The organism is Tardiphaga sp. P4_G1, assembly GCF_056401215.1.
In genome coordinates this window covers 57,100-113,593 of the sequence record NZ_JBFUJU010000015.1, presented here as the reverse complement: position 1 = coordinate 113,593, position 56,494 = coordinate 57,100, and the positions used below count along the sequence as shown (strand labels likewise).

At 61.7% G+C, this 56,494-nt stretch carries 53 protein-coding genes, 1 tRNA gene and 1 pseudogene (2 of these 55 running past the window's edge); 19 read left to right on the top strand and 36 right to left on the bottom strand.

Annotated features, from left to right (window positions below; translation table 11 throughout):
* A protein-coding gene (locus AC1DUY_RS28750; RefSeq protein ID WP_175367322.1) for a TetR/AcrR family transcriptional regulator crosses the window boundary here: on the top strand, positions 1-312 show its 3' portion. It extends 321 nt beyond the left edge of the window; only the last 312 of its 633 coding nucleotides appear in the window; its start codon lies beyond the left edge, outside the window; the stop codon is at positions 310-312.
* 25 nt (positions 313-337) lie between these two features.
* Here AC1DUY_RS28750 and AC1DUY_RS28745 read toward each other — a convergent pair whose 3' ends face one another.
* Positions 338-712, bottom strand: a complete 375-nt coding sequence (locus tag AC1DUY_RS28745) for a hypothetical protein (protein ID WP_175367323.1) — start codon at positions 710-712, stop codon at positions 338-340.
* 429 nt (positions 713-1,141) lie between these two features.
* Here AC1DUY_RS28745 and AC1DUY_RS28740 point away from each other — a divergent pair, with 429 nt between their 5' ends.
* The 3 genes from AC1DUY_RS28740 (at position 1,142) to AC1DUY_RS28730 (ending at position 3,115) form a co-directional block, all read left to right on the top strand.
* Entirely contained in the window at positions 1,142-2,338 is a 1,197-nt protein-coding gene (locus AC1DUY_RS28740; protein WP_478118741.1) for an MFS transporter, read from the top strand.
* A 133-nt stretch (positions 2,339-2,471) separates the two neighbouring features.
* On the top strand, positions 2,472-2,768 hold the full coding sequence (locus AC1DUY_RS28735) for a type II toxin-antitoxin system RelE/ParE family toxin (protein ID WP_478118739.1): 297 nt from the start codon (positions 2,472-2,474) through the stop codon (positions 2,766-2,768).
* A 2-nt stretch (positions 2,769-2,770) separates the two neighbouring features.
* Entirely contained in the window at positions 2,771-3,115 is a 345-nt protein-coding gene (locus tag AC1DUY_RS28730) for an addiction module antidote protein (RefSeq protein WP_089267228.1), read from the top strand.
* A gap of 48 nt (positions 3,116-3,163) precedes the next feature.
* On the opposite strand, the gene AC1DUY_RS28725 is transcribed toward AC1DUY_RS28730, so the two are convergent.
* Together AC1DUY_RS28725 and AC1DUY_RS28720 are read right to left on the bottom strand one after the other, a co-directional pair.
* Positions 3,164-3,248: transfer RNA gene (locus AC1DUY_RS28725), tRNA-Leu, on the bottom strand.
* Positions 3,249-3,349: 101 nt separating this feature from the next.
* On the bottom strand, positions 3,350-3,592 hold the full coding sequence (locus AC1DUY_RS28720) for a FliM/FliN family flagellar motor switch protein (RefSeq protein ID WP_439093455.1): 243 nt from the start codon (positions 3,590-3,592) through the stop codon (positions 3,350-3,352).
* 81 nt (positions 3,593-3,673) lie between these two features.
* Between AC1DUY_RS28720 and lipB the strand changes: the two genes are divergently transcribed.
* Positions 3,674-4,402 carry a lipoyl(octanoyl) transferase LipB gene (gene lipB, locus AC1DUY_RS28715; protein WP_478118737.1) on the top strand — a complete coding sequence of 243 codons (729 nt, stop codon included), beginning with the start codon at positions 3,674-3,676 and terminating at the stop codon, positions 4,400-4,402.
* A 15-nt stretch (positions 4,403-4,417) separates the two neighbouring features.
* Here the strand turns inward: lipB and AC1DUY_RS28710 are convergent, their stop codons facing one another.
* The 3 genes from AC1DUY_RS28710 to AC1DUY_RS28700 are packed head-to-tail and all read right to left on the bottom strand — an operon-like array spanning position 4,418 to position 7,596.
* On the bottom strand, positions 4,418-4,717 hold the full coding sequence (locus tag AC1DUY_RS28710) for an acylphosphatase (RefSeq protein WP_478118735.1): 300 nt from the start codon (positions 4,715-4,717) through the stop codon (positions 4,418-4,420).
* A complete protein-coding gene (locus tag AC1DUY_RS28705) occupies positions 4,718-5,524 on the bottom strand; it encodes an isocitrate lyase/PEP mutase family protein (protein ID WP_478118770.1) in 807 nt (268 codons plus the stop codon).
* Positions 5,525-5,580: 56 nt separating this feature from the next.
* Complete coding sequence (locus AC1DUY_RS28700) at positions 5,581-7,596, bottom strand: acetyl-CoA carboxylase biotin carboxylase subunit (RefSeq protein WP_439058141.1); 2,016 nt, start codon at positions 7,594-7,596, stop codon at positions 5,581-5,583.
* Between the two features lie 156 nt (positions 7,597-7,752).
* Here AC1DUY_RS28700 and AC1DUY_RS28695 point away from each other — a divergent pair, with 156 nt between their 5' ends.
* The gene (locus AC1DUY_RS28695) at positions 7,753-9,582 is read left to right on the top strand and encodes an alkaline phosphatase family protein (protein WP_478118732.1); all 1,830 of its coding nucleotides are present in this window, start codon (positions 7,753-7,755) and stop codon (positions 9,580-9,582) included.
* A 70-nt stretch (positions 9,583-9,652) separates the two neighbouring features.
* Here the strand turns inward: AC1DUY_RS28695 and AC1DUY_RS28690 are convergent, their stop codons facing one another.
* Entirely contained in the window at positions 9,653-10,219 is a 567-nt protein-coding gene (locus tag AC1DUY_RS28690) for a hypothetical protein (RefSeq protein ID WP_439071326.1), read from the bottom strand.
* Between the two features lie 100 nt (positions 10,220-10,319).
* Positions 10,320-10,535, bottom strand: coding sequence for a hypothetical protein (locus AC1DUY_RS28685; protein ID WP_089267221.1), 216 nt, complete (start codon positions 10,533-10,535; stop codon positions 10,320-10,322).
* Positions 10,536-10,602: 67 nt separating this feature from the next.
* Here AC1DUY_RS28685 and AC1DUY_RS28680 point away from each other — a divergent pair, with 67 nt between their 5' ends.
* Complete coding sequence (locus tag AC1DUY_RS28680) at positions 10,603-11,262, top strand: peroxiredoxin (protein WP_089267220.1); 660 nt, start codon at positions 10,603-10,605, stop codon at positions 11,260-11,262.
* Between the two features lie 183 nt (positions 11,263-11,445).
* Here the strand turns inward: AC1DUY_RS28680 and AC1DUY_RS28675 are convergent.
* Positions 11,446-11,646: pseudogene (locus tag AC1DUY_RS28675) on the bottom strand (DUF2177 family protein); the annotation flags it as partial.
* A gap of 178 nt (positions 11,647-11,824) precedes the next feature.
* Between AC1DUY_RS28675 and AC1DUY_RS28670 the strand changes: the two are divergent.
* Positions 11,825-13,321, top strand: a complete 1,497-nt coding sequence (locus tag AC1DUY_RS28670) for a cryptochrome/photolyase family protein (protein ID WP_478118729.1) — start codon at positions 11,825-11,827, stop codon at positions 13,319-13,321.
* Between the two features lie 74 nt (positions 13,322-13,395).
* On the top strand, positions 13,396-13,758 hold the full coding sequence (locus AC1DUY_RS28665; RefSeq protein WP_068730647.1) for a hypothetical protein: 363 nt from the start codon (positions 13,396-13,398) through the stop codon (positions 13,756-13,758).
* Positions 13,759-13,840: 82 nt separating this feature from the next.
* On the opposite strand, the gene AC1DUY_RS28660 is transcribed toward AC1DUY_RS28665, so the two are convergent.
* Entirely contained in the window at positions 13,841-14,728 is an 888-nt protein-coding gene (locus tag AC1DUY_RS28660) for a DMT family transporter (protein WP_441229358.1), read from the bottom strand.
* A gap of 101 nt (positions 14,729-14,829) precedes the next feature.
* On the opposite strand from AC1DUY_RS28660, the gene AC1DUY_RS28655 reads away from it, so the two are divergent.
* Positions 14,830-15,957 (top strand): S-(hydroxymethyl)glutathione dehydrogenase/class III alcohol dehydrogenase, encoded by a 1,128-nt coding sequence (locus AC1DUY_RS28655; RefSeq protein ID WP_120291114.1) that lies wholly within the window; start codon positions 14,830-14,832, stop codon positions 15,955-15,957.
* An 80-nt stretch (positions 15,958-16,037) separates the two neighbouring features.
* Here AC1DUY_RS28655 and AC1DUY_RS28650 read toward each other — a convergent pair whose 3' ends face one another.
* Positions 16,038-17,048, bottom strand: coding sequence for a bile acid:sodium symporter family protein (locus AC1DUY_RS28650; RefSeq protein ID WP_478118726.1), 1,011 nt, complete (start codon positions 17,046-17,048; stop codon positions 16,038-16,040).
* 98 nt (positions 17,049-17,146) lie between these two features.
* Between AC1DUY_RS28650 and AC1DUY_RS28645 the strand changes: the two genes are divergently transcribed.
* Positions 17,147-18,010 (top strand): LysR substrate-binding domain-containing protein, encoded by an 864-nt coding sequence (locus AC1DUY_RS28645; RefSeq protein WP_320443890.1) that lies wholly within the window; start codon positions 17,147-17,149, stop codon positions 18,008-18,010.
* Positions 18,011-18,052: 42 nt separating this feature from the next.
* Here the strand turns inward: AC1DUY_RS28645 and AC1DUY_RS28640 are convergent, their stop codons facing one another.
* The 15 genes from AC1DUY_RS28640 to AC1DUY_RS28570 all read right to left on the bottom strand — a co-directional run bounded on the left by AC1DUY_RS28640 (position 18,053) and on the right by AC1DUY_RS28570 (position 34,825).
* Complete coding sequence (locus AC1DUY_RS28640; protein WP_478118724.1) at positions 18,053-20,131, bottom strand: acetate--CoA ligase family protein; 2,079 nt, start codon at positions 20,129-20,131, stop codon at positions 18,053-18,055.
* Positions 20,128-20,496, bottom strand: coding sequence for a Zn-ribbon domain-containing OB-fold protein (locus AC1DUY_RS28635; RefSeq protein WP_478118722.1), 369 nt, complete (start codon positions 20,494-20,496; stop codon positions 20,128-20,130). Before AC1DUY_RS28635 ends, AC1DUY_RS28640 begins: the two co-directional genes overlap by 4 nt.
* A complete protein-coding gene (locus AC1DUY_RS28630) occupies positions 20,493-21,629 on the bottom strand; it encodes a thiolase family protein (RefSeq protein ID WP_478118720.1) in 1,137 nt (378 codons plus the stop codon). The genes AC1DUY_RS28635 and AC1DUY_RS28630 overlap by 4 nt, the downstream gene beginning before the upstream one ends.
* A 187-nt stretch (positions 21,630-21,816) precedes the next feature.
* Positions 21,817-22,983: an acyl-CoA dehydrogenase family protein gene (locus tag AC1DUY_RS28625; protein ID WP_089267210.1), complete on the bottom strand. Its 1,167-nt coding sequence runs from the start codon at positions 22,981-22,983 to the stop codon at positions 21,817-21,819.
* 3 nt (positions 22,984-22,986) lie between these two features.
* Positions 22,987-24,210 carry a CaiB/BaiF CoA transferase family protein gene (locus tag AC1DUY_RS28620; protein ID WP_478118717.1) on the bottom strand — a complete coding sequence of 408 codons (1,224 nt, stop codon included), beginning with the start codon at positions 24,208-24,210 and terminating at the stop codon, positions 22,987-22,989.
* Positions 24,211-24,352: 142 nt separating this feature from the next.
* Positions 24,353-25,900, bottom strand: coding sequence for a class I adenylate-forming enzyme family protein (locus AC1DUY_RS28615; protein WP_478118715.1), 1,548 nt, complete (start codon positions 25,898-25,900; stop codon positions 24,353-24,355).
* Positions 25,901-25,929: 29 nt separating this feature from the next.
* A complete protein-coding gene (locus AC1DUY_RS28610; RefSeq protein ID WP_439063643.1) occupies positions 25,930-27,099 on the bottom strand; it encodes an acetyl-CoA acetyltransferase in 1,170 nt (389 codons plus the stop codon).
* 49 nt (positions 27,100-27,148) lie between these two features.
* Positions 27,149-27,811, bottom strand: coding sequence for a bifunctional 4-hydroxy-2-oxoglutarate aldolase/2-dehydro-3-deoxy-phosphogluconate aldolase (gene eda / locus AC1DUY_RS28605; RefSeq protein WP_309944410.1), 663 nt, complete (start codon positions 27,809-27,811; stop codon positions 27,149-27,151).
* A gap of 13 nt (positions 27,812-27,824) precedes the next feature.
* Complete coding sequence (locus AC1DUY_RS28600) at positions 27,825-28,748, bottom strand: sugar kinase (protein WP_231080903.1); 924 nt, start codon at positions 28,746-28,748, stop codon at positions 27,825-27,827.
* Between the two features lie 7 nt (positions 28,749-28,755).
* Positions 28,756-29,742 (bottom strand): D-erythronate dehydrogenase, encoded by a 987-nt coding sequence (denD, locus tag AC1DUY_RS28595; protein WP_184515802.1) that lies wholly within the window; start codon positions 29,740-29,742, stop codon positions 28,756-28,758.
* 164 nt (positions 29,743-29,906) lie between these two features.
* Positions 29,907-30,824, bottom strand: coding sequence for a carbohydrate ABC transporter permease (locus tag AC1DUY_RS28590; RefSeq protein WP_089267203.1), 918 nt, complete (start codon positions 30,822-30,824; stop codon positions 29,907-29,909).
* Positions 30,817-31,776: a carbohydrate ABC transporter permease gene (locus AC1DUY_RS28585; protein WP_231080905.1), complete on the bottom strand. Its 960-nt coding sequence runs from the start codon at positions 31,774-31,776 to the stop codon at positions 30,817-30,819. Before AC1DUY_RS28585 ends, AC1DUY_RS28590 begins: the two co-directional genes overlap by 8 nt.
* A gap of 70 nt (positions 31,777-31,846) precedes the next feature.
* The gene (locus tag AC1DUY_RS28580; protein WP_231080906.1) at positions 31,847-32,260 is read right to left on the bottom strand and encodes a RidA family protein; all 414 of its coding nucleotides are present in this window, start codon (positions 32,258-32,260) and stop codon (positions 31,847-31,849) included.
* Positions 32,261-32,358: 98 nt separating this feature from the next.
* A complete protein-coding gene (locus AC1DUY_RS28575; protein ID WP_175367345.1) occupies positions 32,359-33,684 on the bottom strand; it encodes an ABC transporter substrate-binding protein in 1,326 nt (441 codons plus the stop codon).
* 73 nt (positions 33,685-33,757) lie between these two features.
* A complete protein-coding gene (locus AC1DUY_RS28570; protein ID WP_089267200.1) occupies positions 33,758-34,825 on the bottom strand; it encodes an ABC transporter ATP-binding protein in 1,068 nt (355 codons plus the stop codon).
* Positions 34,826-35,059: 234 nt separating this feature from the next.
* Here AC1DUY_RS28570 and AC1DUY_RS28565 point away from each other — a divergent pair, with 234 nt between their 5' ends.
* From AC1DUY_RS28565 to AC1DUY_RS28555, 3 genes are all read left to right on the top strand, one after another.
* Positions 35,060-36,898 carry an IlvD/Edd family dehydratase gene (locus tag AC1DUY_RS28565; protein ID WP_478118710.1) on the top strand — a complete coding sequence of 613 codons (1,839 nt, stop codon included), beginning with the start codon at positions 35,060-35,062 and terminating at the stop codon, positions 36,896-36,898.
* Between the two features lie 120 nt (positions 36,899-37,018).
* Positions 37,019-37,753 carry an SDR family oxidoreductase gene (locus tag AC1DUY_RS28560; protein ID WP_478118708.1) on the top strand — a complete coding sequence of 245 codons (735 nt, stop codon included), beginning with the start codon at positions 37,019-37,021 and terminating at the stop codon, positions 37,751-37,753.
* A 16-nt stretch (positions 37,754-37,769) separates the two neighbouring features.
* Positions 37,770-38,516: an SDR family NAD(P)-dependent oxidoreductase gene (locus tag AC1DUY_RS28555; protein WP_441229349.1), complete on the top strand. Its 747-nt coding sequence runs from the start codon at positions 37,770-37,772 to the stop codon at positions 38,514-38,516.
* A gap of 13 nt (positions 38,517-38,529) precedes the next feature.
* On the opposite strand, the gene AC1DUY_RS28550 is transcribed toward AC1DUY_RS28555, so the two are convergent.
* From AC1DUY_RS28550 to AC1DUY_RS28525, 6 genes are all read right to left on the bottom strand, one after another.
* Complete coding sequence (locus AC1DUY_RS28550) at positions 38,530-39,318, bottom strand: energy transducer TonB family protein (RefSeq protein WP_089267197.1); 789 nt, start codon at positions 39,316-39,318, stop codon at positions 38,530-38,532.
* 15 nt (positions 39,319-39,333) lie between these two features.
* Positions 39,334-39,816: a TonB system transport protein ExbD gene (gene exbD / locus AC1DUY_RS28545; protein ID WP_093758879.1), complete on the bottom strand. Its 483-nt coding sequence runs from the start codon at positions 39,814-39,816 to the stop codon at positions 39,334-39,336.
* 2 nt (positions 39,817-39,818) lie between these two features.
* Complete coding sequence (gene exbB, locus AC1DUY_RS28540) at positions 39,819-40,748, bottom strand: tonB-system energizer ExbB (RefSeq protein WP_478118705.1); 930 nt, start codon at positions 40,746-40,748, stop codon at positions 39,819-39,821.
* Positions 40,749-40,750: 2 nt separating this feature from the next.
* Entirely contained in the window at positions 40,751-41,440 is a 690-nt protein-coding gene (locus AC1DUY_RS28535) for a Fe2+-dependent dioxygenase (RefSeq protein ID WP_093758881.1), read from the bottom strand.
* A gap of 3 nt (positions 41,441-41,443) precedes the next feature.
* Entirely contained in the window at positions 41,444-43,891 is a 2,448-nt protein-coding gene (locus AC1DUY_RS28530; RefSeq protein WP_478118702.1) for a TonB-dependent receptor, read from the bottom strand.
* A 176-nt stretch (positions 43,892-44,067) separates the two neighbouring features.
* A complete protein-coding gene (locus tag AC1DUY_RS28525) occupies positions 44,068-44,307 on the bottom strand; it encodes a hypothetical protein (protein ID WP_089267192.1) in 240 nt (79 codons plus the stop codon).
* Positions 44,308-44,643: 336 nt separating this feature from the next.
* Here AC1DUY_RS28525 and AC1DUY_RS28520 point away from each other — a divergent pair, with 336 nt between their 5' ends.
* Together AC1DUY_RS28520 and AC1DUY_RS28515 are read left to right on the top strand one after the other, a co-directional pair.
* Positions 44,644-45,810 carry an efflux RND transporter periplasmic adaptor subunit gene (locus AC1DUY_RS28520; protein ID WP_478118700.1) on the top strand — a complete coding sequence of 389 codons (1,167 nt, stop codon included), beginning with the start codon at positions 44,644-44,646 and terminating at the stop codon, positions 45,808-45,810.
* 2 nt (positions 45,811-45,812) lie between these two features.
* Entirely contained in the window at positions 45,813-48,956 is a 3,144-nt protein-coding gene (locus tag AC1DUY_RS28515) for a multidrug efflux RND transporter permease subunit (protein ID WP_231080913.1), read from the top strand.
* 12 nt (positions 48,957-48,968) lie between these two features.
* Here the strand turns inward: AC1DUY_RS28515 and AC1DUY_RS28510 are convergent, their stop codons facing one another.
* Positions 48,969-49,694 carry a spermine/spermidine synthase domain-containing protein gene (locus AC1DUY_RS28510; protein WP_441229343.1) on the bottom strand — a complete coding sequence of 242 codons (726 nt, stop codon included), beginning with the start codon at positions 49,692-49,694 and terminating at the stop codon, positions 48,969-48,971.
* Positions 49,695-49,882: 188 nt separating this feature from the next.
* On the opposite strand from AC1DUY_RS28510, the gene AC1DUY_RS28505 reads away from it, so the two are divergent.
* Positions 49,883-50,080 (top strand): response regulator, encoded by a 198-nt coding sequence (locus tag AC1DUY_RS28505; RefSeq protein ID WP_158596832.1) that lies wholly within the window; start codon positions 49,883-49,885, stop codon positions 50,078-50,080.
* Here AC1DUY_RS28505 and AC1DUY_RS28500 read toward each other — a convergent pair.
* From AC1DUY_RS28500 to AC1DUY_RS28490, 3 genes are all read right to left on the bottom strand, one after another.
* Positions 50,056-50,382 (bottom strand): pilus assembly protein PilZ, encoded by a 327-nt coding sequence (locus AC1DUY_RS28500; protein WP_068730616.1) that lies wholly within the window; start codon positions 50,380-50,382, stop codon positions 50,056-50,058. The genes AC1DUY_RS28505 and AC1DUY_RS28500 overlap by 25 nt on opposite strands.
* 8 nt (positions 50,383-50,390) lie before the next feature.
* Entirely contained in the window at positions 50,391-51,272 is an 882-nt protein-coding gene (locus AC1DUY_RS28495; protein WP_478118697.1) for a CheR family methyltransferase, read from the bottom strand.
* Between the two features lie 303 nt (positions 51,273-51,575).
* On the bottom strand, positions 51,576-53,267 hold the full coding sequence (locus tag AC1DUY_RS28490; RefSeq protein ID WP_478118695.1) for a methyl-accepting chemotaxis protein: 1,692 nt from the start codon (positions 53,265-53,267) through the stop codon (positions 51,576-51,578).
* 1,225 nt (positions 53,268-54,492) lie between these two features.
* Between AC1DUY_RS28490 and AC1DUY_RS28485 the strand changes: the two genes are divergently transcribed.
* Positions 54,493-55,632, top strand: coding sequence for a thioesterase domain-containing protein (locus tag AC1DUY_RS28485; protein WP_478118693.1), 1,140 nt, complete (start codon positions 54,493-54,495; stop codon positions 55,630-55,632).
* Positions 55,629-56,494, top strand: the 5' portion of a protein-coding gene (nadE, locus tag AC1DUY_RS28480) for an NAD(+) synthase (protein ID WP_478118691.1). The gene runs 142 nt beyond the window's last position; only the first 866 of its 1,008 coding nucleotides appear in the window; it begins with the start codon at positions 55,629-55,631; its stop codon lies beyond the right edge, outside the window. The genes AC1DUY_RS28485 and nadE overlap by 4 nt, the downstream gene beginning before the upstream one ends.

Below are 56,494 nucleotides of genomic sequence, written 5' to 3'. Positions count from 1 at the left end.
GCCATTCTAACCAAACCCGAGGCGCCGTGTGGCTGTATCGTGGTGTTGGGCGCAATCAACGTGCCGGCCGAGGCGCGTGACGTGGCCGACGCACTTAAGGCATTGCGGGATGAAGGGCGCCGGCTGTTCCTCGAGCGCCTGCGCCGCGGCGTCGTTGATGGTCAGTTGCCGGCAGACACCAACGTCGAAGCGGTTGCCAACACGCTCAACACGCTGTTGCAGGGCATGTCGATCGAGGCCAGCGACGGTGCTTCACGCGCGCAGCTCGATCAGGTAGCGGACTGCGCTACGGCCCTGCTGGCGAAGCGTTAGGTCGCCGTCACGGAAAAAGATCGCGTTAGTTCGCCACGATCTTGGCGATGCACAGCACCACGATGATGCCGAGGAACAGCAGGTCGATATAGGACTTCATCTCGCCGGCCTGGCGCTGCTCGACCACGTCCTTCACGACAGCCTTGCGCGACGACACGGCAGAAGGGCCTTCACCGGCCAATCCACCAAGCCGGCGTGCTTCGAGTTCGAGCTTCTCGATCGCCTTGAAAAAGACGAAGGAGCGCAGCGCCGAGATCGCCCGCATGCCGGCATAGGCCAGCACCAGCGCCGCCACGATGGCGCGCTGCTGATAGGCGCCGACGAAGTTCAGGCTGAAATAGACCAGCGCCAGAAAGGCAAAGTTGGAGATGAAACGATAGGCATAGCTCAGATATTTCATGTCCGCTCCGGAAGATCGACGCTACCGGCCATGTCTAGCTGCCGGACGGCGGCGTTGCTACTGGCAAGTCGTTACCCGAGCGCTAAAGGATGATGACAACTGCAATGCATCTGGAGATTTATCCGCAACGCGCCAACGGACTTTTGTCAACGACGGCGCGTGACAGTCAGCGCGCTGCGGCATGCTCGGCCCGGCGCGATGATGTCTGCGGCGGCTTCGGTAGCAAGATCACGACGTCATGTTCGGGCACCGTGCCATAAGCGCGACCGTGCGGCAGCGCTTCCCGCACTATACAACCTTGACAGAGGAACCTGCTTCGCCGTAACCAGCCGCTTGCAGGGTATCTCCCAGCCGTAAGCGTTAACGTCACTCAACGTGCTCAGCTCCGGACAGCCCCAATGTGGCTGGCCGCCTCGAAAGCACGTCGACATGAATCAGAACGCTCCTCCAAAATTCCAAACTGCGTCCAAGCCTGCACCGCTCAGCCGCGACGACCGCAAGAGCCTGATCAAGCAGGTGCTGATCGTCTTTTTCGGCTTCCTCTCGGTCGGCCTGCCGCTGCCGCCGATCTCGCTCTACATCCATGACCAGCTCGGCTTCTCGGCCGGCGTGATCGGCTTCGCCATCGGCATCCAGTCGGTGGTGACCGTGCTCACCCGCCACCGCGCCGGCACGCTGAGCGATCATCACGGCGCGCGCTACGCGATCCGGCTCGGCCTGCCGCTCTCAGCGCTGGCCGGCCTGTTCTATCTGCTTGCTGCCACCCTGCCGCTGCCGGCCGAAGGCAAGCTCACGCTGCTGCTGATCGGACGCGTCGCACTCGGCTTCGGCGAAAGCCTGTTCATCACCGGCGCCATGAGCTGGTGCATCGGACGGCTCGGCCCGCACCGCACCGGTCTCGTGATGTCGTGGCAGGGCATTGCCATGTATTCGGCTATTGGATTGGGCGCACCGATCGGGCTCGCGGTCTACGCTTCGATCGGCTTTGCCGGCGTCGGCGTGCTTGCGGCCATCTCGCCACTGATCGCACTGGGGATCGCCTACGCCATCCCTGATGTGCCTGTGTCGGGCAGCACCGAACGCACGCCGTTCTACAAGGTGATCGGACTGATCTGGCGTTCCGGCACGGTCTTGTTTCTGGCCACCATCCCCTTCGCGGGGATCACCGGCTTTCTGGCACTGACCTATGTCGAACGCGGCTGGTCCGGCGCCGGCATCGCGCTTGCCGCCTTCTCGACCGGATTCATCTTCGTGCGCCTGGTCGGCAGCCACCTGCCCGACCAGTTCGGCGGCGCGCGCGTCGCGATGACATCGCTGGCCATCGAGGCGCTGGGCCAGGCGCTGATCTGGCTGTCCACGAGTCCGATGCTCGCACTGCTCGGCGCACTCGTCACCGGCATCGGATTCTCGCTGATCTTCCCGTCGATGGGTGTCGAGGCCACGCGCCGCGTGCCGCTCGAACAGCGCGGCCGCGCGGTGGCGAATTTCATCGCCTTCTTCGATCTCGCGATCGGGCTGACTGCGCCTGCGGTCGGCTATGCGGCGGGGCTGTTCGGGTACGGGACGGCGTTTCTGATCGGCGCCGTCGCGGCGATCTGCGCGCTGGTGCTGGCAGCGAGCGGGTAAGGCCCGTAACTCTCTGGCCACCTCAATAATGATACCGGCACTGAACGATATCGAGCTTGCGCAGCGCAATTGATTGCACCCCATCGATTACTTCTTGCTGGCGGCCATGTAATCCATAGATTACAATCCCCACATGGTGGAAATTCGCGAAGCACCCGAATTCACCAACTGGCTAGCTGCTCTGAAAGACCAGCGCGCCATTCTGCATATCGTTCGCAGGATCAACCGTCTCGCCGCGGGCAACCCCGGGGATACCAAGTCAGTCGGCGGACCAGTGATGGAACTCCGGATCGATCACGGGCCGGGCTATCGCGTCTATTACACCCGGCGCGGCCAAGTGCTCGTCATTCTGCTTTGCGGCGGCGACAAGCGGACGCAGAGCAAAGACATACGAAAGGCCATCGAAGTGGCGGAAGCATTGGAGGACTGAACATGAAAGTCAGTAAACTCAAAAAGTTCGACGCTGCCGAGCATCTTCGGACCCCCGAGTCGCGCGCCGAATACCTCAGCCTGGTTCTCGCCGATGGCGATCCCAACGAAGTCCGCGATGCCCTGAATGTCGTAGCGCGCGCACAGGGCATGGCCGAGGTTGCAAAGGCGGCGGGCGTTACCCGCGAGGGGCTCTACAAAACGCTCGGCGAGACCGGAAATCCGGAATTCGCGACTATCCTCCGCGTGATCGGAGCTATGGGAATGCAGCTGACAGCACACGCAGCGGCTAGCCAAGAGCCCGCGTCTGGCGGCAACGCAACAGTCCGCCCGGCGCCGCGAACTTAACCCGCTTAGCAAGATCCGCCGTCAACCTCTTGGATTTATTGAGGTATGTGGTGCGCTCGGAGGGACTCGAACCCCCACCCTGTTACGGACTGCCACCTCAAGGCAGCGCGTCTACCAATTCCGCCACGAGCGCTAAAGAAATCCGGCGAGGGCAAATCGCCCGGCCGGATCAACCGGCGCCGATGTAACAAACCAATGATGGGGAGACAAGGCCTCTTGGCCTCTCCGGGCCACCTATCTGTGGTCAGGCGACCGGGGCAGCATCTGCTTGACCTCGACCGCAATCCGGTTGCGATCGACCATCACCACGCCTGACGCGACAGGCAGGTTGTTGGCGAGAATTTTGACCTCGTCCTGCTCTGTGGCATCCAGTTCGATGATGGCGCCGCGGCTCAGCCGCATCACCTGGTGAACGGGCATGGACGTGGTGCCGAGAACCACCATGATATCGACGGTAATGTTATCGAGGGTTGGCACGTCGGCCTCAAATTCCCAGATGCAGGATCGCACAGATGCAAGATTGCGGTGCCTGCGAGATCAACATGTTATGGTTAGCCAATGGTTAATGATCGCCAAACCCTCGATTTAACAGTGTTTTCTCGCGGCCTCCCCGGCCGGCCGGTGGAATGGCGGGTGTCCGATACCCCGATTCCCTATCCGGACGCCGTGGCCGAGATGGAAGCCCGGGCGGCGGCCATTGCCGACGGCACCGCGCCGGAACTGGTGTGGCTGCTGGAACACCCCCCGCTCTACACGTCCGGGACATCAGGCAAGGCGGACGACCTGCTGGACGCCCGGTATCCGGTGTTCGAGACCGGCCGCGGCGGCCAGGTGACCTATCACGGCCCCGGCCAGCGGGTGGCCTATGTGCTGCTCGACCTCAAGGCGCGCCGGCCGGATGTGCGGGCCTATGTGGCGGCGCTGGAAGACCTGATCATCCGGACGCTGGACGGCTTCAACGTGAAGGGCGAACGGCGCGAGGACCGGGTCGGCGTCTGGGTCGCCCGGCCCGACAAGGGCGCAGGATATGAAGACAAGATCGCCGCCATCGGCGTGCGGTTGCGGCGCTGGGTCTCGTTCCATGGCATCGCCATCAATGTGGAACCGAATCTGGCGCATTTCGACGCCATCGTGCCCTGCGGCGTGGTCGATCCGCGTTACGGCGTCACCAGCCTGGTCGATCTCGGCTTGCCCGTTAGCATGACCGATGTGGACGTGGCGCTGCGGCAGGCGTTCGGGGAAGTGTTTGGCGAGGCAGAGCAGTTCGCGGCGGAAACGGCGGTCTGAGCGACGCGATCGAAATTACAGCGTCGGCAATTGCGAGAAAACCTCGCCGTTAACGCGTAGGGCAAGCATGTCGGGCGTGGCATCGCTCACCACGACACTATCGACACGCGCGGCCGTTGGACCACGGCGGCACGCCTCGATCATGTCAGTGACAATATCGGCGGGTCCCGCAAACACAGCTTCCACACCGTTATCGCGGCGGTTGCGCACCCAGCCTTCGAGGCCGAGCAACGAGGCTTGTTGGCCGGCCCAGTAGCGATAACCAACGCCCTGCACGCGGCCGAGGATCATCACGTGACGGATCACGCCGGTCATTTATTTCTTGAGTCCCAGGAAATCGATGCCGCGCTGTTTCACGACGGCACCGCGGGTGACGCTGTCCATCAACTCGCTTGAGGCAAGATTCTTCAGCTCCTTCGGCCCCGCACCTTCGCGTACTGCTTTAAGAGTCGCATGGACGGCGGCGGTCGCCGCGGAGATCGGCGCATGGCCCTGAATGGCGATGCGGACGCGCTGGGCGCTGAGGAAATCCCAATCCATGTCGTCGGTGGGGTTGCCGAGCACGATCGGCAGCGTGGTCGCCGCAGCCGCTGCCTGCAATTCGGCGCGCGACTTCAGACCGGTGAACATCACTGCATCGACGCCGGCGGCTTCATAGGATTTGGCACGCGCAATCGCGTCATCCACGGAGGTGATGGACGCAGCGCCAGTACGCCCCACAATCACCAGCGCCGGATCCTGCCGCGCATTCAGTGCAGCCTTGACCTTGCCGAGCCCCTCTTCCGGAGAGATCAGCTGCGCCTTCGCTTCGCCAAAGGCGGCGGGGATCAGCGTGTCCTCGATGGTCAGGCCGGCGGCGCCGGCGGCTTCCAGCTCTTCCACCGTACGGCGGACATTGAGCGCATTGCCATAGCCGTGATCGGCATCGACCAGCACCGGCAGCGAGCCGGCGCGCGACATGCGCCGCATCTGCTCGGTGAGTTCGGACAGCGTGATCAGCGCGATGTCGGGATCGCCGAGAATGGCAAGCGACGCCGCCGAGCCCCCGAACATGCCGACCTCGAAACCGAGGTCTTCGGCGATGCGCACCGATATCGCGTCATAGACCGATCCCGGACGCATGCAGCGATCGCCGGACAGGATTGCCCGCAATCCGTAACGGCGTTGCCGGAAGGTCGTCACGCGAATTCAAGAATGAGCGCATCCACCGCCAGCGTTGCGCCGGCAGCGGCATGGATCTTCTTGACGGTGCCGTCGCGTTCGGCGCGGAGCACGTTCTGCATCTTCATCGCCTCCACCACGGCGAGGGTCTCGCCGGCCTTGACGTCCTGACCTTCGGTCACCGCAATCGAGACGACGAGGCCCGGCATCGGGCACAGCAGCTTCTTGCCGGTGTCGGCCTTGACGCCCACCGGCATCAGGCGCGCAGCGGTAGCCTCCGCCTCGGTGAAGACATTGACCGCGACTTCATAACCCTGATGCGCGATGCGGATGCCCGACGTCTGAGGGCGCACCTGCATGGCGACGTTATGGCCATCGATGGTGCCTTCCCAGACCGGCACGCCCGGCTTCCAGGACGACGAGAGTTTATGCGGCGCACCCGTCTTGCCGTCAGCACCGACGAAGGCCACCGTCACGACATCGCCGTCGCGGGCCACGTCGAGCGCGATCTCCTCGCGCTCCAGCCACACGGCGCGGCGACCCGCACGGGTCACCGGACGGCCGATCAACTGGCCGGAAATCTGCCGCTTGCGTTCGCCGTAGATGGAGTCGACGGCCGCGGCCACCGCGGCGATACGGCGGGCGACTTCGCCCTCCGGCGCCCTGGCGGCGAAGCCCTTGGGGAATTCCTCGGCGATGAAGCCGGTGGAGAGATTGCCCTCGCGCCAGCGCGGATGGCTCATCAGCGCCGACAGGAACGGAATATTGTGTCTGATACCGTCGATATAGAACGCGTCGAGCGCATGAGACTGCGCCTCGATGGCGGCGGCGCGCGACGGGGCGTGGGTGACAAGCTTGGCGATCATCGGATCGTAATAGATCGAGATCTCGCCGCCCTCCTGCACACCGGTGTCGTTGCGCACGGTGATGTTGTCGGACTTGCTCTCGGCCGGCGGACGATACTTCACGAGACGACCGATGGACGGCAGAAAGTTGCGGAACGGGTCTTCCGCATAGACGCGGGACTCCACAGCCCAGCCGGTCAGGGTGACGTCCTTCTGCGCAAGCTGCAGCTTCTCGCCGGCAGCGACACGGATCATCTGCTCGACGAGATCGACGCCGGTGACGAGCTCAGTCACGGGATGTTCGACCTGCAGACGGGTGTTCATTTCGAGGAAGTAGAAGCTCTTGTCCTGACCGGCGACGAATTCCACGGTGCCGGCGGAGTCGTAATTCACGGCCTTGGCCAGCGCGACGGCCTGCTCGCCCATCTTGCGGCGGGTGGTCTCGTCGAGCAGCGGCGACGGCGCCTCCTCGATGACCTTCTGGTTGCGGCGCTGGATCGAGCATTCGCGCTCGCCGAGATAGATCACGTTGCCGTGCTTGTCGCCGAGCACCTGGATTTCGATGTGGCGGGGATCGACGATGAACTTCTCGATGAAGACACGGTCGTCGCCGAACGACGACTTCGCCTCGGCCTTGGCGAGGTTGAAACCCTCGACCACTTCCGAAGTCGAATGCGCGATACGCATGCCCTTGCCGCCGCCGCCAGCGGACGCCTTGATCATCACGGGATAGCCGATCTCATCGGCGATCTTCACGGCATGCTTGTCGTCTGTGATGACACCGAGATAGCCCGGCACCGTGGAGACGTTGGCCTTGGCTGCCGCCTTCTTGGATTCGATCTTGTCGCCCATGGCGGCGATGGCGCCGGGATTGGGGCCGATGAAGACGATACCAGCAGCTTCCAGCGCGCGCGGGAAGGCCTCGCGCTCGGACAGGAAGCCGTAGCCGGGATGCACCGCTTCGGCGCCGGTCTTCTTGCAGGCCTCGACGATTTTCTCGATCAGGAGATAGCTCTCGGCCGCGGCCGGAGGTCCGATGAACACGGCCTCGTCGGCCATCTCGACATGCAGCGCATCGCGATCGGCTTCGGAATAGACGGCTACGGTCTTGATACCCATTTTGCGGGCGGACTTGATGACCCGGCAGGCGATCTCGCCGCGATTGGCGATCAGAATTTTTTTGAACATGAGCTGTCTTACTTGCAACCTTGAGGCGGGATCGGAAAGATGGGGTCGACGGTACAATGTGGCATGGAGCCGCAGTCGTAACAATTCTGTCGCGGACAAAAACTAGAGAAGACGTCTGGACCGGATCGGTCGAGTTCTTTCGAAGCGAGGTTTTTCATGCGCTGCGCCACCATCCTCTCCCTCAGTCTTACTCTTATATCCGCAACAACGGCTTTCGCCCAAAACAGCCCTCCCCGCAACCTCATTTTGTTCGTACCTGATGGGCTTCGGGCGCTGAAAGTGACGCCGGAAACGGCGCCTGCGATGTCCGCAGTGCGGGATAAAGGCGTCAATTTCCGGAACTCGCATTCGCTGTTTCCGACCTTCACCATGGCCAATGCATCGGGCATGGCGTCCGGCCATTATCTCGGCGATACCGGCGTGTTCTCGAACTCGATCTATACCGGCCACCCGACCCCGGTGCAGAACAACAGCCCGATCCCCTTCATCGAACACGACCAGGTGCTGGGCGACCTCGACGAGCAATTCAACGGCGACTACCTCAATGAAGAGACGTTGCTGAAGGCCGCGCGCAAGGCCGGCTATTCTACCGCCGCGATCGGCAAGGTCGGCCCGACGCTGATGTTCGATCACACCGAACGCACCGGCAAGGAGACGATCACCATCGACGACCAGACCGGCGGCATCGACAAAGCTGGAAAGTTGCTCGGCATCCCTCTGTCGGATGAGATGAAGGACGCTCTCGCGAAGGCTGGCCTCGCGGTGGAAACACCGGGTCGCGGCGACAATGGCAAGGCGGGCGACGCCAAGACGCCTGGCACCACGGAAGCCAATATCAAGCAGCAGGCCTATATGGCCGATGTCGCGAGCAAAGTGGTGCTGCCGATGTTCAAGGCACGCAACAAGCCGTTCGTGCTGATCTTCTGGTCGCGCGATCCCGACGGCACCCAACACAATCAGGGCGACAGCCTCAACAAGGTGACGCCCGGCATCAACGGCCCCTCGTCGCTCGCCTCGATCAAGAATGCCGACGACAATCTCGCGCAGCTGCGCAAGGCGCTCGACGATCTCGGCCTCGCCGCCAATACCAACATCATGATCTCGGCGGATCACGGCTTCTCGACGATCTCCAAGGAGAGCAAGACCTCGGCGACCATCAAGGGCACCTATGCGGATACGCCGGAAGGCTTCCTGCCGCTGGGCTTCCTGGCCATCGATCTCGCCAAGTCGCTCGACCTGCCGCTGTTCGATCCCAACGACAAATTCGCCGCCGTTGCCGACAATGCGTATCCGAAGGCCGGCAACGCCTTTATCGGCAAGGATAAAGACAAGCCCGAGCTGATCATCGCCACCAATGGCGGATCCGACCTGATCTATCTGCCGACCAGCGACAAGGACCTCGCCGGACGCACGGTGAAGGCGCTGCTGAAGCAGGATTACATCAGCGGCATCTTCGTTGAGGACTCGCTGGGCTCCTTCCCCGGCGCGCTGCCACTGTCGTCGATCAACCTGTCGGGCAAGGCCGTGACGCCGCATCCGGCGATCGTCGTCTCGTTCCGCTCCTACGCGGAGGGCTGCGAAGAGCCGGCGGCGTGCCAGGTCGAGATCGCCGACACCGTGCTGCGTCAGGGCCAAGGCATGCATGGTTCGTTCGGACGTGGCGATACCCACAACTTCATGGCGGCGATCGGACCGGACTTCAAAGCCGGCTTCGTCGATCCGCTTCCGGTCAGCAATGCCGATACCGGCATGACCGCCGCGCATCTGCTCGGCCTCAAGCGCGACGCCAAAGGCAGCCTGATCGGCCGCGTGATGACGGAAGCGACGGTGACTGGCGAGACGCCGACGGCAACGACCGACGTGATGCGTTCGGCGCCCGACGATCAGGGTCTGGTTACGGTGCTGCAATTGCAGAAGGTCGGCGAGCACAAGTATTTCGATGTCGCCGGTTTCCCGGGCCGGACTGTCGGCCTCGACGCGAAGTAAGAGACAGCCCAAACAAAAAACGGCGGAGCCATGCTCCGCCGTTTTCCTATTCTGATGATCTGCGACCGGCTTACATGCCGATGTCGAACACGTTCGGCAGTTGCAGCGTCGCGGCGCCGACCACGGTCGTGACCAGCGTCATGACGGCGGCATTGCTGACGCGCTTGGCGCGCATTTGCGACGCGATCCATTCGAGCACTTCGATATTCACGCCAACGGCCTTGGTCGGCGCCCAGGTCTCGATGGCCACATCGGGCGACAGCGCCACCGCACGCGGCGGCACCGGCAGGCCCGACGCGGACGCCGCGTGATGCACGACAGCCTTGGCGAACAGGTCGTCGAAACGACCGTCATCGCTGCGCTCGGCTGCAGCTTCGTTGATCGCGAACAGTGCCTCGGCCTCATCGCGGCTGACCGGCTGGCTGGCCAGTGCAGACGCACCCAGGATGCGCTCGCACCAGGCGGCGTCATCGGCATCGAGTGCACGGGAGAAATGGATACGGCCACGGGTGGTCGGGCCTTCGCCGGTGATAACGCCGTCGCGCACGATGGCGAGGGCGTGCGCCGCAGCGCGATGATCGTTGATGGAGGACGTTTCGATGGCGCCGAATACGTCGGCAGCGGCAGCGGATGACATTTCAAGCTCTTCTGTTTGCAGCATATTTCTCAACATAGCCCAGCAATTCCATGGGCGACTTAACGCTCGGTTAAGAGATGGACAGGAGTTCTTCTTATCCCTAACCGTTGCAGTTCAGTCGCGCCGAGACGCTGCTGGGTTCGATCAGATGTGGCGATGCGGTCAGGCGGGATTGCGCCGCGCGGGAGGCAACATCACGGCATCCGATAACATCATGTTGCGTGGGTATTTTGCCGCAGCCGCCTTGCGTGAAACTGAATGCCAGTGCGCGCCGAATTTGAAGAAAGTTCTTGTCCTTTTTGCCGGACAGTTCCATTTACCAGCGTGCGCCTTTATAATGGCCCACGAAATTCATCTGTAATCAGAATGACATGAGGTCCATCATGACGCTCCAGATCAACGCCGTCGCCCCCGATTTCGAGGCCGAAACCACGGCTGGCCGCATCAAGTTCCACGACTGGATCGGCGATAGCTGGGCTCTTTTGTTCTCGCATCCGAAGGACTTCACCCCGGTCTGCACCACCGAGCTCGGCGCGCTCGCCAAGCTGCAGCCGGAATTCGACAAGCGCGGCGTCAAGCTGATCGGCCTCAGCGTCGACCCCGTGCACAAGCACGCGCTGTGGGTCGACGACATTAACGAAACCCAGGGCGCCCGCCCGACCTTCCCGATGATCGGCGACACCGACCTCAAGGTCTCGAAGCTCTACAACATGCTTCCGGCCGACGTGGCGGGCGATGCCGACAGCCGTACCGCCGCGGATAATGCCACCGTGCGCAACGTCTTCATCATCGGGCCGGACAAGAAGATCAAACTGGTGCTGGTCTATCCGATGACCACCGGCCGCAACTTCCAGGAAATCCTGCGCGTGATCGATTCACTGCAGATGACCGCCAAGCATCGCGTTGCAACGCCGGCCGACTGGAAGCATGGCGAAGACGTCATCATCGCCGGCTCCGTCACCAACGACGAGGCCAAGACGATCTATCCGAATGGCTGGAAAGAACCGAAGCCCTATATCCGCATCGTGCCGCAGCCGAAGTAACGCTGCGACTGATTTGCAAGAACGAAAGAGGCGCCGCGAGAGATCGCGGCGTTTTTTTTTGCGCGTCGTACCGATACGCCGACGCGTAGGATGGGTAGAGCGCAGCGAAACCCATCATGCTGAGCACGGCGGGTGATGGGTTTCGCTCCGGCGCGGTGCGCTTTCGCTCTACCCATCCTACACTCAGCGCCAGCCGCGCGGCGTCAGCCAGTTGGCAATCACGAGACCCAGCGTCGATGCCGTCGCTGTGACGAAGGTACCCCAGGCGATATCGACAACCACCACCGGCCAGGTCCAGTGCTTGAGCAGCGACAGCGAGGTCAGCTCGAAGGTCGCGTAGCAGAAGAAGCCGAACAGCGCGCTATAGAGCAAGGTCGAGCGCCAGCAGATCCAGCGGCAGCATGGCGGCGAACGTCGTCGCGTAGCGAATCGCTTCAAACCGCTTCCAGTACCAATTCGGTAATAAATATCCTGATACTAGGCGCCTATGAGCGCAGGGTTGCAAAGCCTCTCGCGGTATTCGCGGCCGGATCAATCACCCGACATCCGCGTTGGATGAGTGATGACCGATCAATCTTCGACCTCAACACCGACGCAGGCACCTATCGTCGTCTGGTTTCGCGACGACCTTCGTCTGTCCGATCACCCTGCCCTTCATGCCGCAGCCAAGCGCAATGCGCCGGTAATCTGTCTCTACATCCTCGATGAACAGAGCAAGGCATTGAAGCCACCGCAGGCGCGGCCGATGGGCGGCGCGACGAGGTGGTGGCTAGCGCAGTCGCTGCGCGCGCTCAGCGCAAGCCTTGACGCCATCGGCGGCACGCTGGTGCTGCGCAAGGGCGCTGCGGCCGACGTCATTGTCGATGTGGCGCGCGCAGTCGATGCCAGCCACGTCTTCTGGAACGAGATCGCGCAGGCGCCGCATCTCGCGGTCGCCGATGGCGTTACCGAAGCGCTTGCCGACCTCGATGTCGGCACGCAGAGCTTTCCGGGTGACCTGCTGGCGCATCCTGCGACAATCCGCGCCAAGGAGACCGGCACGAAGGAGAGCCGCGGCCTGCGCGTGTTCACACCGTTCTGGCGGCGCGTTCAGACGATGGGCGAACCGGCGAAGCCGCTTCCGGCGCCGAAGAAACTAATGCCCGCGCCGAAGGTGAAGAGCGACAGGCTCGCCGACTGGGCGCTAGAGCCATCGAAGCCCGACTGGGCCGGCGGTCTGCGCGAGACGTCGACGCCAGGCGAAGCCGCCGCGCAGAAGCACTTGAAGCGTTTCCTCAAGGAGATCGCGGGTTATAGCAGCGACCGCGATCGACCTGACCGCGAGATCACGTCGCGCCTGTCGCCGCATCTACGCTTCGGCGAGATCACTCCGCGACAGATCTGGACTGCCGCGCATTTCGCAGCTGCAGAACATCCGAAGCACAGCAGCGACATCGCAAAGTTCATGAGCGAAGTCGGCTGGCGCGAGTTCTGCCGCCATCTGCTGTTCGATGTTCCTGATTTGGCCACGCGCAATCTGCAATCATCCTTCGATGAGTTCCCATGGAAGACCGATCACAAGGCGCTGCGCGCGTGGCAACGCGGTCTGACCGGCTATCCGATCGTCGATGCGGGCATGCGCGAGCTCTGGCACACCGGTGTGATGCACAATCGCGTACGCATGGTGGTCGCATCTTTCCTCGTCAAACATCTGCTCATCGACTGGCGCGAGGGCGAGAAGTGGTTCTGGGATACGCTTGTCGACGCCGATGCAGGCAGCAATCCCGCCAACTGGCAGTGGGTCGCAGGCTCCGGCGCGGACGCAGCACCCTACTTCCGCGTCTTCAATCCGATCCTGCAGGGTGAGAAGTTCGATCCCGGTGGTGTCTATGTCAGGCGCTGGATACCCGAACTGACAGAACTATCCACAAAACAGATTCATCAGCCTTGGACGGCTTCACCGCTCGAACTCAAAAACGCGGGAATCACTTTAGGCAAAGACTATCCGTCGCCGATCGTCGATCACAAAGTCGGTCGCGAGCGCGCATTAAAGGCGTACACAACGATACGAAATAGTTGACTGTCGATAACACACTCTTCAACACGCGCCCGAATCGGACTAACGTGAAAAAGTCGACAATGTTGGGGGATGCTATGAACGACGACACTCCAGTCCTGGAGCAAGTGACGGACGCGCTTAGCAGCGCAGCCGACGCGACTAAGGAAGTCGCCACCTCGGTGGCGAAGAAGGTCAAGAAGGCCGCAAAGAAAGTCGCAAAGAAAGTGACCCCGGCTAAGAAGACGAAGAAGTCCACCAAGAAAACTTCTGCGAAGAAATCTTCAAAGAAGAAAACCCAGAAAGCGAGACCAATGGCTAAGAAAGCAGTGAAGAAGACCGTCAAGAAGGCCGCCAAGAAGACCGTGAAGAAGGCTGCCAAGAAGACCGTGAAGAAGGCCGCCAAGAAGGCCGCTCCGAAGAAGGCCAAGAAGGCCAAGAAGGCTGCCAAGAAGAAGTAAGCTTCTTCGCAGATGTGAAAGCCTCCGGGTCCAAGCCCGGAGGCTTTTTCATGTCCGGGGTCTGGATTGACGCAGGATGGCGTCAGGCCCTGGCGCGGTTGACCAGCAATACCGCAGCGCCGCAGGCAATCATGCCGATGATGGCAACGGCATCGAGCTTTTCACCAAACAGAACGAACGCCATCAGCGCCGTCACGGCCGGCACCAGATAGAACAGACTCGCCACCTGGCTCGAGGCCTGGCGCCGCAGCAGCCAGTAGAGCAGCCCGACGGTGCCGATCGACAGCACCACCGCGAGCCACACCACCGACAGCACGAACTCCGCCGACCAGTGGATCACATTGGTCTCAAGGGCCCACGCGCCGATGCCGAGCATGACCATTGCTGCGAGTTGCTGAATGAAGCTGCCCGTGCGCCAGTCGATGCCGCCGCAATAGCGCTTCTGATAGAGCGTGCCGACGGTGATCGTGATCAGCGAAATGGCGGACGCGAACCAGCCCCAGCCCGCCTCGCCCGTCATCGGCCGACCATGCAGGATCAGCAACACGCCGGCGAGACCGAGCGCCACCCCGCCCCATTGCAGCGGCGTGACGCGCTCACCGAGAAACCGACTGGCGAGGATCGAGGTGAGGATCGGCTGCAGACCCGGGATCAGTGCCGACAGACCGACCGGGACCTCGTGCGCGACCGCAAACACGGTACCGGCGAGATAAAGCCCCTGCACCAGCAGCCCGGCGACGATGCTGTGGCCGATGCCCGCGCGATCCGGCCACGCCGGTCGCACCCATGCGACGATCACCGCCATGATCGCGACCACCAGCATCATGCGCACGGTCAGATAGGTCAGAGGTTCAGCGCCGTTCAGCACATACTTGGTGCCGATGAAACCGGTGCTCCACAGCAGCACGAAGACGATGGGTGCTGCGCGTCCGATCAGGATTTCAAGATCGCTTTTCTGAACCTGTTTCATGGGCTGCTCACTGCCCCATCATGTGCTAAGCGGCAATGGCTGTTTGCGCGGACCTGCCGCCTGACATCACGACACCGAGACCATTATCGAAGGAATTTGCCATGGACGTTCGCGCCGCCGTTGCCATCAGTGCCGGCAAGCCGCTGGAGATCACCACCGTTCAGCTCGAAGGCCCGCGCGACGGCGAAGTGCTGATCGAGATCAAGGCCACCGGCATCTGCCACACCGACGAGTTCACGCTGTCGGGCGCCGATCCCGAAGGTCTGTTTCCGGCGATCCTTGGCCATGAAGGCGCCGGCGTCGTCGTCGATGTCGGCCGCGGCGTCACCTCCGTGAAGAAGGGCGACCATGTCATTCCGCTCTATACGCCGGAATGCCGCCAGTGCCCGTCATGCCTGTCGCGCAAGACCAATCTCTGCACGTCCATTCGCGCGACGCAGGGTCAGGGCCTGATGCCCGATGGCACCTCGCGCTTCTCGCTCGAGGGCAAGCCTGTTCACCACTATATGGGTACCTCGACCTTCGCGAATTACACCGTGCTGCCCGAGATCGCGGTGGCGAAAATCCGCGAGGACGCGCCGTTCGACAAGGTCTGCTATATCGGCTGCGGCGTCACCACCGGCATCGGCGCTGTGTTCAACACCGCCAAGGTCGAGCAAGGCGCCAAGGCGATCGTGTTCGGCCTCGGCGGCATCGGCCTCAACGTGCTGCAGGGCCTGCGGCTCGCCGGCGCCGACATGATCATCGGCGTCGACATCAATAATGACCGAAAGGCCTGGGGCGAGCGCTTCGGCATGACTCACTTCGTTAACCCGAAGGAGTTGGGCAAGGATCTGGTCCCACATCTCATCGACATGACCAAACGCGGCGCTGACCAGATCGGCGGCGCCGATTACACCTTCGATTGCACCGGCAATGTCACGGTCATGCGTCAGGCGCTGGAAGCCTGCCACCGCGGCTGGGGCGAATCCATCGTCATCGGCGTGGCGCCGGCCGGCGCTGAAATCTCGACACGCCCGTTCCAGCTGGTGACCGGCCGCGTCTGGCGCGGCTCGGCTTTCGGCGGCGCCCGCGGCCGCACCGACGTGCCGAAAATCGTCGACTGGTACATGCAGGGCAAGATCCAGATCGACCCGATGATCACCCACGTGATGCCGCTCAGTGACATCAACAAGGGGTTTGATCTGATGAAGCGCGGGGAGAGTATCCGCGGTGTGGTGACGTTTTAAGCGCATCTGCCGCTCTGAATAAGGATGGCGCACGCAGCCAACGAGCTTCGCGCGCCATCATCAACCCAGCGAGCGACGCCTCACGTCGGCAGCATCGCGGCTTCGCCTTCGATACCCTGCTCAGCCCGGCGCCTCGCATAGCGCCGCGCAAGGATCGCGCAGACGAACAATTGAGCCTGATGAAACAGCATGATCGGCAGCACGATCAGGCCGAGGGCGTGACCCGGGAAAAGGATCGCGGCCATCGGAATGCCGCTCGCCATGCTCTTCTTTGATCCGCAGAAGACAATGGCGATCTCATCCTCGGTCGAGAAGCCCATCCAGCGGCTAGCCAGCATTGTCGAGACGATCACAACTGCAAGCACCGCCAGATCGATGGCGAGAACCCCTGCGAGAGTGCCGACCGAGAGCTGGCCCCAGATTCCCTCGACCATGCAGGCGCTGAAGGCGGCATAGACGATGAGCAGCACGGAGCCGCGATCGACCGCCGAGGTGAGACGCGAATGGGAGAGCAACCACGCACCGACCCAGGGGCGGATCAACTGCCCGACCACGAAGGGCGCGACGATCTGCGCGGCAATCTCCTCAAACGCCACGATGGAGAATCCGCTGCCTGCCGAAGACAGCAACAGCGCAACCAGGATCGGCGTGAGCACGACGCCGAGAAGATTGGAGACTGATGCGCTGCACAACGCCGCCGGGACATTCCCGCGCGCGATCGCGGTGAAGGCGATAGATGATCGTACGGTGGACGGCAGCAGACACATGAAGAGAAGACCGGTGGCGAGGTCGGCCGGCAAATACGGACGCAGCGCGAGACTCGCCGCAACGCCAACGAGCGGAAACAGAAGATAGGTGCTGGAGAACACCATCGACTGCAGCCGCCAATGCAGCAGGCCCTCCTTCACGGCGGTCGGCGACAGGCGCGCGCCATAGAGCAGGAAGAGGAGCGCCACAGCAGCGGTGACGGTGTGATCGACATAGACAGCGGCATCGCCGCGCGCGGGCAGCACGGCAGCCAGCGCGACTGTTGCTGTCAGCCACAACAGGAATTGATCGACCGGTAATTTGATATGGCGGCGTGTGATCATAGCGATGAGCCTCTGTTTGATGGCCCAGATCTAATTTCTTCCGCCTTAATGCAAAATCCCCATAACAACGATATCAATCATCATGTATCGTGATGATCATGGATCATGTGCCAGTCGACCTGTTGCAAAGCTTCGTCGCGGTTGCCGATGCCGGGAGCTTCACCGGCGCGGCCCGTCTCCTCGGGCTGCAACAATCGACCGTCAGCCAGCACATCCGGCGCCTCGAAGAGCAGACCGGCCGTCGCTTGTTCGACCGCAGCACCCACCGGGTGGGCCTCACTCCGGATGGCGATGTTCTGCTCGATCATGCGCGCTCGATCCTGGAACGCTATGCCCATCTGCAGCAGTACCTGTCGGCTGCGCCGCTGCGCGGCCGGTTGCGGTTCGGCGCATCGGAAGATTTCGTGTTGTCGGCATTGCCGAACGTGCTCGCCGCTTTCGCGCGCCGGCATCCGGAGCTTGATATCGAACTGCATTCGGGACTGAGCGAGGATCTGCGCACGTCATTCGATGCGGGTCGACTGGATCTCGCACTGGTGAAGCGGCGAGATGGCGACAGCCGGGGCAGGATTGCATGGAAAGAGCCGATCGAATGGATGGCGCATCCCGAATTCCGGCTCGATCCCGACAGTCCCTTGCCGCTCATCCTCTACCCGCCGCCCAGCATCACGCGCGTCGGCGTGCTGGAGACTCTCGAAGCGGCGGGGCGACGATGGCGCATCGCATTCACGAGCGCCAACGTCTCCGGCCTGAGCGCTGCGGCGCGTGCCGGCATCGGCCTGTTGCCACATTCAGTCCGTTTAATGCCGCCCGGTTTGACGATCCTGCCGTCTCGTGAAGGCCTTCCGAAACTGCCCGACATTCAGTTCGCGGTGATCTTACCGGACCACCCACCACCTGCCGTCGAAGCGCTCGCTACGACCATCATGAACTGGGCCGGTCCGCGCGATCGGCAAAGCTGACGGATGGTCCTTCTCTCCGGCTGGCCGATCTGTCCAGGCGCCCTACTCGCCCTTGAACACCACGGCGTCCACCACGACGCAGCCGTTCGTATTCAACATCACCGGATTGAGGTCGATGCTCATCACCTTGGCGGACGTATCCGCCATCAACTCTCCGATCTTCACCATCGCATCGACCAGCGCATCCACATCCATCGGCGGCTCACCGCGGACGCCTTCGAACAGTGGCGCGATGCGCAGCTTCGCCAGCGCGCGCTTGGCATCGTCCCTGATGAAAGGCGGCAGCAACAGTGTGGTGTCCTTGAACACCTCGACATATTTGCCGCCGTCGCCAACCATGACCACCGGGCCGAAGACAGGATCACGATGCGCGCCGATCACGATCTCGCGGCGACCGCCGGTCATGGCGGCGACGATGACGCCGTCGAAGCGCGAACCCTGCTTACGGATGATCTCTTCCATCTCGGCATAGACCTCACCGACCGCCTCGCGCGAGGCGGCGCCGAGCTTGACCAGTCCAAGTTCCGACTTGTGGGCGATGTCGGCCGAGCAGCCCTTCACCACCACTTTGCCGCCTATGGTATCGAATGCCGCCTCGGCTTCAGCGCGGGAATGCACGAGCCGATACGGCACCACCGGGATGCCGCGCGATGCCAGCAGAGCGAGGCTGTCGGCTTCATTCATCATCACGGTCTTGTCGGCCGAGATCAACGCCGACGACGGACCACGCTTGCGCGCCTTCACGCGCACCATCAGCTCATGATGCGACACATATTGATTCAGCGCGGTGACCGCCTCGACCTCGGTCGGGAATACCGAGACACCCTGCGCCTGGAACTCCTTGGCGACGCTGGGCTGCGTCGCCGCGACCACCAGCGGCTTGCCGGTCTGCTCAGCGAAAGCGGCACTGTCGCGCGCGAAGGCCGGGACGTCGTAGCCCGGGCCCGCCACGGGCACGCCAATGACAAAAGCATCGGCCGCAGGATCTTCGGCGATCACCGGCAGGATGTCGCCGAACAGCCGGCTGTTCGACAGCAGCGCCGCGGTGAGATCGATCGGGTTGGTCGTGGTGGCGAAGCTTGGCAGGATGCCCTTCAGCTTCTTGTCGGTCTCGGGTGCCAGCTTGGCCATCGGCATGCCGACGGTCGAAGCAGCATCCGCGGTCATGACGCAGACCGCGCCGGAATTGCTGATCGCGACCAGGCGACGGCCCTGCGGCTTCCAGCCTTTCAGGTAGAGCTCAGTGGCCTCGACGAGACCGCGCATATCCGGCGCACGCCAGATGCCGTGATGTTCGAGGAAGGCGTCGACGACGCGGTCTTCATTGGCGAGCGCGCCGGTATGTGACTGCGCCGCCGCCTTGCCGGCATCGGTGCGGCCGGATTTCAACGCGATGATCGGCAGGTTGCGATGGAGCGCGACTTCGGAGAGTTCCTCCAGATACTTCTTCTCCGGAATGCTCTCGAGATAGAGCAGCATCAGCTTCACTTCCGGATCCTCGGCCACCGCAATGGCGAGTTCGCCGACGGTGATGTCGCTATCATTGCCGGTGGCATGGCTATGGCGGACGCCGATGCCACGCGGATTGAGGAAGCCCACCGGCACCGTGGACAGCGCGCCGCTCTGGCTGAGCATGGCGACATGGCCTTCAACGCGCTCGAATTCCATGAACATGGTGGAGAACGACGCGATGGCGCCGGTGCCGAAATTGGCGAGACCCTGTGTATTCGGGCCAACGATGCGCATGCCGTGCTTATGCGCGATCTCGACCATGCGGCGCTCTTTCGCCTTGCCGGCGATCGCGTCGACTTCGCCGAAGCCCGAGGCCATCACCAGTGCGATCTTGACGCCGGCCTTGGCGCAATCCTCGACGGCGCCAATGGCATTGTCGCCGGCGACCGCGACAATCACCATTTCCGGCGCTTCCGGCAGATCGGCGAGGCTCTTGTAGCACTTCTCGCCCTGGATCTCGGTGCGCGACGGATTGATCGGGTAGATCTTGCCCTTGAAGCCGAACTTCTGGAGATAGTGGACCGGACGGCCGCCGACCTTGTTGGGATTTTCCGAGGCGCCGATGATGGCCACGGATTTCGGATCGAGGGCGAAGCGCAGACGGCTCATTGAGGATTCTTTTCGAAGAACGGTACGAGGCGGCCGGTGAATCGCCGATAGCCGGCTTTTACCTTGTCGCCGATCACGAGATCGTTGGCGCCGTGGGCCATCATGCGAAAGCCTTCGGCGGTGTCGATGAGCAGAATATTATAGGGCACATGCTCGCGCGCTTCCGGCGTGCCGGCGCGCAGCACGAGCGAGGCCGCATAGACGGTGCCCTCGCCGCTCGCGATTTTGTCGTCGAGATCGGACGACCCGCAGGCGGCGCAAAAGCTGCGGCGGAAATACTGGATCGATTGGCAGGCACGGCACGACTGATAGCCGATCGCTTCAGTCCCGGTGGTCCAGTCGGCGGCAGGCTTGAGCTCGCTCATGATACGCGCTCCAGGAACATGCTGACATGGGACGACAGCACACCGCCGTCACCGTGCAGCAGCGCGACGGAAGCATCCCTGACCTGACGGTTCTCGGCCCTGCCTGTCATCTGCAAATGTGTTTCGACGAGATGCGCCATGGCGCCGCCGACGCCGCAATGACCGTAGCTGAGAAGACCGCCGTGGGTGTTGAGCGGCATCGCGCCGTGCTGGCCGAAATGGCCGGCACGCACTTGCGCCGCCGCCTCGCCGCGGCCGGCGAGACCGAGATCTTCCAGCAGCATCGCCAGTGTGATGGTGAAGCTGTCATAGACCGCGGCATAGCGCACGTCAGAGATTTCGATGCCCGTCGCCTTCTTCGCGCGCGCGATGGCAATCTCGGCGCCGAGTTCGGACAGCGCCGGCGCGGCGGTGATGTGCTGGTGGGTATGCGCCTGCGCAGCGCCGCGGACGCGGATTTTGGTTGAACTGGTCGGCTCATAGCTGACGACGAAGGCCGCGCCGCCATCGGACACCGGACAGCAGTCGAGCAGTTTGAGCGGCGTGGCAATGGTCTTCGAGGCCATCACGTCGGCGACGGTGATCGGGTCGTGAAACTGCGCACCGGGATGAGTCAGCGCGTGCTGGCGCATCAGCACGGCGAATTCGGCAAGGTCTTCCTGCGTCACGCCGTATTCATGCATGTATCGATTAGCAACGAGGCCGTAATAGGCCGGGATGGTCGGGCCGAGCGGCACTTCGTAAGTGGGATGACCGACCTGCGCCAGCGCCTGGATCGACGCATCGCGGCTCTGGCCGGTCAGCCGGTTCTCGCCCCCGACCACCAGCACATGTTTGGCAACGCCGCCCTCGACCAGCTGATGCGCCAGCATCGCCATCGCCATGCCGGTGGCGCCGCCCACCTGGATCGCATGGGCATAGGATGGCGTGATGCCGAAGTGCTCGGCGAACACGGTGGCGAGCATGATATGCGGCATGGTGGTGGAATAGCCGCACAGGAAGCCGTCGATATCGCCGCGCTTGAGGCCGGCGTCGGCGAGCGCGAGTTCGACGGCACGGCTCATCAGGTCGATGGTCGATGATCCTTCGTGCTTGCCGTAGGGAAGAAGACCGACGCCGGTGATGTAGCTCATGACAAACACTCCGGCAGCAGTGCGCCCCTCCCCCCAAGCGAAGCGAAGCTTCGCCGGGCGCGGAGGGGTCGGGGGCGGGGGTAGCCGCGGATGACGTCGCCTGTGGTTACCCCCCTTCCTGACCCTCTCCCGCAAGGGGGGAGGGAATCGAGAGGCCGGTATTGCGACGCGACCACTATCGTCATCATCAATACGACTTCGGCAAACCGAGCGCCTTTTCGGCGATGAAGCTCAGGATCAGTTCGCGGCTGATCGGGGCGATGCGTGGGATCAGCGACTCCCTGAGATAACGCTCGACATGATATTCCTTGGCGTAACCAAAGCCCCCATGGGTCATCACCGCCTGTTCGCAGGCGTGATAGCCAGCCTCGCCCGCGAGATACTTCGCCGAATTCGCGGCGGGGCCACAGGGCAGTCCCTGGTCATATTGCCAGCCGGCCGACAGCACCATCAGCCAAGCGGCTTCAAGCTCCATCCAGTTCTTGGCGAGCGGATGCTGGATCGCCTGGTTCTGGCCGATCGGGCGGTTGAACACGTTGCGCACCTTGGCGTAGTCGGCCGCCTTCCTCAGTGCAGCCTTGCCGAGACCGACGGCTTCCGCCGCGATCAGGATGCGCTCGGGGTTCATGCCGTGCAGGATATATTCGAAGCCGTGGCCCTCTTCGCCGATGCGATCCTCGACCGGAATTTCAAAATCGGCAATGAACAGCTCGTTGGAGTCGACGGCCTTGCGGCCGAGCTTTTCGATCTCGTGCACGGCGATCTTGGAGCGGTCGAGATCCGTATAGAACAGGCTGAGCCCATGCGTCGGGCTCTTCACCTCTTCAAGCGGCGTGGTGCGCGCCAGCAACAGGATTTTCTCGGCGACCTGCGCGGTGGAGATCCAGACCTTCTGGCCGTTGACGATGTAACGGTCGCCCTTGCGCACGGCGCGGGTCTTGAGCTGCGTGGTGTTGAGGCCGGTATTGGGCTCGGTCACCGCGAAGCAGGATTTCTCGGTGCCGTCCACGATGGGCGGCAGCATGCGCGCGCACTGTTCGGGCGTGCCGAACACGACGACCGGATTGAGGCCGAACACATTCATATGCACGGCTGACGCACCCGACATGCCGGCGCCGGATTCCGAAATCGCCCGCATCATGATCGCGGCCTCGGTGATCCCCAAACCCGAGCCGCCATATTCCTCGGGTATACAGATGCCGAGCCAGCCGGCGTCAGCCATCGCCTTGTGGAAGTCGATGGGGAAACCGCCCTCCTTGTCCTTCTTCAGCCAGTAGGCATCGTCGAAGCGCGCGCAGATCTTCTCGATAGCGTCGCGGATGGATTCCTGATTGGCGTCGAGGGCGAAATCCATGCGTTACAGCTCCGACGTATCTGGGATAGCGGCCTGTCGGAGCACGCCATCCTTGTGCATTTTCTCGATCTGCTCGGCCGTATAGCCGACCTCGGCCAGCACCTCGGCATTCTGTTCGCCGAGATGCGAGGCAAGGCGCGTCGGATTGACCGGGGTCTTCGACCAGGTTGCCGACACCTTCATGCTGCGGATCGCACCTTCGGTCGGATGCTCGACCTGCTGGAAGAAGTCGGTCGCCAGCATATGCGGATCCTGCATCATGCTTTCCAGCGTGTGCATCGGGGTTGACGGCACGTCGGCGTCATCGAGCAGCTTGGCCCACTCAGCCGTCGTCCTGGTCGTGAAGATGCGCGACAGTTCGGCATTCACCGTATCGATATGCTGGATGCGCTGCGGGAAGGTCGCGAAGCGCGGATCGTCGAACAGCTCCTCGCGGCCGACATGCTTGAGGAAGCTCTTCCACTGCTTGTCGTTATAGACCATCGCGCAGATATAGCCGTCCGAGGTCTGGTACGGCCGGCGGTCCGGCGACAGGTGACGGCCGTAGCCGCCCTTGTCGAGCGGCGGATCGTAAGTGAGGCCGCCCATGTGGTCGCCCATCATGAAGCTCGCCATGGTCTCGAACATCGGGATGTCGACGCGCTGGCCCTCGCCGGTCTTGTCGCGATGCACGACGCTGGCGAGGATGGCGCCAAGCGCGGTGAGACCGACGATGCGATCGACCAGCGCATTGGGCACATAGCGCGGCACACCGTCGCTGCTGATACGCGCATTTAGCGCCGGCAATGCAGTGGCACCCTGGATCAGGTCGTCATAAGCGGGCTTGGCGGCATAGGGGCCGGCCTGGCTGAAGCCGAACACGCCCGCATAAATCAGCCGTGGATTGACCTTGGCCATGACGTCATAGCCGAGATTGAGGCGAGCCATCGCCGCCGGGCGGACATTGTAGACCAGCACGTCGGCGGTCTCGACCAGCTTGAGCAGCGCCGCGCGGCCCTCTTCCTTCTTGAGGTCGATGCAGACGCAGCGCTTGCTGCGATTGGTATTCAGGAAAATCGGGCCCATGCCGGGATTGCGCATCGGTCCGATTGACCGAACCACGTCGCCATCGGGCGACTCCACCTTGATCACATCGGCGCCGTAGTCACCCAGCGTCTGGGTGCAATAAGGCCCCATCATCACCGAGGTCATGTCGATGATCCTGATCCCGTGAAGTGGTCCCGTCAAAGTCGTTTGCTCCCGAAAGCGTGTGATCAGGCGCCAGTGCGCCCTGTTGCCTTCGTCTTAGCGGGAGGCGTTCGGCGGGCGCAAGGGCGCCAGACGCGGGGCCGTATGCGTGGGATGCCGGTACGCGTCAAAGTGGTAACGACTAGCCGGCCCCCGCTGACGCCGAAGCGCGCATCATCTCCCGCAGCTCGGTCTTGAGCACCTTGCCATAATTGTTCTTCGGCAGCGCATCCAGATAGACGTAGCGCTTGGGGCGCTTGAAACGGGCGATATTGGCGAGGCAATGCGCGTCGAGCGCAGCGTCGTCAGCCGACGCGCCAGGCTCCAGCACCACACAGGCGACCACGACCTCGCCCCAGTCCGGCTCGGGCACGCCAATCGCCGACACTTCCCGCACGGCGGGATGCGTCAGCAGCGCCTCCTCGACCTCGCGCGGATAGATATTGGTACCGCCGGAAATGATGACGTCCTTGGAGCGATCGGACAGCGTGAGAAAGCCGTCGTCGTCGAGCCGGCCGACATCGCCGGTGCGGAGCCATCCGTCCTTCAATGTCTCGGCATTGGCCTTGTCGTTGTTCCAGTAGCCGAGCATCACAGCCGGCCCCTTGGCCTCGACCTCGCCGGTCTCGCCAACCGGCAAAGGCTTGCCGTCGGCATCGGTGATCCGCACTTCCATCACGCTCTGCGCCGGGCCGACCGAAGCGAGGCGTTCGAGATAGCGCGGGTGGTCTGTATCGGCGTGGAAGGCGCGCGGCAGCGAAGTGATCGTCATCGGCGATTCACCCTGGCCGTAGATCTGCACGAAGCGTTGCCCCATGGTGGCAATGGCATCGCGAATGTCGGCCAGATACATCGGGCCGCCGCCATAGACGATGGTGCGCAGCCCCTCGCCGCTCTCGCCGCGCTTCTTCGCCGCATCAACCAGACGGCGCACCATGGTGGGCGCCGCGAACATCGCGACATCGCCGATTTGCTTGCCGAGATCGAGCACTTCGTCGGGCTCGAAGCCCTGGCTCTCCGGCACGACGTGGCGGGCAGCCATGCGGACATGGATAAAATTGTACAGGCCGGCGCCATGCGAGATCGGCGCGGCATAGAGGATGGCATCGCGCACCTGATCCACATCGGCAAGATAGCACATGGACATGGCCACCAGATTGCCATGGCTGAGCATCACGCCTTTCGGCCGCCCAGTGGTGCCGGAGGTGTAGAACAGCCAGGCGAGATCGTTGTCGTCACGGGACAGCGGCCCCATCCCGGCCGGCTCGCCATGCTGCAATTCGTGAAACGTCTCGCTATCGATAGACAGCATCTGCATGCCGGTTGGCAGGTCTTCCTCGACCTGAACCAGTGCCGACCGGCTGTCGTCGTCGACAAAGGCCAGCCTCGCGCCGGCATTGTCGCAGATCCACGCGGCCTCGCGGCCATGCAGCTTGGCATTGATCGGGATGACGACAGCGCCGATCCACCACACCGCATACATGCATTCGAGATATTGCGTGGCATTCGACATGAACAGCGCGACGCGGTCGCCGGGCTGAATGCCGTAATCGCGTACGAGGCCAGCACCGATGGCCGCGGCGCGGCGCGCAAAGGTTTTGTAGTCAGCCTGAACCGTGGTGCCGGTCAGCAGCGCCGGCGCCTGCGGATGCAGACGCGCCGACGACGCCAGCCATTGTGCGACATTCATTGTACGTTTTTCTCGGCGTCGCCCGCGCGTTACTTCGCGGGCTCGAGGATCGAAACGTAGTTCGCCACTGCGGCGCCGCCCATATTGAAGATGCCGGCCAGCTTGGCATTCTTGATCTGCATGCCCTCGGGCGCCTGACCCAGCAATTGCATTGCGCTCAGCACGTGCATCGACACACCGGTGGCGCCGATCGGATGGCCTTTCGCCTTGAGACCGCCGGACGGATTGATCGGCAGCTTGCCGTCCTTCTGGGTCCAGCCTTCCTTGATGGCGCGCGCACCCTGCCCGCGCGGCGTCAGGCCCATGGCTTCGTATTCGATCAGTTCGGCGACGGTGAAGCAGTCATGGGTTTCGACGAAAGAGAGATCGCCGATCTCGACGCCGGCGGTCTTCAGCGCCTGCTGCCAGGCCACGGTGCAGCCCTCGAATTGAAGGATGTCGCGCTTCGACATCGGCAGGAAATCCTGCGCATGGCCGGTGGCCTTGATGTTGACCGCCTTGCCCATGGTCTTGGCGGTCTCGGAATCCGTCAGCACCAAGGCCGCGGCGCCGTCGGACACCAGCGAGCAGTCTGTGCGCTTCAAGGGGCCGGCGACGAACGGGTTCTTGTCGCTTTCGGAGCGACAGAATTCGAAGCCGACATCCTTGCGCATCTGCGCATAGGGATTGTGGACGCCATTGGCGTGGTTCTTGGCGGCGATCATCGCCAGCGCATCGGACTGGTCGCCGTATTTCTGGAAGTATTTTTGCGCGATCCCGCCGAACACGCCGGCGAAGCCTGCGGGCGTCTCGCCGTCTTCCGGCAAGTAAGAAGCACGCAGCAGGTTCTTGCCGATTTCAGGTCCGGGCGTGCGGGTCATCTGTTCGACACCGACCACGAGAACAATTTTAGCAGCGCCGGCGGCGATCGACTTGATGCCCTGATGCACAGCGGCCGAACCGGTGGCGCAGGCATTCTCGACGCGCGTGGCGGGCTTGAAGCGCAGGGCGGGATCGGCCTGCAGCACCAGCGACGCGGTAAAGTCCTGCGGCGAGAAGCCGGCGTTGAAATGGCCGAGCACGATTTCATCGACGTCAGATGCGGAGATGCCGGCATCGGCCATGGCTTCGGTCGCAACGCGAACCACCATGCTCTCGACGGTCTCGGCGTCGAATTTTCCGAAAGGCATATGCGCCCAACCAACGATGCTGGCAGTCATGGTCGTCTCCCTGATCGATTTCAAATATTGGGCCCGTTATAGCCCGGCTTCATGGCGCTTGCAGGGATTTCATGGTCCGCGCGCACATGGCCGTTATGCCTGCCCAGTCGCCGGAACGTACCATTGACGACGGACAGATCCAGGACCCGCCGACCGCCAGAACCATCGGCTCGCTGAGCCAGTTCGCCGCATTGGCCTCGCCAATGCCACCCGTGGGGCAGAACCTGACATCCGGAAACGGTCCCGCCCAAGCGCGCAGCATCGCGATGCCACCCGCCTGTTCTGCGGGGAAGAATTTCAGAGTGTCAAAGCCGCGCTCGCGCGCCTGCATCAGTTCCGAGGCCGTGGCGACGCCCGGCAGGAATGGCAGATCGCTGGAAGCTGCGATGTCCAGCAATTCGCGCGTCGCGCCGGGACTGACCGTGAAGCGCGCCCCGATGGCATAGGCCTTCTGGAAATCCGCCGGCGTGAGCACCGTGCCGATGCCAACAATGGCCTCCGGCACTTCGGCGACGACGGCCTTCGCCGCCTCCACCGCGGCATCGGTGCGCAAGGTGATCTCCAGCGTGCGAACGCCACCGGCGACCAATGCGCGCGCCAGCGGTACGGCGTCGGCAACACGTTCGATCGTGAGCACGGGAACGACGAATGCTGCCTTCAGCAGCTTTCGCAGATGATCCTGACGCTGACCGATATCGAGAGGCTTGTTCATGCGGATGGTCCTCTCATAAGGATGTATCGAACGCGATCATATCGGGCATCGCCTCGCGCGGGATGATCGCGCCGGGATGGCAGACGACCGTACCGGCGAGATAGTGGCCTGCCTGTGCGGCGGCGACGGGCTGAGCGCCGCTCAGACGTGCGTGCAGATAGGCAGCAGCGAAACTGTCGCCGGCCGCGGTGGTATCGATCACCGCACCACTGACAGGGCTGGCCTCGACACGCCGCGACTGGCCGTGATGCCGTATGATGCTCGCGGGGCTATCGAGCTTGAGCACCACTTCATCTGCTTCAATACGCGACAGCAGCTTGTCCTCGGCCTCGCCGGGATAGAGCGGCAACAAGTCCTCGACCGAGGCGAGCACGATATCGGAGACCGCAAAAGCATCCTGAAACGCGGCGCGCGCCAGATCGAGATCGGGCCAGCCGCGGGCGCGGAAATTCGTGTCGAAGGCGATACGGACGCCGGCCGTGCGGCTGCGCTGGAGTGCGGCAAGCAAGCGGTCGCGCCCCGCCACGTCGAACAGCGACAGCGTGATGGCCGAGAGATAGATCAGATCATAGTCCGCAAGTGCTGCCAGCAACGCGTCGGTCTCAGGCAGACTTAACAAGCTGCGGACAGCCGACGCATCGCGCCAGTGATAGAAGCGGCGCTCGCCGGCCTCATTGGTCTCGATCATATACAAACCGGGCAGCTTGCCCTTGAGGCGCATCACCCGCTCAGTGCCGATGCCCTCGGCCTGCCAGCCGGCAATCATCTCGTCGCTGAGCGGATCGTCACCGAGCGCGGTGACATAATCGACCTCCGCGCCAAGCCGGGCGAGATAGACCGCAGTGTTCAGCGTGTCGCCGCCGAAGGATCGCGTCAGGTGCCCGTCCGGCATCTGACGCAGCTCGATCATGCATTCGCCGATGCTGGCGATCCGCATGGTGGCCTCAATCGACGAACTTGCCGCCGAGTTCATCCTCGATATGGATGCGGATGATGTCGTCGAAGGTTTTCTCGGCCGTGGTGAAGCCGAGCTTCAGCGCGCGCGCGGTGTCAAAATCGCGCGGCCAGCCCGACACGATGCCAGTGATGACCGGATCGGTCTCGCGCTTAATGCGCCCGACGACGTTCTTGCCGGCCACGCGCTCAAGCGCGGCGAGCTGCTCGCCGACGGTCACCGACATGCCGGGCATGCTGAGATTACGCCGCGGGCCCATCGCCTGAAGATCCATGGTGCCGGCGTGAACGAGAAAGCCCACGGCAGAGCGCGGCGACGCGTGCCAGTGGCGGACATCCTCGGACACCGGCAGGATGGCTTCCTTGCCGGCCAGCGGTTCGCGGATGATGTTGGAGAAGAAACCGGAGGCGGCCTTGTTCGGCGCGCCCGGACGGACGCAGATGGTCGGCAGGCGGATGCCGATGCCGTCCAGGAACCCCTTGCGGGTATAGTCGGCGATCAGCATTTCGCAGATCGACTTCTGGGTGCCATAGGAGGTCAGCGGCGTGTGAATGAACTCATCGCCGATCTTGTCGGGGAACGGCGCGCCGAACACCGCGATGGACGAGGTGAAGACCAGCCGCGGCTTGTAGCCGCCGCCGATGGCCCGGATAGCGTCGATCAGGTAGCGGGTGCCGTCGAGATTGATGCGATAGCCCTTGTCGAAATCGGCCTCCGCCTCCCCTGACACGATGGCAGCGAGATGAAAGATGACCTCCGGCTTGTGGGCGACCAGCGGCGCAGCCGTCTTTGGATCGGCGAAGTCCGATGTCACCAGTTCGATCGGGATCGACGCGCCCGCAGGCTTTGCCGGCGCCACCACATCCTGCAGGGTCATGCGGGTGATATCGCGATTTCCGAGACGGCCGTCGCGAACCAGTTTCTCTGTGAGCTTGCGGCCAACCATGCCGGCGGCGCCGAGGATGAGGATGTGCAAGGGAAAACTCCTTCTTGTTGTTCTTGGGTTCAATTCTGGCCCTCATGGTGAGGAGGCGCCTCTTTGGCGCCGTCTCGAACCATGAATGAGACTACGGCCATCCTTCGAGACGCGGTCGAAGACGACCGCTCCTCAGGATGAGGGCGGTACATTGGGTAAGCCGCCTACTCCTTCACCGCGCCTGTCATCGCCGATACGTAGTGCTCGACGAAGAACGCATAGAGGATCACCAGCGGCAGCGAGCCAACCAACGCGCCGGCCATCAGCGAGCCCCATTTGTAGATGTCGCCGTCGACGAATTCGTTGACGATGGCCACAGGCACGGTCTTGTTCTGGGTCGATTGCAGGAAGGTCAGCGCATAGATGAACTCGTTCCAGCACAAAGTGAACGAGAAGATGAAGGCCGAGATCAGGCCGGGCACCGCCAGCGGAATGATGATCTTGACCAGGATCTGCCAGCGCGAGGCGCCGTCGATCAGCGCGCACTCCTCGAGCTCGAACGGGATGGTCTTGAAATAGCCCATCAGGAGCCAGGTCGAGAACGGGATCAGCAGCGTCGGATAGACCAGGATCAGCGACAGCGGCGAGTCGAACAGGCCATAGGCCTGGATGACCGAGGCCAGCGGGATGAACAGGATCGACGGCGGCACCAGATAGGCCATGAAGATCAGCGCCCCGACTGTCTCCGCACCACGGAAGCGCAGCCGCACGATGGCATAGGCGGCGAGCACACTGGCAACGATCGACAAAAATGTCGAAGCCGCTGCCACATACATCGTGTTCCAGAGCCACTGCGGATAGTTGGTTTCGAACAGCAGCTTTTGAATGTGCTTGAAGGTCGGCTTGATCACCCAGAACGGATTGAACCGCTCCATGTCGATCAATTGCTCGTCGGGTTTGATCGAGGTCAGCGCCATCCAGTAGAACGGGAACAGCAAGATCACCACGATGATGAACAGCGGGATGTAGAGCGTGACGATGCGCCTCGGCAGCGACTCCAGATAGGCCATGCCCTCGCTGTGATCGTCTTTCTCGACGGTCGGCGCGACGGCTGTGCGGTGATCGACGGCGTGATCAGTCATTGTCAGTGCCTTGCTGCCACTTGCGGCGTTGCATGCCGAACCAGGAAATGGCGATGGCTGCCAGAAGGAACGGGATCATGGCGGTGGCGATGGCTGCGCCCTCGCCGAGACGACCCGAGAGAATGCCGCGCTGATAGCTCAGCGTCGCCATCAGATGCGTTGCATTCACCGGACCGCCGCGAGTCAGCGCCCAGATCAGCTGGAAGTCCGTGAAGGTGAACAGCACCGAGAAGGTCATCACGACCGCGATGATCGGCGTCAGCAGCGGATAGGTGATAAAGCGGAAGCGCTGCCACGATGTGGCGCCGTCCAGCGTCGCCGCTTCATAGAGCGACGGTGACACCGTCTGCAGGCCCGCCAGCAACGTAATCGCCACAAACGGCACACCGCGCCAGATATTGGCGAAGATCACGCTGCCGCGTGCCCAGTTGCTATCACCGAGAAAATTGATGTTGTGGTCGATCAGGCCCATTTTGATCAGCGACCACGAGATGATCGAAAACTGCGAGTCGTAGATCCACCAGAAGGCGATGGCCGAGAGCACCGTCGGCACGATGAACGGGATCAGCACCGCGGCGCGGATCAGCGCCTTGAACGGCATATGCCGGTTCAAGAGCAGGGCCAGATAGAGGCCGACGGCGAATTTGATGGCCGAGGCGACGATCGTATAGAGCAGCGTGTTGAACACCGAGAGCCAGAAGATGCTGTCGTCCTTCAGCCATTCATAATTCTCGAGGCCGACAAACACGCCGCCGCGGCCGATGCGATCATCGGTGAAGCTCATCCAGACGCCGAGGAACAGCGGGTAAGCGAGAAACAGCAGCAGGAATGCCGCGGCCGGCAGCATGAACCACAGTGCGAGCCAGTTGCGGTTGATCCGCAGCCGCTCCCAGGCCGAGGATCTGGGGATCACTTTCCCTGCCCCCGGCATCGATGTCTGGATCGTGGTCATTGCAAGATAGCTCCAGTCGGATGTCGGCTTCGGTCTGATGTCGTGCAGTCAGTCATGCGTCATGATCCGGTTACGGCAGGATCGCTTCGCCCTCGATCTCGACACGTGCGTGTGGATCGATCAGGGCGGAAACCTGAACCAGTGTCATTGCTGGAAAATGCTTGCCGAGCGTCGCGCCCCAGGCCTCGCCAATGGCGGGGCCGGACGTCTTGAATGCGTTGATGTCGGTCACATAGGCGCGCAACATCACGATTTGCTTTGGTTCGCCGCCCGCGGCCTTCAGCACGGTGACGAGATTCTCCATCGCGTAGCGCCACTGCGTCCCGAAGTCGGATCCCGCGGCGACTTCGCCCTGCCCGTTCTGCTTGCCGAGCTGACCGGAGATCCGGACGCTCCGCGTACCGCCGGCCACCACCGCATGCGCAAAACCGCGCGGCCGCGTCCAGCCTTCCGGGAGAACTGTCTTGTAGTCGGTCTCTGGCATTCCCATTCCCATCGTTCAGGCAGCCTTTTGTGAAACGAGATTCACGGCTGCTCCGGAGAGTTGCCGGCGCGGGTCGCTCCGCGCCGGCAAGGTCGTCCTCAGGCGCGGAAGATGCGCTTCGCCGCGCGCTCGGCAGACGACATCGCGGTCTTCACGTCCTCGCGGCCCGTGCAGTAATTGGCGTACATGTCGACGACCACGAAGTCGGCGATCGCCGCCGCCGCATTCTCGCTCATCTGCGCTTCGCCCGCCGGGGTCGTTGCCGTCGAAGCCACGTCGCGATATGGCGTGTTCTTCGGATCGGCGGTCCAGATCGGGTTCTTCTCGAAAGCAAGCTGGAACGGCGACAGATAGCCCTGGGCTGACTCGACCCACGGATTGAACTGCTCGGGCTCCATCATGAAGGCGGTGAACGCCTTGCAAGCCTGCGGGAACTTGGTGAAGGAGAAGATCAGGATCGGGAAACCGAGATGGAGCTCACGCCGCTTGCCGTCCAGACCGACGGGCAAATGCGCGTGGTTCATGTCTTCGGCAATCGCCGGGGCTTCCTTCTTCGCGGTCACATAGACCGAGATGCCATTGGTGGTCAGATGCAGCTGGCCGGCCAGGAATGCCTTGTTGTTCGACGAGTCGTTCCAGGATGCGGTGCCGGGAATGAAGTTATCGTAGAGCGACTTGACGTATTCCAGTGACTTCGCGGTCTCCGGAGAATTGATCGTGACCTTGTTGTCTTTGTCGATCAGCTTGCCGCCATGGGCCCACAGCGCCCAGTGCACCCAGCCATTGGCATCGCCCGAAGCGTGGCCCAGCGCCATGCCGCCTGGGGTGCCGTTCTTGTTCATGCCCTTGAACAGATCCTGGAAGCCGCCGAGATCATTCGGGAACGTCTTGTGCCCGGCCTTTTCCGCAGCAGCGACGCGGTAGTTCACCAGACCGCCGGTCGCAGCGACCGGAACGCCGATCCACTTGCCGTTATGCATGCCGTACTGCTTGCCGGACTCGGCCCAGCCGCCGTTCTTCTTGCCGAGATAGTCGGCGACGTCGGAAACGTCCATGCACTTGGTCGGGAACAGGAACGGCAGGGAGTACAGGCCCCAGACCATGTCGAGGCCCTGCCCGGTATTCGCCGCGACCGAAGCCTTTGGCTGAATGTCGTCATAGGATTCGTTGGAGACGGTGATGGTGACGCCGGTTGCCTTCTGGAAGGCGTCGACGATCTTCATGAAGGCCACGTCTTCGGCTTCGACGAAGCGCTTCCAGCGCAGCAGGTTAATCTTGGCGCCAGCTTCCGGCTTCCACTGTGAGGCCTGCGCCCAGGCTTTTGCGTAGCCCAGCAATTGATCCGCGGACATGGTCGCCGCAGCAGCAAGCGTGATCGCGCCGCCCTTGAGCAGAGATCGGCGATCCGGTGTAAATCCAGTCATCTTTCGTCTTCTCCCTGTAATATTGGTTCGTTGATCGACCAATGTTTTGAAATTGATTTGGTGCAACAGCGCGTCAGTTGACGCGCTTGCCGGTCTCCTTGTCGAACAGATGCGCCGAATTCGCGCGCGGCCTGAGATGAATCTTGTCGCCCGGCGCGACCGGACGTCGATCACGGAAGATCGCGATGATGTCCTGGGTGCCGATACGTGCGACGACCTGAGTCTCCGACCCCATCGGCTCGACCACCACGACCTCGGCCTCGATGCCGTCATCGGCGAATTCGAGATGCTCGGGACGAATGCCGTAAGTGACAGCCTTGTCGTTCCCTGCCGCAGGCGCTGCCGTAATCGGCAGCTTCGCGCCATTGGCAGTTTCCACCCAAGGCTGGCCGCCGTTCACCTTCAGCGTGCCTTCGAGGAAATTCATCGCCGGCGATCCGATGAAGCCCGCAACGAACTTGTTCTCGGGACGATCATAGAGCTCCAATGGTGCGCCCATCTGTTCGACGATGCCGTCCTGCATCACCACGATCTTGTCGGCCATGGTCATGGCCTCAATCTGGTCATGCGTCACATAGACCGTCGTCGTCTTCAGGCGCTGATGCAGTTCCTTGATCTCGGCGCGCATGGCGACGCGCAGCTTGGCATCGAGATTCGACAGCGGCTCGTCGAACAAAAACACCTGCGGGTCACGCACAATGGCGCGGCCCATGGCGACGCGCTGACGCTGACCGCCCGACAACTGCCGGGGAAAACGCTCGAGCAATCGCCTCAAATCGAGAATATCGGCGGCGCGATTGACCTTCTGATCGATCTCGCTTTTGTCCGCGCCGCGCAGCTTGAGCGAGAAGCCCATATTCTGGGCAACGGTCATATGCGGATACAGCGCGTAATTCTGGAACACCATGGCGATGTCGCGCTCTTTCGGCTGGACATCATTGACCACGCGGTCGCCGATCGAAATCGTGCCGGAGGTGATCTTCTCCAGGCCCGCCAACATGCGCAGCAATGTGGATTTTCCGCAGCCGGATGGCCCAACCAGAACCACGAATTGGCCATCCTCGATGGGGACCGACACGCCGTGGAGAACCTCAAAACCGCCAAAAGACTTACGAACGTCGTGAATCTGCACGGACGCCATACATTTTCCTCCCAAATGTCCCATTTTAGAGACTGCGTCCTCCGATTGCCGGAGCCGCCTGTTCTTACTTGTCTGACATCCTACCAGATTTTCTGGCGGCGTGTCGTTGGATCATAGTCGTAGAAAAACTTCGCAGATGCAAACGTTGCGAAGCAGCCAGTGGCGTGCAAACATTCGTGACCAATCAAAAGAGACGACGCACCAAGATATAAAGTGTGCGCTGCGGGAGAAATGATGACCAAGTCGACTTCGTCCACGCCGACTGCGGGGACCTCGCCTGTAAAGGCAACCAAGCGCAAACTTCGTTCGAGCGAATGGTTCAACGATCCCCACAATCCCGGAATGACCGCACTCTATCTTGAGCGCTATCTGAACTACGGTCTGACGCGTCACGAATTGCAGTCCGGCAAGCCGATCATCGGCATTGCGCAGACCGGCAACGACCTGTCGCCCTGCAATCGCCATCATCTCGAACTCGCCAAGCGCGTGCGCGAAGGCATTACCGCTGCCGGTGGTCTGGTGATGGAATTCCCGGTGCATCCGATTCAGGAGACCGGTAAGCGGCCGACTGCGGCGCTTGATCGCAACCTTGCTTATCTCGGCCTTGTGGAAATCCTGTTCGGCTATCCGCTCGATGGCGTCGTGCTAACAACCGGCTGCGACAAAACCACGCCGGCCTGTTTGATGGCAGCAGCGACAGTCAATCTCCCCGCAATCGTGTTGTCCGGCGGTCCGATGTTGAACGGCTGGCACGAAGGCCAACGCACCGGCTCCGGCACCGTGGTGTGGAAATCGCGTGAGCGGCTGGCCGCCGGCGAGATCGGCTACGAAGAATTCATGACGCTGGTGGCATCGTCCGCACCGTCAGTCGGCCATTGCAACACCATGGGCACCGCGTCGACGATGAACTCGCTTGCCGAAGCTTTGGGCATGTCACTGCCCGGCTGCGCTGCCATCCCCGCTCCCTATCGCGAGCGCGGCCAGATTGCCTATGAGACGGGCAGCCGTATCGTCGACATGGTGTGGGAGGACCTCAAGCCGTCCGACATCCTGACGCGCAAGGCGTTCGAGAACTGCATCGTGGTCAACTCCGCCATTGGTGGCTCGACCAACGCCCCCATCCATATCAACGCGCTGGCGCGCCATATCGGCGTCGAACTCGATATCGACGACTGGCAGAAATTCGGCCATGACGTACCGCTGCTGGTCAACATGCAGCCGGCCGGCTTCTATCTCGGCGAGGAATATCACCGCGCCGGCGGTGTCCCCTCAGTGGTGCGCGAGCTGATGAAGCACAAGCGCATCCATGAGGATGTGATCACGGTGAACGGCAAGACCATGGGGGAAAATTGCGCCGCCTCGCCCAAGCCGGACAACGACGTCATCTGGTCCTATGACAAGCCGCTGGTGGCTGATGCTGGCTTCCTCGTCCTGCGCGGCAATCTGTTTGATTCCGCGATCATGAAGACCTCGGTAATCTCCAAGGAATTCCGCGATCGCTATCTGATCAATCCGAAGGATCCGAACGCATTTGAAGGTCGCGCCATCGTGTTCGAGGGGCCGGAGGATTACCATGATCGCATCGACGATGCCGCGCTCAATATCGATGAGCATTGCATCCTGTTCGTGCGCGGCACCGGGCCGATCGGCTATCCCGGCGGCGCGGAAGTCGTGAACATGCAGCCGCCGGCAGCGCTGATCAAACGCGGCATTCTATCCCTGCCCTGTATCGGCGATGGCCGGCAGTCGGGCACGTCGGGCTCGCCGTCGATCCTCAACGCGACGCCTGAAGCGGCAGCCAATGGCGGCCTCGCAATCCTGCAGACGGGCGACAAGGTGCGCATCGATCTCAACAAGGGCTCGGCGAATATCCTGATCTCCGACGAGGAGCTGAAGCGACGTCGCACCGAACTGATGGCCAATGGCGGCTTCAAGTATCCGGCCAACCAGACGCCGTGGCAAGAACTCTACCGCAACACCGTCGGCCAGCAGGCCACCGGCGCCTGCCTTGAGCTGGCAACGCGCTATCGCGATATCGCCGGTACGGTCGGGACGGCGCGGCATAATCACTAGCAGCCAACGGTGTCATTGCCGGGCTTGACCCGGCAATCCAACTTCCTTCGCAGCAAGATGGATACGCGGGTCAAGCCCGCGTATGACGCCCAAAACAAAAACGTCTCAGGGAGATCTCACATGTCTGACCGCTTGAAAGGCAAACGCGCCTTCGTCACCGCGGGCGCCGTCGGTATCGGCCGCGCCTGTGCACTGGCCTTTGCACGCGAAGGTGCGACGGTGTTCGCCACCGATATAGACGACAAGGGCGTCGCCCTGCTGACCAAGGACGGCGTGGCAGAGACAGCGCGACTCGACGTGCGCGACACGGCTGCCGTCGAAGCGATGGCGAAGAAGGTCGGCGATATCGACATCCTGCTCAACGCCGCCGGCTTCGTGCATCACGGCGCAGCACTGGAATGCTCCGATTCCGACTGGGATTTCTCGTTCGACCTGAACGTCAAATCGATGCACCGGACCATCCGTGCGTTCCTGCCCGGCATGCTCGCGCGCGGCAATGGTGCGATCGTCAACATTTCCTCCGCCGCCGGTGTCTTCAAGGCAGCGCCGAACCGCTATGTCTATGGCGCAACCAAAGCCGCCGTCGCCGCCCTCACCCGTGCCGTGGCTGTCGACTACATCACCAAAGGCATTCGCTGCAACGCGATCTGCCCCGGCACGATCGAAACGCCGTCGATGCTCGACCGCGCCGCGGCCGCAGGCCCGAATGGCCGCGAGCTGTTCGTGAGCCGGCAGCCGATGGGCCGCCTCGGGACCGCCGAGGAAATCGCGTCCCTCGCCGTCTATCTCGCCAGCGACGAGAGCGCCTTCACCACCGGCGTCGCACACATCATCGACGGCGGCTGGACGCTGTAACCGAGGACATCGCATCATGAACAAGATCGATTTGAACGGCCGCTGCGCCGTGGTCACGGGCGGCGCCCAGGGCTTTGGCCGCGCCATCACCGAACGTTTCGTCGCTTCCGGCGCCAAAGTGGCGATCTGGGATCAGGATATTGACCTGGCCGTAAGAACGGCGAGCGAAATCGGCGACGAAGTGATTGCCCTCAAAGTCGACGTCACCGACGTCGCTTCAATTGATGAAGCTCGTGATGCGACGCTTCAAGAGTTCGGCAAGATCGATATCCTGGTCAACAATGCCGGCATCACTGGATTCAACAAGCCGGTGTGGGAGATCGATTACGACGATTGGCGCAAGGTGATGCGCATCAATCTCGACGGCCCGTTCCTGTGCTGTAAGGCTATCGTCCCCGTGATGCTGAAACAGAATTACGGCCGCATCGTCAACATCGCCTCGATCGCCGGCAAGGAAGGCAATCCGAATGCCTCGCACTATTCGGCGTCGAAGGCCGGCCTGATCGCGCTGACCAAGTCGCTCGGCAAGGAACTCGCCGGCCACGAGATCAATGTCAACGCCATCACGCCTGCTGCCGCGAAGACGGCGATTTTCGACCAGATGACGGAACAGCACATCAACTTCATGCTGTCGAAGATTCCGAAAGGACGTTTCGTGCTGGTGCAGGAACTGGCCGCAATGGCTGCCTGGCTGGCCTCGGAAGACTGCGCCTTCTCGACCGGCGCGGTGTTTGATATTTCGGGCGGACGGGCGACCTACTAAGTCGCCCTTCTCGTCAGCCCTTGCCCTTGACGCGGAAGATCACGGGCACGGTGAAGCTCAGGCCGTCGTCGGCGATCAACGGCGGCGGCGCCGGCAGCGGGTCTGAGCGGCGGACCATGGCAACCGCGGCCTCGTCGAATGCGGCGTCGCCAGAGCCCTTCACCACCCGCACAGCCAGGACCTTGCCGACGCGGTCGATCTCGAAATTCACCGTCACTTCGGCCGTCTTCTGCTGGCGCTCCTGCGGATAGCGCTTGTTCTTTTCGAGATAGGCGCTGAGCTGCTTGGACCAGATTGTCGACAGGCGCTTCTTGTCGGTGCCGATGCCGCCCTGCTGCGCTTGTGCTTTCTCGCCAGCCTTGGAATCATCGAGCTTCTGCTGTGCGGCGGCTTCCGACGCGACGGATTCCTGCGACGCCTGCTGCTGCTTTTGCGCCTTTTCGGGTGTCTCTTCTTCCGGCTTGGTCGCCTTGCTCTCGGTCACGACCTGATCGGGTTCTTCGCTCTCGTGCGGCGTCTCCTTGGGGAGATCGCTCTGCTTCTCGACAGCCTTCTGCTCCTGAACGGCCGGAGATGCGGTCGAGGCCTCCGAATCCGGGCCCTGCGGAAGATCGGTCGGCTCGACGTCGGGCGACACCATTTCCATCCCGACTTCGATGGCATTGGCGCCGAGGCCGTCGTCATCCTCTTCCTGCTGCATCTCGAACACAGCCGCAGCGATGCCGCCGACATGCAGCAGCACGGCGACAAGCGCCGCGATCAGCCACAGTCGCCAGGACGACTTTCTATCGAGCTCGGACATAGCGCTTCCGTAACGTCAGGGCTTCGGCGCGTCAGGTGCAGCGATCGGTGCCGGCGATGCCGCAGCGGCATCCGGAACACCTTCCAGTGCAACAAGCTTGGTCTTTTGATAGCCGCCGGCACGCAGCCGTTCCATCACATCGAAGAATTCGCCATAGGGCACCGCGCGATCGACGCGCAGGAAGATCGGACGATCCTTGTTGCCGTCGCCCATCGCATCGAGCTGACGCACCAGATCGACACGCTTGACCATGTTCTCGCCGATCGCGACCGCGAGGTCCGGCTTGATGCTCACATAGGTCGGCTTGTCCGGCTTCTTCTGCGGCGTCACCGTCGAGCTCGGCAGATTGATCGGCAGGTCCACCGTCGACAGCGGCGCAGCCACCATGAAGATGATCAGCAGAACCAGAATGACGTCGATGAAGGGTGTGACGTTGATTTCGTGATTTTCACCGAAATCATCATCGTCGTCTGCACCTTCGGAAAGCGACATACCCATGATTATTCAGCCGCTGCGCGTGCGTGTGAACTCGAATGCGCGCGATCAAGATCGCGTGACAGCAGACGACCGGCGGCGCCCTGCGCACGACCGACGATTTCCATGTAGGCCTTCGTCACCCGCGAGAAGTGATTGTAGATGATGACCGCCGGGATCGCCGCGACGAGGCCGATGGCGGTCGCCAGCAGCGCTTCGGCGATGCCGGGCGCCACCACGGCGAGATTCGTGGTCTGCGACTTCGAGATGCCGATGAAGCTGTTCATGATGCCCCACACGGTGCCGAACAGTCCGACGAACGGCGACGTTGCGCCAATGGTCGCGAGGATACCCATACCAGTGCGCACCTTGCGGCCTTCAGCGCGAACGATTTCGCCAAAGCTCGAGGCGGCGCGCTCCTTGATGCCTTCATCGCTCGAAATGCCGGCGGACATCCTCCCTTCCCGCATCGCCGCTGCCAAAAATCGCGACAGGATCGTGCCGCGCTCACCGAGCGCCATCTGCGCCTCGGACAGCGAACGCGATTCACCGATCTTGCGGAGCGCAGCCTTCAGGCGACGCATGGCCCAGGTCAGTTCCATCATCTTGAAGATGCCGACCGTCCAGGTGACGACCGATGCGAAAGCCAGACCCACCATCACCGCCTTGACGATGATGTCGGCACCCATGAACATTTTCCAGGGCGACAGATCGTGCTCACCGGTAGCGACCATCGGCCTGGGCGCGGCCTCCACCACCGGGCTAGCAAGAGCTGTCGAAGCGGCCGGACTCGCTGCTGGGCTGCTTGGCTGAGCAGTTACCGGGGCCGGTGCCGCAGCAGGGGCTGCCTGAGTAACCACTGGCGCCACGGGCTTTGCAGCCTGCTGCGCAATGATTGGCGAAGCAAACGCGAGTACTGCCAGCACAGCCAGCGACTTAAGAACAGTTCTAAACAAGCTTATACCTCGGCCCAGTAGCGGATGAGATTATGATAGATGCCCGTCAATTTGACCGTTTCTGGGTCGTCCCTTCCGAGACGTTCAACTAGGCTCTGAATCGCGCTGTCGAGATCGAAGATCATGCTGCGCGCATGAGCATCACGTATCATGCTCTGTAGCCAGAAAAAAGACGCTACGCGCATACCTGCCCTTAGAGGCGTTACAAGGTGCAAACTGGAAGCAGGATAAAGTACGAGATGACCGGCCGGCAGCTTCACCTCGTGTGAGCCGTAATTGTCTTCAATAACAAGCTCACCGCCCTCATATTCTTCGGGTTCTGAGAGAAACAATGTCACTGACAGGTCAGTGCGGATACGCATGCCGGTGAGATGATCGCCACGTACTGCATTGTCGACATGCACGCCGAAGTGATGTCCATCCGACGAGACGTAACGATTGAACAGCGGCGGGAAGATATGCAGCGGAATTGCTGCGGATAAGAACCGCGGATTCGACGTCAGTGCCGAGATAATGCGATTGCCGAGCGCGCGGGCCACGTCGCTGTCCGGCGGCAGTTGCTCGTTCCTCTTGACCAGAGCCGATTGCGCACCGGCCGTCGAGCGACCGTCCTCCCAACCGGCCGCATCCATGATGCGGCGGAACTCCGCCACATCACTTTTGCTCAAGACATCAGGGATGCAGATCAGCATCCCCTAGAACTTCCCACTGAGAACAAGTGTTCCCGACCGGCCGGGCGCCACCAGCACGAACGGTGCAGCGCTGTTGTAGAAACCGTCATAGTAGAGCTTGTTGGTGAGGTTGTTGACGAACAGCTTGAGCGTGATGTTCTGGTCGATCTTCTTCTCGACGAACATGTCGAAGCGCCAGAATTCCGGCAGGACCGTCGTGGTGGTCGTGTACAGAATGCCACCGGTGCGCTGCGACTGATAGGTCGCCTGCCCGCCCAGCTCCCAGCCATAGTCGAACTTGTACTTGGTCATCAGGTTGAACGACTGATGCGCGATATTGGCGAGATCGCGCCCGATGAAAGCTGGCGTTGCCGAGTTCAACACCTTGGATTCCATCAGAACCAGACCGCCGAATACGCTCCAGCGATCAGTGATCTTGCCGGCGACACCGAGATCGATGCCGCGGATTCTGTATGATGCGCCAGCCACGACCTGCGTGGCACCGGCAACGGTCAGCTGCTCACGGGCATTGCTCTTGGTGGTCTCGAACAGGGCGCCTGTCAGCAACAGATGGCGATCGAACAGTTCCCACTTGGTGCCGACTTCCGCCGACTTGTTCTTCTCTGGCGCGAACACCTGATTATAGGCGCCCGTAAGATTGAAGCCGCCATAGCGTGCGTCGGTGCCATCCAGTTCGGCGCCGACCGGATTGGTCGACGTGGCATAGGCCGCATAGACACTGCCATAGGGCAGCGGCTTCAACGTCAGGCCGACATTCCAGTTTACATTGCCGCTATCGGCCTTCTGCGGGAACGTGGTGGTGGTCGCAAACGGCTTGCCCGCGCTGACGCTGTAATCGTCGTAGCGGATGCCGGTGTTCAGATAGACGATGTCGTTGTAGTTCGCGGTGTTGATGGCGTAGCCCGCGTTGGTGTCGACCTTGATCACCGTTGGATTGTTGGCGCGCGTGGGCTGCGCAAAGGCCGAATAGGTCAGATTGGGATTATTGATCGGAACGATCACCGAGCCGATGCTGGTGCTGCCGCCCGGCAGCGACTCCGTCGTCAGGCCCGTAAAAGTGTCGATATCGACCTTCTCACGCGAGATTTCGGCGCCGACGATTGTCGTGTGCCTGATCGGGCCGGTGTCGAACTTGAACTTGAAGTCCGACTGGTTGGCGATCGTGTCCGTGGTCTGATAGCGGCTGACGGCGTTGAGCTGCACCAGGCCGAAGCCGCCGGCAGCGTCGGAGACGTAGCCGGGAATGCCGACGCGGGGCGCTTCCGGCAAGGTGCCGACATAGGCCAGAGTCGAGCGTTCCAGCCGCATCTTGTTCGAGAAAGTGACGTCGGGCGTCAGTGCGACTTCGGTGTTCAGCGAGCCGATATCCTGACGGGCATGCTGGAAGTCGCGATTGGCGAAGCCATAGTAGTTGTTGCGGTTCGCGATGCCGGTTTCCGTTGATGGCTTGTTGGCCGCGCGGTCCCATGGAATACCGAAATCCGGGATCGAATTGAGGTCTGTGTGAATGTAGTTGGCCGTGACCTTTACGGCGTCGACCGGCGTCCACTTGATGGCCGCGAAGCCTCCCCAGCGATCGTCAGTCGTGGTGTTGCGGCCAGCAACATCGGCGTCCTGAAACAGGCCGCCGGCGCGCACCGACACCGTCGGGCTCAGCACCTGATTGGCGTCGATGGTGACGCGCTTGGTGGCATCGGTACCGAAGGCGGTATCGATATTGGTGAAGTTCTTGTCGCCTGCCTGTTTGGTGACGATGTTGATCGCACCGCCGGCAGTGCCGCGTCCGGCGAAGGACGATGCCGGACCGCGCAGGATCTCGACCTGTTCGGTGAAGAAGTTTTCACGAATGCTGACGGCCGGGTCGCGGATACCGTCGACGAACACGTCATTGCGGGCATCGAAGCCGCGGATGAAGAAGCGATCGCCGAAAGCGTTGCCGCCCTCACCGGTTCCAAGCGTCACGCCGGCTGTCGAACGAACGGCATCGCGCAGCGATGTCGCGTTCTTGTCCTCGAGAACTTCCCGGGTGAGTACCGTGACGGTGCGCGGCGTATCCAGCAGCTTCTCGGTGAATTTGCCGCCCGCAAGCCGATCGCCTTTATAGGGCGCGGAGGGATCGGCATAAGGATCGGCGGCTAGTCCGCCGGCATTCGGAAACGGTACGGGCGCGACTGGCACCGGTTGAGCCCGGCGGGCGGCGCGGCGGAGCGCGGTGCGCGCGCGAATCTGGTCCGGACTTGGCTTCGACGCCGCCGGCCGGGGCCGGGCAACCGGGGCATCCACCGTGACCGGCGGAAGGGTAGATTGCTGCGCTTCGGCACCGCTGAACGACGCAACCGCGATAAGGCCCGCAACCGCCGTTACTTTTCGGCCAGAATGGGGATCGGCGCCCTCGCCGACACGAACCTCAGAAACAGCACGCAAAGACCGCGGCATTTTCGCCGTACCCATCGAATTCCCCCAAAACTGCGACACCAGGACGCATCAAGTGCGATAATTTGTCCCATGGACGTAGTCGGCGGGAGAACGGGTGGTCAACGCAATTGGGCGAGAATGCGGGGTTCTTATGTTTGAATATGTCTAGATTGGTCGCGGCAGCTACCTAGAGGTAATATGAGACGGTCGCCCTATTCGCTGCTCGGCGGCTTCATCAGCGAGAACATCTCGTCGACGGTCTGCAGCGCCGATTGCCTTACCCGATCCGTATTCTCCATGCCGGCGATGTTGATGCCACGCACGACGGCTTTGATCTCGTCCCGATAGTCGGTCAGGAAGCGCAGCGGATCCGGCGAGTCATTGGCGACCCGCGCGATCAATCCGGTAATTAAAATCTGACAGGCGATCATCCGCCCATTCAACTCGTCCATGTGCCGCTCCGGAGATTACACGTGCAAGCCGCTATGTCGGCTTCGACGAGCCTATGACGGATACGACGCGCAGTTACAACACCAGGCGCTTCTCACTGCGCCGGTGGATTGTCCAAGACGCCGCATAAAACGAGGCGCAGTGTCCTGTTGGAACGATGCGAGAAATCACGCGTAAATCATAGTGAACATGAAGATTTGGCAATGAAGCACGCGTTCAAGCGGTCGTGTGTTTACAGCATTTGAGTCGACACCTAGCTGATCAGGAGCCGCCCACGCGGGCGCGCATTGGACGCTCATGTCTGCGTCAGTGGCTGCCAAGAGATTGATGAGATCACCATGACAACGCTTATCCGTTTTCGATGGACTGGACTGATCGCTCTGACGCTGCTTGCGGCCGGCGGAACTATCGCATGGCAGCATTACGGAGCTACCGGAGCACAGCAGGCGAATGCCGACAAACCGCGCGGCCCTGCCCCCGTCCCGGTGAAAATCGCATCTGTCGAAAAAGCTGATTTCCCCGTTTATCTCGGCGGTTTAGGCACCGTGCAGGGTTTTAATACTGTCGTCGTGCGGACCCGCGTCGATGGTCAGATCGACACGATCGCTTTCACCGAAGGGCAGATCGTCAAGGAGGGTGACCTGCTCGCACAGATCGATCCGCGCCCGTTCCAGGCAGCGCTCGATCAGGCCAAGGCCAAGAAGGCGCAGGACGAAGCCAATCTCGCCAATGCCAATCTGGATTTGCAGCGCTTCACCAAACTCGGCGAATTCGCGACACGGCAACAGACAGACACACAACGCTCCACCGTGCAGCAGTTGAGCGCGCAGATCGCTGCCGACGATGCCGCGATCTCGAATGCACAGACCCAACTCGCTTACACCACGATCAAGGCTCCGATCTCCGGCCGCGTCGGCTTTCGTCAGGTCGACCAAGGCAACATCGTCAATGCTGCGACCCAGACCGGCATCGTCACTATCGCGCAGATCGAGCCGATCGCCGTAATCTTCACCGCGCCTGAACAGAACCTCATCGACATCAGCCAGTCGCTCGCGGAACATCCGCTCAAGGTGATCGCGCTGACCACCGACGGAAAGCGGACGCTCTCGGAAGGAACGCTCGCGGTCATCAACAATCAGGTGGATACGACCAGCGGCACGATCAGGCTGAAGGCGGTGTTCGATAACAAGGACCACGTGCTGTGGCCCGGCCTCTCAGTCTCGACGCGGCTGCTGGTGACCACCCTGAAGGATGCGACCGTCATTCCCGACGATGCCGTTCAACATGGGGCGGACGGGCTCTATGCCTTTGCGGTCGGGGCCGACAACAAAGCCGAGCTGAAGAAAATCAAGGTCGGCCGTTCCATCGATGGCCGCACGGTGGTCGAGGACGGGCTGAGCGCCGGCGAGCGCGTTATCGTCGCCGGGCAATATAAAGTGCAGCCGGGCGCGCTGGTAGCGACGTCAGTCGCAACATCCGCAGCCACTCCGGCGAAAGGCGAATAGCCATGAACGGAGGAATTTCAGCACCGTTCATTCGCTATCCGATCGCAACATCATTGCTGATGGCCGGCATCCTGTTCGTCGGCCTGGTCTCCTATCCCCAGCTTCCCGTCGCGCCTTTGCCGCAGGTCGACTTCCCGACCATCCAGGTAGCCGCCACTCTGCCCGGCGCCAGTCCCGAGACCATGGCATCCTCGGTGGCGCAGCCGCTGGAGCGACAGCTCGCGCAGATCCCCGGCGTAGCGCAGATGACCTCCACGAGTTCGCTCGGCACATCGGCAGTCACGATCCAGTTCGATCTCAACCGCTCGATCGACGGCGCTGCCAATGACGTGCAAGCTGCGATCAATGCCGCTGGCGGACAATTGCCGAAGACGCTTCCGAGTCCGCCCACCTATCGCAAGGTCAACCCGGCCGACTCGCCGATCATGCTGCTGTCGGCGACATCGGACACGCTGCCCATTACGACGGTCAGCGACAGTGTCGATGCGCAACTGGCGCAGCAGATCAGCCAGATCTCCGGTGTCGCCCAGGTTACGATCGGCGGCCAGCAAAAGCCGGCGATCCGCATCCAGATTGATCCTGCCAAGCTGGTGGCCAAGGGGCTGCAGCTCGAAGACATCCGCAGCCAGATCGCGATCACCACTGTCGACAGCCCGAAAGGCAATATCGACGGCGCGACCCGCAGTTACACGATCTACGCCAACGACCAGTTGCCGGAGTCGAAAGACTGGAACGACGTCATCATCGCCTATCGCAATGGTGGTCCGCTGCGGGTCAGGGATATCGGCACGGCGGTGACAGGCCCGGAAGACGCCAAGCAGGCGGCTTGGGCTAATGGCAAGCGCGGCGTGTTTCTGGTGATCTTCAAGCAGCCCGGCGCCAACGTCATCGACACTGTCGACAAGATCAAGGCCGAGCTGCCGCGTCTGGTGGCCGCGATCCCGCCGACCGTGAAGATCGAGGTCCTCAGCGATCGCACGCAGACCATCCGCGCCGCCGTGCAGGATGTCCAGTTCACCCTGCTGCTGACCATCGCCCTCGTCGTAATGGTGATCTTCGTCTTCCTGCGCAGCGTCTGGGCCACCGTCATTCCCAGCGTGACCGTACCGCTCGCATTGCTCGGCGCCTGCGCGCTGATGTGGGTGTTCGGCTATACGCTCGACAACCTGTCGCTGATGGCGCTGACCATCTCGGTCGGTTTCGTGGTCGACGACGCCATCGTGATGCTGGAGAACATCACTAGATATATCGAGGAAGGCGAAACACCGATGGCTGCCGCGCTGAAAGGCGCTGGTGAAATCGGCTTCACCATCGTCTCGATATCAGTCTCGCTGGTCGCGGTGCTGATCCCGCTGCTGCTGATGGGTGGCATTATCGGCCGCCTGTTCCGCGAATTCGCAGTCACATTGACCATGACAATCTTCGTCTCGCTGGTGGTGTCGCTGACGCTGACGCCCATGATGGCGTCGCGCTTCCTGCGCGAAGAGAAACACGCCAAGCATGGCCGGCTCTATCAGCTCAGCGAGAACGCCTTTGACGCTCTGCTGCGCGCCTATGAGCGCGGCCTCGACCTCGTGCTGCGCTGGCGCCTGACGACGCTGATGGTGTTCTTCGCCACGCTCGTCCTGTCGGTCTATCTGTTCATGATTATCCCGAAGGGCTTCTTCCCGCAGCAGGACACCGGCCTGATCACCGCTTCCTCCGAAGCGTCGCAGGATATTTCCTTCGCCGACATGAAGATCCACCAGGAAGAACTCGGCAAGATCGTGCAGGCCGATCCCGACGTCGCCAGCGTCGCCATGTCGATTGGCGGCAGCGGCGGCGCGCTCAATACCGGGCGCATGTTCATTACCTTGAAACCGCGGGATGAACGTTCCGCCAATGCGCAACAGATCATCACACGGCTGCGACCGAAGCTGGAGAAGGTTCAGGGTGCACGCCTGTTCATGCAGGCGGCGCAGGATATCCGGCTCGGTGGCCGCGCCACCCGAACCCAGTTCGAATACACACTGCAGGACGCCAATCTGGCCGAACTGAACGAGTGGGCGCCGAAGATTCTGGCCAAGATGCAGACGCTGCCGGGTCTACGCGACGTCGCCACCGACCAGCAGACCAAGGGCACGACGCTGACGCTGACCATCGATCGCGACAACGCTTCGCGCTACGGCATCCAGCCGCAACTGATCGACGACACGCTGTATGACGCGTTCGGCCAGCGTCAGGTCGCCCAGTATTTCACGCAGTTGAACAGCTATCACGTCATTCTCGAGATATTGCCCGAGATGCAGGGCAAGCTCGACTCACTCGACAAGATCTATATCAAGTCGCCGACGACAAGCGACATGGTGCCACTGTCGGCCTTTGCGAAATGGACGACGGTGCCGGTGCGGCCGCTTTCGATCAGCCATCAGGGCCAATTCCCGGCGATCACCATCAGCTTCAATCTGGCGCAGGGCGTTGCCCTCGGACAGGCGACCGATGCCGTACAGGCTGCCATGCAGGATATCGGCGCGCCTTCGACCTTGCGCGGCACCTTCCAGGGCACGGCGCAGGCGTTCCAGCAATCGCTATCGACGGTGCCACTGCTGATCCTCGCAGCACTGGTTGTGGTCTATCTGATCCTCGGCATTCTCTATGAGAGCTACATCCACCCCCTGACAATCCTGTCCACCCTGCCCTCGGCGGGCGTCGGTGCGCTGGCGATTCTGATGGCGTTCGGTTTCGATTTCAGTCTGATCGCGCTGATCGGCATCGTGCTGTTGATCGGCATCGTCAAGAAGAACGGCATCATGCTGGTGGACTTCGCAATTGCTGCCGAGCGCGACGAACATCTTGAACCGGAAGAAGCCATCCGCAAGGCCGCTATCCTGCGTTTCCGCCCGATCATGATGACGACCATGGCGGCGCTGCTTGGCGGCGTGCCGTTGATGCTCGGCACCGGCACCGGTTCGGAAATCCGCCAGCCACTCGGCTACGCGATGGTCGGCGGCCTCATCGTCAGCCAGGCGCTGACGCTGTTCACGACACCAGTGGTCTATGTCTATCTCGACAAGCTTTCCAATATCATGTCGAGCTGGGGACGATCGAAGCGCGACGACGATAACCGGTCGGACAAGCAGATGCTGGCGAAACAGGCCGCCGAATAGCGCAACGGCGCGCTATACAGCTTCTTCGATCCTGGTGCCGACATAGACGGTGTTGGACACTTCCTCGTCTGCGTTCAGATTGTCGAAGGCCACGACATGCGCGGTGACGGCGCCAAAGACACTCTCCATCACGGCCGTGAATGCAGCTTCTGGTGGGTCGTTCGACCACAGCGCAAACACGCCGCCGGGCTTGAGATGCTCCGACAGACGCTGCAGCCCGGCCGCCGTATAGAGCACGGCATGGCTCGGATGCAGCAGGTTGTCCGGCGCATGGTCGATATCGACCAGTATCGCATCGAAGCGACGACCGGGTTCGTCGGGATCGAGATGACCACCCGTCGAGGTCGCCATCTTGAAGAAATCGCCATGGACGAGACGGCAGCGCCCGTCCGCCGACAATTCGCGGCCGATCGGGATCAGGCCGGCCTGATGCCATTCGATCACTTCGGGCAGTGCATCAATGACGACCAGCGAACCGACCTTCTCATGCGCGAGAACTGCCTGCGCAGTGTAGCCCAGACCGAGACCCCCAACGACGACATCCAGCCCGCTGCCGATTGGTGATGCCAAGCCAATATCCGCCAGCGCGATCTCGGCAGCCGTGAATGCGCTCGACATCAGAAATTCGTCGCCGAGCTTGATCTCAAAGATATCGATGTCCGTGCCCGGCTTCCGCCGACGTCGCAGGGTCAGGACACCCATCGGCGTCGGGCGATAATCCAGTTCTTCGAACATCATGCTCATATCCGACCATGTACATGGCACGTGCGATGCGGCAACAACGAAATGCCCCAAGTGTGCAAATCTGGACAGACACCTCCGGCGAAATGACTAAACACTTGGCGTCGTCGGCGATTCGTCGCGTCATGGTTGCGTGTTGCGTGGAGAGTGACTGCAGGCTCACTCCAGCGCGCGGGGGCGCCGCCATGAAACGCATTCTGGTCGTCGACGACGACCCACTCGTGTCCATGTCCATTAGGCTGACACTGGAACGCGAGGGCTTCGAAACCGTCTCGGCCGATGGTGGCGAGATCGGTCTATTCGTGTTGGAAGATACAAGCTTCGATGTGATGATCATCGATATCTTGATGCCGCATGATCAGGCGTCAGCCATATCGCCGTGATCGCTCTTCGCCGGCGATTTCTTCTTGCTACCTTTGGTGTTCAGGAAGCGAATATCGATCTGTGCACCGTTCACCTTGACCAGTTCGCAGCGGCGATAGGCGAGTCCGGTCGATGACAGCAGCAGGAAGAACTCTTTCAGATTGAGGCCCTCGATGGAGGTCTCGAGTATCAACTCAGCATCATGACTCGACACAGCCTTCAACACACAACTGCGCCGCCATGTGCCGTCGATGGCCATAATCCAGACATTGTAGCCACGCCCGAAAATGACGCGCCCGTTGGTTGCAACTTCTTCTGCCATGACCGCTCCTACGCCCGCATACTGGCGGGAGACGTCTTCAGTCCGGCACCCATGTCGGGCACGATCGATGGCGACGCTTGCGCACTCACCGGCAGATAGAGACCGCGACGATTGGAGCAAACCCGATAGCGGTCGGTGAGACCGACCACGGTCTCGGCTGCGCCCAGGAACAGATAGCCGTCAGTTTCGCTGGCTTTGGCAAGCCTGCCGAAGATCTCGGTCTTGGTCGCCTGATCGAAATAGATCAGCACGTTGCGGCAGAAGATGACGTCGAACTTGCCGAGATGCGCGTAGTCCTGCAGCAGGTTGAACTGCTTGAACTGAACCATCGCGCGGATGTCAGCATTGAGCTGCCACGTCGTGCCGGTCTGCTTGAAGTGTTTCACCAGCAACTGGATCGGCAGGCCGCGCTGCACCTCGAACTGGGTGTAGACGCCAGTGCGTGATTTTTCGAGCACTTCGGGCGAGAGATCCGTGGCCACGATCTCGACGCGCCACCCCGTCAGCGCGGCGCCGAGTTCCTTCATGATCATGGCGAGCGAATATGGCTCCTGCCCGGTCGAGCCGGCGGCGCACCAGATCCGCAGGCTACGCTTGCCAGCGCGCGCCTTGATCAGGTCGGGAATGACCGTGTTCTGAAAATGCTCGAACGGTGTCTTGTCGCGAAAGAAGAAGGTCTCGTTGGTGGTCATGGCTTCGACCACATCCGAGATCATCGGCTCGGAACCGGCTTTCATCTTCTGAACGAGTTCGCTGATCCCGGCGACACCGGCCTTGCGCGCCAGCGGCATCAATCTGCTTTCGAGCAGGTACTTCTTGTCGGCCGATAGCACCAATCCGGAACGATCTTTCAGAATCTTCTGCAAATACTCATAATCGATAGGGGTCATGGTCTCTTTCTAAGACGCAACGCCGGTCCAAATAACTTGCAGCGACGACGGTATGCCGCTGCGTGCAAAAAGCGCGTACTACACGATTGCAGCAAATGACTAAGAGATCGCCAAGACGCCGCAGGACGTTGCGCAGCGCCGGGCACAAAGTTGAGAAGCGCGACCACATAACGTTGCACGCGGTAGCCCATAACCTGCGCAAACAGAACAGCGCACCAAGCGAATGGGTGGAAGCGGCGTCAATTGACAATGAAAAAAGCCGGCGCTTTCGCGCCGGCTTCAATGTCTCGCTATCTTGTTGCGTCAGGCTGCGCGTACGGCGTTCAGGAACTTGCTGACCTCGACCTTCAGACGCGTGCTGTCCGAGGACAGCGACTGCGCCGCGGAGAGCACCTGCGAGGATGCCGAGCCGGTCTCGCTGGCACCACGCTGCACGTCGGCGATGTTCGACGAGACTTGCATGGTACCCTGCGCTGCCTGCTGGACGTTGCGGGAGATTTCCTGGGTCGCAGCGCCCTGCTCTTCCACCGCCGAGGCGATCGTCGAAGCGATCTCGGACATCCGGCCGATGGTGTCCCCGATCTCCTTGATGGCACCAACCGATTCCTGCGTCGCCGCCTGGATGCCGGAGATCTGCGTCGAGATCTCACCGGTGGCTTTCGCCGTCTGCTCGGCCAGCGCCTTCACTTCCGATGCCACCACCGCGAAGCCACGACCGGCCTCGCCGGCACGCGCGGCTTCGATAGTTGCGTTGAGCGCCAGAAGATTGGTCTGGCCGGCGATGTTGTTGATCAGCTCGACGACGTCACCGATGCGAGCGGCCGCACTGGCAAGCGCGCTGACGCGATCGTTGGTGAGGCGGGCCTGATCGACGGCCTGATTGGCGATGCTGGCCGATTCCTGCACCTGACGGCTGATTTCGTTCACTGACGAGGCCATCTCCTCGGTCGCCGAAGCAACCGACTGCACATTGGTCGAGGCTTCCTCTGAAGCGGCTGCCACGGTCGTTGTCAGCTCCTGCGAACGTTCGGCAGTCGCGGTTAGCGTGCTGGCAGAGGCTTCGAGTTCGGTCGAAGCCGACGACACCGTCTCGACGATCTCGCCGATCATCGTTTCGAATTCGCGGGTGATGCTATCGACGCGGCGACCGCGCTCGATCTTGGCTTCCGCATCGGCTGCTGCTGCTTCGTCCGCCGCACGCTTGTCGATCAGCGCCTGCTTGAAGATCTGCAGCGCGTCTCCCATCGTGCCGATCTCGGTCTTCATGCCCTGATGCGGCACGACGGCGGTCAGATCGCCCTGGCCCAACGCCTGCATCGGCTTGACGATCGATGCGATGCCGCTGGAGACGTCCCGCACGAGATAGATGCCAATGCCGATGCCGAGCAACGCCGACACGACGAGGATCGCGACAACCATCATGAAGGCTGCGTCGTAATTGGCCAGGGCGTCTGCACCGGCAGTGTCGGAGCCCCTGAGATTGAGCTCGATGTCCTTGTTCAGGACTTCGTCAGCTTTCAGGCCGATCGGATTCACAGTTTTCGTGTTCAGCGCATTGGCTTCCTGCGGCATCTTGCCGGCGCTCTTGCGCGACAGATCCATCACATCGAGCGTGCCCTTCTTGTAGCTGTCCCAGAGCTTGCTCCATTCCTCGTAGAGCGCGCGCTCTTCCGGCGAGGTGATCAGCTTCTCATACTTCGCGCGGATAGCGGTGTTGCTCGCTACCACTGTCTCAAGCGTTTTCTCATTGGCCAGCTTCTCCTCCAACGTCTCGGACAGCATGTGCTGACGGATCACGTTGCGATAGGTGATGACGCCGGAGCGCAGATCGCCGAGGAAACGCACGCTTGGCAGCCAGCTGGTCTGGATATCCACCGCATTGGCGTTGATCGCCTGCATCTTGCGAACCGCGACCAGGCCCAGACCCGTCATCGCAAGCAGCAAAAATGAAAGAACAATGGTGATCTTGGCGCGAATAGACAGGCTGGCGAGCATGACGAAGGGTCCCTCGGTTTTCGACCGTTGGTCCGCAATGTGCGGGGTGTCGTGGAAATGAAGCAGTCAGCAGAGGTGCAATTGGCAGAGCGACGAACACGGGGTTTGATGACTTTCTTGTTATCAAGTCCCGTTCCTGCAATTTGTAGGTATTATGTAAACCGTTGGTAAAGGTGCGACATTCTGACTGAACAAAAGTGAACTGAAGCTCTCTTTTTCGATGGCCTGCAATATCAGCCAGTTAGCAACGAGTATCTGAGGTTGACAGCCACAACTCCACTACTTGTGGACGCGTGTCGGCGTAAGCTAGCGACGACGTAGTGCCCCTGGGCAAAGTAGCGAATCAAAATCGCAACTTTTGGTTCCAGCCGCCGACATACCGACGACCTGAAGTTTATCCGTCGCTCGACGTGGGGACGACGCGGCGTGCGAACACGACTGAGCGTGCCGGCTGGAGCATCAGGAGCAATCTGGTCCGGATATTTTCCAGTCAGATTATAGCCGCCCAATTGCATCTCAATCCGAAGATAGTAGCTGCGCCCCGTGCCGGTTGATTTGGTAGGTCTGGGACGACATGCAGCTGGGACACCGGAACGTCCTCCGATCGCCGGGCAGACTGGCTCTAGGCTGTGCCACAATCTTGATAAGAGTGCGTGCCCCCCCGCAACGGCGGCACAGCAACAGATCGACTGCTGGTAGTTTCGTTGCTCTCACATCGATACCTCCGCGGAGTGAAGTCATCGACTCAAGTCCGGTTGTCTTACTCCGTTCCACAACTTTTACTATGCGGTACTCCGTTGCAGCGCTCCTGATGATCGCCTGGCAGCTTTCAAAGAGTTCCTTCGCCTCAGCTTGGAGCGGGCCCGGTCATTGGTGAAGGTGCGGCCCTCAAGCACCTTTCTGAATATGTTCCGGACGACATACTGCACCAGTCGTCATCACAGCGCTGGGCATTCATATCGAGCTGGTGTTCAGCGCAGCGCCTGGCTTGCTACTTTCCAGCAACACGGAACCAAGCCGCCTCGATCATCGCGTGCTCGTGAGAATGAGCAGCAATCCCGCCGTGCCGACCCGAGATGATCGCGGAAATCAATGAAGCTCAGCGGCAGCGCCACCGCGACATAATGGCACACCGTTGTCCCATCTGTCGGCGACGTCCTTCAAACGCAGGATGTCGAAATTTCCATGCCCGGCGATAACAAGCTTTAGGCTCGGCAGGTGACCTATGGCTCGGACTTATCTCCAACCAGAAGTGGTGGAACGACCGGCCGACCCGTTCGTCAACCAGAGGCTGCTGCCCTCATGGGCGCAGGGACGCGAGCCGACGATCTATCAAATCGTGCGGGATGCCCAGTCCACGAGTTTCAACACCCCCAAGATGCCTGGAAGCTCGGAGGAAGCCGACGATTTATCAAGGCTGCAGCGGTGCATTCAGGAGATAGAGAGCGCCACCGGGCTGGAGCTCTCGGTCGCACACTTCGCGCTCGATATGACAGCCGCGGAGATGGTCAAGGCGATTGTGTCCGGCAAGGCAACCGCCAAAGCCGTGGGCGTGCAAGCCGATCTGCGTCCCATCCTGTTCCTGTTGCCAGGGTCCCTCGGTTACGGTCCGAGCATGGCTGCTTTTGCAACGGGGCTCGGCAAGATCGCCCGGGTCGTCCCGATCAAATACCCCGACCTGGGGAGCATCCTCGCCGGAAACAACACGGTCGCCTCTATGGCAGATGCCGCGGTGGAGCAAATCCGCCGGAGCCAACCCGTCGGACATGTTCGCCTTCTCGGCCATTCCCTTGGTGGTGTGGTGGCATTCGAAGTTGCGGCGCGGCTGCTGGAAGCACGGCGGTCCATCAAGTTCCTGGGGATTCTCGATACAGCGATTATCAACGAGGGCCGCGATTACCGGGAGACGCTCGCCCGAACGTTGCGGCGGCTCCGCGCCAATCGTGTGAACATTTCGCGGATAGCCTGCCGAGCACTCGCAAAGGTTACGGCAGCAATCGGTGGCGAGGCCCCCCTTACCTGGATGCTTCATCGCTATGCGCGAGGGAAGTTCAACGCCACCTGCTTCCGAATTAGACTTGAGCTGCAAGAGGTGTTGCGGTCGCGAGCTTTCTACCAATGGCTGGCGTCGCCCAGGCCGTCTTTGCCGATCGGAGCTACACTGTTTCGCTGCAACCGAGATGGAGCGCCGCAATCGCTCGGCTGGGATTGCTCACTCGCAAGCCTGGACGTGATCCCCGTCGCAGGCACGCATATCGAGCTCGTCGTCGATCCCTACCTCGCCACCAACCTCCCCTTGGTCGAGAGTGCGGTCGTGCAAACCTACACGCCGGCCGAATTTTGCAAGCGGAAAGCGCTGTCATGACCCTTGCTGCGCACATTCCGGCTGCGCGGGAGTTTGGCAACAACGTATTGGCGCTCGATCCCGCTGCCGAAGTCGAGAGGATTGTCCAGACGCTACGCCAACAGGTCTTGAGCGTGTTGGGGCGCCGCGGCGCTGTCGTTGGTCTTTCCGGCGGCATCGACAGCTCCGTCGTCGCGGCGTTGTGCGTGCGTGCATTCGGCAACGACAAGGTCTTGGGTATCTTCATGCCCGAGCACCATTCTTCGGACGATTCGCTGAGGCTCGGCCGCTGCTGGGCGGCGCAGCTTGGCATCGATACTGTGTTGGAAGACATATCGCCCGCCCTTGAGGGGCTCGGCGCCTATCGCCGGCAGATCGAGGCAATCCGGACTGTCGTTCCCGAATATGACGACGGCTGGAAATGCAAGCTGGTGCTACCGTCGGTTTTCGCGAGCAACGGATTGAATATCACCCGTCTCACGGTTCAGAGCCGCGACGGCAGCACCCGCACCGTTCGTCTTTCGTCAAACGCCTATCTCCAGATCGTCGCCGCGACCAATTTCAAGCAGCGTGTCCGCAAGATGACGGAGTACTACCACGCCGACCGCCTCCGATACGCGGTCGCCGGCACACCGAACCGTCTCGAGCACGACTTGGGCTTTTTCGTCAAGCAGGGCGACGGAATTGCGGACGTGATGCCGATCGCACATCTCTACAAGACACAGGTCTATCAGCTCGCGGAATATCTCGAGGTCGAGGAGGAGATCCAGCGCAGGCCACCGACCACGGATACGTTCTCGATGCCGCAGAGCCAGGAGGAGTTCTATTTTGCGCTGCCTTATCACCAGATGGATCTGTGCCTTTACGCTGTGAATCACGGGAT

Coding starts and splice junctions, on each gene's coding strand:
- AC1DUY_RS28685 (WP_089267221.1), bottom strand. CDS start 10,535: ATGGAACTGTCCGGCAAAAAGGACAAGAACTTTCTTCAAATTCGGCGC.
- AC1DUY_RS28730 (WP_089267228.1), top strand. CDS start 2,771: ATGAAAGTCAGTAAACTCAAAAAGTTCGACGCTGCCGAGCATCTTCGG.
- AC1DUY_RS28665 (WP_068730647.1), top strand. CDS start 13,396: ATGAACGACGACACTCCAGTCCTGGAGCAAGTGACGGACGCGCTTAGC.
- AC1DUY_RS28645 (WP_320443890.1), top strand. CDS start 17,147: ATGGATCATGTGCCAGTCGACCTGTTGCAAAGCTTCGTCGCGGTTGCC.
- AC1DUY_RS28670 (WP_478118729.1), top strand. CDS start 11,825: ATGACCGATCAATCTTCGACCTCAACACCGACGCAGGCACCTATCGTC.
- AC1DUY_RS28555 (WP_441229349.1), top strand. CDS start 37,770: ATGAACAAGATCGATTTGAACGGCCGCTGCGCCGTGGTCACGGGCGGC.
- AC1DUY_RS28580 (WP_231080906.1), bottom strand. CDS start 32,260: ATGCCAGAGACCGACTACAAGACAGTTCTCCCGGAAGGCTGGACGCGG.
- AC1DUY_RS28650 (WP_478118726.1), bottom strand. CDS start 17,048: ATGATCACACGCCGCCATATCAAATTACCGGTCGATCAATTCCTGTTG.
- AC1DUY_RS28690 (WP_439071326.1), bottom strand. CDS start 10,219: ATGTCATCCGCTGCCGCTGCCGACGTATTCGGCGCCATCGAAACGTCC.
- AC1DUY_RS28610 (WP_439063643.1), bottom strand. CDS start 27,099: ATGACTGCCAGCATCGTTGGTTGGGCGCATATGCCTTTCGGAAAATTC.
- AC1DUY_RS28490 (WP_478118695.1), bottom strand. CDS start 53,267: ATGCTCGCCAGCCTGTCTATTCGCGCCAAGATCACCATTGTTCTTTCA.
- lipB (WP_478118737.1), top strand. CDS start 3,674: ATGGTTAATGATCGCCAAACCCTCGATTTAACAGTGTTTTCTCGCGGC.
- AC1DUY_RS28660 (WP_441229358.1), bottom strand. CDS start 14,728: ATGAAACAGGTTCAGAAAAGCGATCTTGAAATCCTGATCGGACGCGCA.
- AC1DUY_RS28680 (WP_089267220.1), top strand. CDS start 10,603: ATGACGCTCCAGATCAACGCCGTCGCCCCCGATTTCGAGGCCGAAACC.
- AC1DUY_RS28640 (WP_478118724.1), bottom strand. CDS start 20,131: ATGAGCCGTCTGCGCTTCGCCCTCGATCCGAAATCCGTGGCCATCATC.
- AC1DUY_RS28630 (WP_478118720.1), bottom strand. CDS start 21,629: ATGAGCTACATCACCGGCGTCGGTCTTCTTCCCTACGGCAAGCACGAA.
- AC1DUY_RS28500 (WP_068730616.1), bottom strand. CDS start 50,382: ATGGCAGAAGAAGTTGCAACCAACGGGCGCGTCATTTTCGGGCGTGGC.
- AC1DUY_RS28525 (WP_089267192.1), bottom strand. CDS start 44,307: ATGGACGAGTTGAATGGGCGGATGATCGCCTGTCAGATTTTAATTACC.
- AC1DUY_RS28550 (WP_089267197.1), bottom strand. CDS start 39,318: ATGTCCGAGCTCGATAGAAAGTCGTCCTGGCGACTGTGGCTGATCGCG.
- AC1DUY_RS28705 (WP_478118770.1), bottom strand. CDS start 5,524: ATGCGTCCGGGATCGGTCTATGACGCGATATCGGTGCGCATCGCCGAA.
- AC1DUY_RS28600 (WP_231080903.1), bottom strand. CDS start 28,748: ATGCGGATCGCCAGCATCGGCGAATGCATGATCGAGCTGCGTCAGATG.
- AC1DUY_RS28615 (WP_478118715.1), bottom strand. CDS start 25,900: ATGAATGTCGCACAATGGCTGGCGTCGTCGGCGCGTCTGCATCCGCAG.
- eda (WP_309944410.1), bottom strand. CDS start 27,811: ATGAACAAGCCTCTCGATATCGGTCAGCGTCAGGATCATCTGCGAAAG.
- AC1DUY_RS28590 (WP_089267203.1), bottom strand. CDS start 30,824: ATGACTGATCACGCCGTCGATCACCGCACAGCCGTCGCGCCGACCGTC.
- AC1DUY_RS28575 (WP_175367345.1), bottom strand. CDS start 33,684: ATGACTGGATTTACACCGGATCGCCGATCTCTGCTCAAGGGCGGCGCG.
- AC1DUY_RS28570 (WP_089267200.1), bottom strand. CDS start 34,825: ATGGCGTCCGTGCAGATTCACGACGTTCGTAAGTCTTTTGGCGGTTTT.
- AC1DUY_RS28740 (WP_478118741.1), top strand. CDS start 1,142: ATGAATCAGAACGCTCCTCCAAAATTCCAAACTGCGTCCAAGCCTGCA.
- exbD (WP_093758879.1), bottom strand. CDS start 39,816: ATGGGTATGTCGCTTTCCGAAGGTGCAGACGACGATGATGATTTCGGT.
- AC1DUY_RS28735 (WP_478118739.1), top strand. CDS start 2,472: ATGGTGGAAATTCGCGAAGCACCCGAATTCACCAACTGGCTAGCTGCT.
- AC1DUY_RS28530 (WP_478118702.1), bottom strand. CDS start 43,891: ATGGGTACGGCGAAAATGCCGCGGTCTTTGCGTGCTGTTTCTGAGGTT.
- AC1DUY_RS28515 (WP_231080913.1), top strand. CDS start 45,813: ATGAACGGAGGAATTTCAGCACCGTTCATTCGCTATCCGATCGCAACA.
- AC1DUY_RS28520 (WP_478118700.1), top strand. CDS start 44,644: ATGACAACGCTTATCCGTTTTCGATGGACTGGACTGATCGCTCTGACG.
- AC1DUY_RS28695 (WP_478118732.1), top strand. CDS start 7,753: ATGCGCTGCGCCACCATCCTCTCCCTCAGTCTTACTCTTATATCCGCA.
- AC1DUY_RS28635 (WP_478118722.1), bottom strand. CDS start 20,496: ATGAGCGAGCTCAAGCCTGCCGCCGACTGGACCACCGGGACTGAAGCG.
- AC1DUY_RS28585 (WP_231080905.1), bottom strand. CDS start 31,776: ATGACCACGATCCAGACATCGATGCCGGGGGCAGGGAAAGTGATCCCC.
- AC1DUY_RS28505 (WP_158596832.1), top strand. CDS start 49,883: ATGAAACGCATTCTGGTCGTCGACGACGACCCACTCGTGTCCATGTCC.
- AC1DUY_RS28565 (WP_478118710.1), top strand. CDS start 35,060: ATGACCAAGTCGACTTCGTCCACGCCGACTGCGGGGACCTCGCCTGTA.
- AC1DUY_RS28655 (WP_120291114.1), top strand. CDS start 14,830: ATGGACGTTCGCGCCGCCGTTGCCATCAGTGCCGGCAAGCCGCTGGAG.
- AC1DUY_RS28625 (WP_089267210.1), bottom strand. CDS start 22,983: ATGGATTTCGCCCTCGACGCCAATCAGGAATCCATCCGCGACGCTATC.
- AC1DUY_RS28710 (WP_478118735.1), bottom strand. CDS start 4,717: ATGACCGGCGTGATCCGTCACGTGATGATCCTCGGCCGCGTGCAGGGC.
- AC1DUY_RS28510 (WP_441229343.1), bottom strand. CDS start 49,694: ATGATGTTCGAAGAACTGGATTATCGCCCGACGCCGATGGGTGTCCTG.
- AC1DUY_RS28560 (WP_478118708.1), top strand. CDS start 37,019: ATGTCTGACCGCTTGAAAGGCAAACGCGCCTTCGTCACCGCGGGCGCC.
- AC1DUY_RS28745 (WP_175367323.1), bottom strand. CDS start 712: ATGAAATATCTGAGCTATGCCTATCGTTTCATCTCCAACTTTGCCTTT.
- AC1DUY_RS28485 (WP_478118693.1), top strand. CDS start 54,493: ATGGCTCGGACTTATCTCCAACCAGAAGTGGTGGAACGACCGGCCGAC.
- AC1DUY_RS28535 (WP_093758881.1), bottom strand. CDS start 41,440: ATGCTGATCTGCATCCCTGATGTCTTGAGCAAAAGTGATGTGGCGGAG.
- AC1DUY_RS28700 (WP_439058141.1), bottom strand. CDS start 7,596: ATGTTCAAAAAAATTCTGATCGCCAATCGCGGCGAGATCGCCTGCCGG.
- AC1DUY_RS28495 (WP_478118697.1), bottom strand. CDS start 51,272: ATGACCCCTATCGATTATGAGTATTTGCAGAAGATTCTGAAAGATCGT.